The 57,671-nt window shown below is 36.9% G+C and carries 44 protein-coding genes and 1 riboswitch (2 of these 45 running past the window's edge); of the genes, 28 read left to right on the top strand and 16 right to left on the bottom strand.

Annotated elements, in window-relative coordinates:
- Positions 1–124, bottom strand: the 5' portion of a protein-coding gene (locus ACQY44_RS06005; protein ID WP_428229489.1) for an ArsR/SmtB family transcription factor. 179 nt of this gene lie to the left of the window's left edge; 124 of the gene's 303 nt are visible here — the first part of the coding sequence; the start codon lies at positions 122–124; its stop codon lies off the left edge, out of view.
- Between the two features lie 410 nt (positions 125–534).
- Between ACQY44_RS06005 and ACQY44_RS06010 the strand changes: the two genes are divergently transcribed.
- Together ACQY44_RS06010 and ACQY44_RS06015 are read left to right on the top strand one after the other, a co-directional pair.
- Positions 535–2,715, top strand: coding sequence for an HAD-IIB family hydrolase (locus ACQY44_RS06010; RefSeq protein ID WP_428229490.1), 2,181 nt, complete (start codon positions 535–537; stop codon positions 2,713–2,715).
- Between the two features lie 169 nt (positions 2,716–2,884).
- A complete protein-coding gene (locus ACQY44_RS06015) occupies positions 2,885–4,399 on the top strand; it encodes a glycosyl hydrolase family 32 (RefSeq protein ID WP_428229491.1) in 1,515 nt (504 codons plus the stop codon).
- Between the two features lie 28 nt (positions 4,400–4,427).
- Here the strand turns inward: ACQY44_RS06015 and ACQY44_RS06020 are convergent, their stop codons facing one another.
- From ACQY44_RS06020 to ACQY44_RS06030, 3 genes are all read right to left on the bottom strand, one after another.
- Positions 4,428–4,679 carry a hypothetical protein gene (locus ACQY44_RS06020; RefSeq protein WP_428229492.1) on the bottom strand — a complete coding sequence of 84 codons (252 nt, stop codon included), beginning with the start codon at positions 4,677–4,679 and terminating at the stop codon, positions 4,428–4,430.
- Positions 4,680–5,141: 462 nt separating this feature from the next.
- Positions 5,142–5,531, bottom strand: coding sequence for a RidA family protein (locus ACQY44_RS06025; protein WP_428229618.1), 390 nt, complete (start codon positions 5,529–5,531; stop codon positions 5,142–5,144).
- Between the two features lie 174 nt (positions 5,532–5,705).
- Positions 5,706–6,269 carry a Crp/Fnr family transcriptional regulator gene (locus ACQY44_RS06030; protein ID WP_428229493.1) on the bottom strand — a complete coding sequence of 188 codons (564 nt, stop codon included), beginning with the start codon at positions 6,267–6,269 and terminating at the stop codon, positions 5,706–5,708.
- A 299-nt stretch (positions 6,270–6,568) separates the two neighbouring features.
- On the opposite strand from ACQY44_RS06030, the gene ACQY44_RS06035 reads away from it, so the two are divergent.
- Complete coding sequence (locus tag ACQY44_RS06035; RefSeq protein WP_428229494.1) at positions 6,569–6,817, top strand: hypothetical protein; 249 nt, start codon at positions 6,569–6,571, stop codon at positions 6,815–6,817.
- Between the two features lie 93 nt (positions 6,818–6,910).
- Here the strand turns inward: ACQY44_RS06035 and ACQY44_RS06040 are convergent, their stop codons facing one another.
- Positions 6,911–10,333 (bottom strand): gliding motility-associated C-terminal domain-containing protein, encoded by a 3,423-nt coding sequence (locus ACQY44_RS06040; protein WP_428229495.1) that lies wholly within the window; start codon positions 10,331–10,333, stop codon positions 6,911–6,913.
- A 247-nt stretch (positions 10,334–10,580) separates the two neighbouring features.
- A riboswitch (cobalamin riboswitch) is annotated at positions 10,581–10,780 on the top strand.
- A 113-nt stretch (positions 10,781–10,893) separates the two neighbouring features.
- On the opposite strand from ACQY44_RS06040, the gene ACQY44_RS06045 reads away from it, so the two are divergent.
- The 4 genes from ACQY44_RS06045 to ACQY44_RS06060 all read left to right on the top strand — a co-directional run bounded on the left by ACQY44_RS06045 (position 10,894) and on the right by ACQY44_RS06060 (position 17,677).
- Complete coding sequence (locus ACQY44_RS06045) at positions 10,894–12,942, top strand: TonB-dependent receptor (RefSeq protein WP_428229496.1); 2,049 nt, start codon at positions 10,894–10,896, stop codon at positions 12,940–12,942.
- Positions 12,939–14,084, top strand: a complete 1,146-nt coding sequence (locus tag ACQY44_RS06050; protein ID WP_428229497.1) for a YncE family protein — start codon at positions 12,939–12,941, stop codon at positions 14,082–14,084. Before ACQY44_RS06045 ends, ACQY44_RS06050 begins: the two co-directional genes overlap by 4 nt.
- A 72-nt stretch (positions 14,085–14,156) precedes the next feature.
- Entirely contained in the window at positions 14,157–15,368 is a 1,212-nt protein-coding gene (locus ACQY44_RS06055; protein ID WP_428229498.1) for a cell surface protein, read from the top strand.
- Between the two features lie 77 nt (positions 15,369–15,445).
- Positions 15,446–17,677, top strand: coding sequence for a DUF5074 domain-containing protein (locus ACQY44_RS06060; protein WP_428229499.1), 2,232 nt, complete (start codon positions 15,446–15,448; stop codon positions 17,675–17,677).
- Between the two features lie 80 nt (positions 17,678–17,757).
- On the opposite strand, the gene ACQY44_RS06065 is transcribed toward ACQY44_RS06060, so the two are convergent.
- Positions 17,758–18,288, bottom strand: a complete 531-nt coding sequence (locus tag ACQY44_RS06065; RefSeq protein WP_428229500.1) for an NAD(P)H-dependent oxidoreductase — start codon at positions 18,286–18,288, stop codon at positions 17,758–17,760.
- Between the two features lie 157 nt (positions 18,289–18,445).
- On the opposite strand from ACQY44_RS06065, the gene ACQY44_RS06070 reads away from it, so the two are divergent.
- From ACQY44_RS06070 to ACQY44_RS06100, 7 genes are all read left to right on the top strand, one after another.
- On the top strand, positions 18,446–18,793 hold the full coding sequence (locus ACQY44_RS06070) for a winged helix-turn-helix transcriptional regulator (RefSeq protein ID WP_428229501.1): 348 nt from the start codon (positions 18,446–18,448) through the stop codon (positions 18,791–18,793).
- Positions 18,794–18,919: 126 nt separating this feature from the next.
- Positions 18,920–21,472: a magnesium-translocating P-type ATPase gene (gene mgtA / locus ACQY44_RS06075; protein WP_428229502.1), complete on the top strand. Its 2,553-nt coding sequence runs from the start codon at positions 18,920–18,922 to the stop codon at positions 21,470–21,472.
- Positions 21,473–21,827: 355 nt separating this feature from the next.
- Positions 21,828–23,168, top strand: coding sequence for a TolC family protein (locus ACQY44_RS06080; RefSeq protein WP_428229503.1), 1,341 nt, complete (start codon positions 21,828–21,830; stop codon positions 23,166–23,168).
- 10 nt (positions 23,169–23,178) lie between these two features.
- Positions 23,179–24,462 (top strand): efflux RND transporter periplasmic adaptor subunit, encoded by a 1,284-nt coding sequence (locus tag ACQY44_RS06085; RefSeq protein WP_428229504.1) that lies wholly within the window; start codon positions 23,179–23,181, stop codon positions 24,460–24,462.
- 91 nt (positions 24,463–24,553) lie between these two features.
- Positions 24,554–25,315 carry an ABC transporter ATP-binding protein gene (locus ACQY44_RS06090; RefSeq protein WP_428229505.1) on the top strand — a complete coding sequence of 254 codons (762 nt, stop codon included), beginning with the start codon at positions 24,554–24,556 and terminating at the stop codon, positions 25,313–25,315.
- Positions 25,302–26,522 carry an ABC transporter permease gene (locus tag ACQY44_RS06095; protein WP_428229506.1) on the top strand — a complete coding sequence of 407 codons (1,221 nt, stop codon included), beginning with the start codon at positions 25,302–25,304 and terminating at the stop codon, positions 26,520–26,522. The genes ACQY44_RS06090 and ACQY44_RS06095 overlap by 14 nt, the downstream gene beginning before the upstream one ends.
- Before the next feature lie 299 nt (positions 26,523–26,821).
- Positions 26,822–27,244: an MgtC/SapB family protein gene (locus ACQY44_RS06100; RefSeq protein WP_428229507.1), complete on the top strand. Its 423-nt coding sequence runs from the start codon at positions 26,822–26,824 to the stop codon at positions 27,242–27,244.
- Positions 27,245–27,887: 643 nt separating this feature from the next.
- On the opposite strand, the gene ACQY44_RS06105 is transcribed toward ACQY44_RS06100, so the two are convergent.
- The 3 genes from ACQY44_RS06105 to ACQY44_RS06115 all read right to left on the bottom strand — a co-directional run bounded on the left by ACQY44_RS06105 (position 27,888) and on the right by ACQY44_RS06115 (position 32,662).
- A complete protein-coding gene (locus ACQY44_RS06105; RefSeq protein ID WP_428229508.1) occupies positions 27,888–28,961 on the bottom strand; it encodes a BamA/TamA family outer membrane protein in 1,074 nt (357 codons plus the stop codon).
- Between the two features lie 512 nt (positions 28,962–29,473).
- The gene (locus ACQY44_RS06110) at positions 29,474–30,211 is read right to left on the bottom strand and encodes a hypothetical protein (protein ID WP_428229509.1); all 738 of its coding nucleotides are present in this window, start codon (positions 30,209–30,211) and stop codon (positions 29,474–29,476) included.
- A 66-nt stretch (positions 30,212–30,277) separates the two neighbouring features.
- Entirely contained in the window at positions 30,278–32,662 is a 2,385-nt protein-coding gene (locus ACQY44_RS06115) for a TonB-dependent receptor domain-containing protein (RefSeq protein WP_428229510.1), read from the bottom strand.
- A gap of 266 nt (positions 32,663–32,928) precedes the next feature.
- On the opposite strand from ACQY44_RS06115, the gene ACQY44_RS06120 reads away from it, so the two are divergent.
- The 10 genes from ACQY44_RS06120 to mqo all read left to right on the top strand — a co-directional run bounded on the left by ACQY44_RS06120 (position 32,929) and on the right by mqo (position 46,386).
- The gene (locus ACQY44_RS06120; RefSeq protein WP_428229511.1) at positions 32,929–33,762 is read left to right on the top strand and encodes a universal stress protein; all 834 of its coding nucleotides are present in this window, start codon (positions 32,929–32,931) and stop codon (positions 33,760–33,762) included.
- 77 nt (positions 33,763–33,839) lie between these two features.
- Entirely contained in the window at positions 33,840–34,889 is a 1,050-nt protein-coding gene (locus ACQY44_RS06125; RefSeq protein WP_428229512.1) for a 3-oxoacyl-ACP synthase III family protein, read from the top strand.
- Positions 34,890–34,972: 83 nt separating this feature from the next.
- Positions 34,973–36,046 (top strand): sensor histidine kinase, encoded by a 1,074-nt coding sequence (locus tag ACQY44_RS06130; RefSeq protein WP_428229513.1) that lies wholly within the window; start codon positions 34,973–34,975, stop codon positions 36,044–36,046.
- 4 nt (positions 36,047–36,050) lie between these two features.
- Positions 36,051–36,806: a LytR/AlgR family response regulator transcription factor gene (locus tag ACQY44_RS06135; protein ID WP_428229514.1), complete on the top strand. Its 756-nt coding sequence runs from the start codon at positions 36,051–36,053 to the stop codon at positions 36,804–36,806.
- Positions 36,807–36,977: 171 nt separating this feature from the next.
- Positions 36,978–38,054: an adenylate/guanylate cyclase domain-containing protein gene (locus ACQY44_RS06140; protein WP_428229515.1), complete on the top strand. Its 1,077-nt coding sequence runs from the start codon at positions 36,978–36,980 to the stop codon at positions 38,052–38,054.
- A 170-nt stretch (positions 38,055–38,224) separates the two neighbouring features.
- Positions 38,225–39,364 (top strand): efflux RND transporter periplasmic adaptor subunit, encoded by a 1,140-nt coding sequence (locus tag ACQY44_RS06145; protein ID WP_428229516.1) that lies wholly within the window; start codon positions 38,225–38,227, stop codon positions 39,362–39,364.
- Between the two features lie 32 nt (positions 39,365–39,396).
- On the top strand, positions 39,397–42,549 hold the full coding sequence (locus ACQY44_RS06150; protein ID WP_428229517.1) for an efflux RND transporter permease subunit: 3,153 nt from the start codon (positions 39,397–39,399) through the stop codon (positions 42,547–42,549).
- Entirely contained in the window at positions 42,549–43,958 is a 1,410-nt protein-coding gene (locus ACQY44_RS06155; protein ID WP_428229518.1) for an efflux transporter outer membrane subunit, read from the top strand. Before ACQY44_RS06150 ends, ACQY44_RS06155 begins: the two co-directional genes overlap by 1 nt.
- 581 nt (positions 43,959–44,539) lie before the next feature.
- Complete coding sequence (locus ACQY44_RS06160) at positions 44,540–44,794, top strand: hypothetical protein (RefSeq protein ID WP_428229519.1); 255 nt, start codon at positions 44,540–44,542, stop codon at positions 44,792–44,794.
- Positions 44,791–46,386: a malate dehydrogenase (quinone) gene (mqo, locus tag ACQY44_RS06165; protein ID WP_428229520.1), complete on the top strand. Its 1,596-nt coding sequence runs from the start codon at positions 44,791–44,793 to the stop codon at positions 46,384–46,386. Before ACQY44_RS06160 ends, mqo begins: the two co-directional genes overlap by 4 nt.
- Positions 46,387–46,531: 145 nt before the next feature.
- Here mqo and ACQY44_RS06170 read toward each other — a convergent pair whose 3' ends face one another.
- From ACQY44_RS06170 to ACQY44_RS06195, 6 genes are all read right to left on the bottom strand, one after another.
- A complete protein-coding gene (locus ACQY44_RS06170) occupies positions 46,532–47,125 on the bottom strand; it encodes a hypothetical protein (RefSeq protein ID WP_428229521.1) in 594 nt (197 codons plus the stop codon).
- 214 nt (positions 47,126–47,339) lie between these two features.
- Positions 47,340–49,961: a T9SS type A sorting domain-containing protein gene (locus ACQY44_RS06175; protein ID WP_428229522.1), complete on the bottom strand. Its 2,622-nt coding sequence runs from the start codon at positions 49,959–49,961 to the stop codon at positions 47,340–47,342.
- Between the two features lie 391 nt (positions 49,962–50,352).
- Positions 50,353–51,090 carry a M13-type metalloendopeptidase gene (locus ACQY44_RS06180; RefSeq protein WP_428229523.1) on the bottom strand — a complete coding sequence of 246 codons (738 nt, stop codon included), beginning with the start codon at positions 51,088–51,090 and terminating at the stop codon, positions 50,353–50,355.
- 97 nt (positions 51,091–51,187) lie between these two features.
- The gene (locus tag ACQY44_RS06185) at positions 51,188–51,451 is read right to left on the bottom strand and encodes a hypothetical protein (RefSeq protein WP_428229524.1); all 264 of its coding nucleotides are present in this window, start codon (positions 51,449–51,451) and stop codon (positions 51,188–51,190) included.
- Entirely contained in the window at positions 51,414–52,070 is a 657-nt protein-coding gene (locus ACQY44_RS06190; RefSeq protein ID WP_428229525.1) for a M13 family metallopeptidase N-terminal domain-containing protein, read from the bottom strand. The genes ACQY44_RS06185 and ACQY44_RS06190 overlap by 38 nt, the downstream gene beginning before the upstream one ends.
- Before the next feature lie 29 nt (positions 52,071–52,099).
- Complete coding sequence (locus ACQY44_RS06195) at positions 52,100–52,465, bottom strand: hypothetical protein (protein ID WP_428229526.1); 366 nt, start codon at positions 52,463–52,465, stop codon at positions 52,100–52,102.
- 429 nt (positions 52,466–52,894) lie between these two features.
- Here ACQY44_RS06195 and ACQY44_RS06200 point away from each other — a divergent pair, with 429 nt between their 5' ends.
- The 4 genes from ACQY44_RS06200 to ACQY44_RS06215 all read left to right on the top strand — a co-directional run bounded on the left by ACQY44_RS06200 (position 52,895) and on the right by ACQY44_RS06215 (position 55,927).
- Positions 52,895–53,368: a hypothetical protein gene (locus ACQY44_RS06200; RefSeq protein WP_428229527.1), complete on the top strand. Its 474-nt coding sequence runs from the start codon at positions 52,895–52,897 to the stop codon at positions 53,366–53,368.
- 61 nt (positions 53,369–53,429) lie between these two features.
- Positions 53,430–54,041, top strand: coding sequence for a hypothetical protein (locus ACQY44_RS06205; RefSeq protein WP_428229528.1), 612 nt, complete (start codon positions 53,430–53,432; stop codon positions 54,039–54,041).
- Between the two features lie 120 nt (positions 54,042–54,161).
- Complete coding sequence (locus ACQY44_RS06210; RefSeq protein ID WP_428229529.1) at positions 54,162–54,734, top strand: Crp/Fnr family transcriptional regulator; 573 nt, start codon at positions 54,162–54,164, stop codon at positions 54,732–54,734.
- Positions 54,735–54,829: 95 nt separating this feature from the next.
- Complete coding sequence (locus ACQY44_RS06215; protein ID WP_428229530.1) at positions 54,830–55,927, top strand: SDR family oxidoreductase; 1,098 nt, start codon at positions 54,830–54,832, stop codon at positions 55,925–55,927.
- A gap of 56 nt (positions 55,928–55,983) precedes the next feature.
- Here the strand turns inward: ACQY44_RS06215 and ACQY44_RS06220 are convergent, their stop codons facing one another.
- Positions 55,984–57,671, bottom strand: partial view of a glycoside hydrolase family 2 protein gene (locus ACQY44_RS06220; RefSeq protein ID WP_428229531.1) — the 3' portion only. 121 nt of this gene lie beyond the right edge of the window; the window shows 1,688 of its 1,809 coding nt (coding positions 122–1,809); its start codon lies off the right edge, out of view; it ends in the stop codon at positions 55,984–55,986.

Genomic DNA, 57,671 nt, shown 5'->3' on the forward strand with positions numbered 1-57,671 from the left:
CGCCATCACTAAAATCAGGAACATTGACCTGTTTCGGAAAGTGGTCTTCCGGTTTTTTAAGCCAGTTTAGTATATCTACACGAACCTGGCTGGACAAGACTTTATTTATTGCGATAGTATCCATAGTACAAATATAAAAACTACATATCGAAATATATCGATTTGAGGAATTTTATTTGCAATAATTTTTACTACGCTGGAAAAGGTCAATTGAATCCTCTGCTTCAGACTAAAAATAAAATCCAGTCAGCGTTCATAATCTTTCCGGAACTCTATAAAAATGATAGAGAGGTAAAATAGCTGTTTTCACTTAGAAGAAGTGTTTTTGAGGATAATGGTAGTATCTTTTAATTTAGAATTAAATAAGTAGTAACCTTAATTCAGCTGTTTTTTGTAAAAGTTAAAATACAGTTTTCGATCACTATGATTCTTACAGTTCAGCATTTAAATGTTAATAATCCTGTTATTTTTTGGAAGAGTTTGGGAGAGACTGCTCGATTTTTCGTACCTTAAAAATTCTAATAAATAAAAACAATGAAGACAAAATTACGAATTTCATTAATCAACATTCATGGACTACTGAAAGGTTCAGGTTTAGAGATTGGTAGAGATGCTGATAATGGCGGACAAACTAAATATGTATATGAACTTGCTGAGTTTTTATCACAACATGAGGATGTAGAACATGTTCATATATTTACAAGATTAATAGATGATAAAAATCTTTCTCCTGAATACGCAGTACCTATCGAAATCATTAATGAAAAACTAGACATAAGACGAATTCCTTTTTTAGGAAAAAAATACAAGCCCAAAGAACAATTATGGGACGGTTTGGACACTTTTGTAGACGGAATTGTCCAGCATATTAAACTTCACGATATATTCCCAAATTGGATTCACTCTCATTACGCAGACGCCGGTTATGTTGCCAGTGAATTATCTACCATATTAAACATTCCGTTTGCGCATACCGGACATTCTTTAGGTTTTCACAAAAAGAAAAAACTGCTCGAAAGTGGTTTAAATGAAGAAGAAATCGAAAAGAAATTTAAGTTCAGACAAAGAATTGAGGCCGAGGAAATGACACTCGAATTGTCAGAATTTATTGTTACCTCTACAGAGCAGGAAATTGAAACCTACAAACCTTATAAAAATTTTGAATTAGGAAAATACCATGCCATTTCTCCCGGAATTGATACCAGTAAATTTGTTCCGTATTATCATCGAGAACAGGATGCTGAGAAACAGATGGAAGAGGAACAAAGGAAATATTGGGTAGCAGAAACCATTTCTAAATTTTTAATAAATCCGCACAAGCCTTTTATTTTGGCACTTTCGCGGCCGGACCGCCATAAAAATCTCCATACACTAATTGAAGTTTACGGCAAAGACAAGGAACTGCAAAGTATTGCCAATCTGGTCATTTTTGCAGGAATCAGAAAAGATATTTCGAAAATGCCGGAATCTGAAAAAGATGTTCTGACTGATTTATTGCTATTGATGGACAAATACGATTTGTACGGAAAAATGGCCATTCCGAAGAAGCATGATGTAGAAAATGAGGTTTCGATTATTTATCGTTATGCTGCCGAAAAAAGAGGTGTATTTGTCAATCTGGCTTTGCATGAAAATTTCGGACTAACAGTCATTGAATCAGCAAGCTCAGGTTTGCCTGTTGTAGTGACTAAAAACGGCGGACCATCAGAAATTATTCCTACTTGCCAGAACGGGGAATTAGTAGACCCGCTGGATGAAAATGAAATCAAAAAAGCATTACGTAATATTTTGACCAATGAAAATCAATGGAAGTATTACTCTAATAATGGCGCCATTAATATTCAAAAGCATTATAGTTGGTTAAGTCACGTCAATCAATATGTCGAATTGGTCAATGAAAACTTATCATTGTCGTCCGGTTCAGGAATCAAAAAGCAACATTACCCCAATATCAATATCGAAAGACTGAAAAGAAAAGTCGAACATTTGTTTGTTTCAGACATTGACGGGACGTTGATTGAACCGAAGCTAAAAAATCCGGGACTAAAACAATTAAAAGAGCATTTGATTAACCGTACAGAGAAAATGGCTTTTGCACTGGCATCAGGAAGAAATCTGGCGCTGGTTAAAAAAGTCATAGAAGAGGAACAATTTCCTTTACCGGACTTTATTATTTGCTCTGTCGGAACCGAGATTTATTATACAAACGGTAAAGATTATATTTTAGACAAAGGCTGGGCTACATTTCTGGCGGGACGATGGAAAAGAGAAGATATTGTCAACCGCCTCAAAGAAGTTCCGTGGCTTAGATTACAGGAAGAAGAAGCGCAAAATCCGTATAAAATCTCCTATTATTATGACAAGGAAAAATACGATCGTGACCAATTAATTGAGGTTTTGGGCACTGGCTGGTACAAAGTAAACATCATCCCGAGTCATGGTGAGTTTATTGATTTTATTCCCAAAAGAGCTTCAAAAGGAAATGCCATTAAATTTTTATGCCGTAAATGGGCGATTCCGTTATCCAATGTAATTGCAGCGGGTGATTCCGGCAATGATATCGATATGTTCAGAGGTTCTGTTAAAGGAATTATCGTAGGAAACCGTAGTGCGGAATTGGCGGAATATGAAACAACAAAAAGCATTTATGTGGCTAAAAGTGCTGCCTCTGAAGGAATTTTAGAAGGGTTAAAACATTATAAAATAATTAAGTAATATTTGTTAAGTTGAATTTTAAGACATAGAAACATAGCTTCTGGCGACTTAAAAAGAGGTATTTCATTTATTTAAATACTTTTTATATTCTTTTTAAAACTATAAAATCTGTGTTTCTATGTGTTAGAAAAATGACTCTCAACAAATTAAATAAAATAAAGTAAGTAGTATGTATTCAGGTTCAGGGTTTAGTAATTGGGAAATAGGCGACGTAGATGTATTTATAGATGAAAACGGTGTGCATCATTTGTTTCATCTGATAATTCCAAATCACGATTATATTGCACATGCCATATCAAAAGATGGTCTTTCCTGGAGAAGAGTAAAAAATGCATTGTTTGTAGGAGATCCCGGAGAATGGGATGACGATATGTTATGGACGATGCATGTGAGTAAAAACTCTGAAGGAGAAGGTTACGAAATGTACTATACCGGTCTAAAACGTCAGGACAAAGGGATTACGCAAAAGGTAGGAAGGGCAGTTTCTCCTGATTTAATTCATTGGACAAAAGAAAATCAATACGGTTTGCCCTTAAGAAGTGAGGCACCGTATTATGAAAGCAGGGATAATAACCCGCGGGAATGGCTGAGTTTTAGAGATCCTTATAAATATCAGTTTGAAGGAGAAGATTATTTGCTCATCTGTGCGCGAAGTGCCGTTGGTCCAACGTACAGGAGAGGTTGCATTGGCGTAGCAAAAAGGGGAGAAAAAGGTTTTGTTCTTCAAAAACCTCTGCATATAGCATATGTGTATGATGATATCGAATGTCCTTGCGTGGTCGAAATTAAAGGAATGCACTATTTGCTAGGCTCAATAAGAGAAGATATTAAGGTTCGTTATTGGTTTTCACCTGATTTTAAAGGAGAATATCATGCTTTTCATAACAATGTCCTGATGCCACAAGGCAATTATGCCGCAAGAATTGTAAAGGATGGAGAATATTATTTGATCTATAATTTTTATTTTGTTGGAGGAAATGTCAATACACTTCGCGTAATTCCGCCGCCAAAACAGTTGGATGTAGACAGTAATGGCCGACTCTTGTTAAAAACGTACCATCACTGGAGAACGCTTTATCAAAGAACCATCCACCAGAGAAACTTGCCTGTTCCGGCACCTATTTTAGGCAATCCTTCGGCTAATTTTGTTTTAGAAAATGATAGCAAATGGCGTTTGGGCTGCCGAAGTGGTTATGAAGTTTTTTGTTTTGAAAAACCTTCCGCTAATTTTGTCTGGGAAGGCACATTGGCCGTTGAAGGAATGGGAAAAACAGGTTTTGTCATCGAATGTGATGATGAGGGAACGGCCTATTACATATCAATTGATTTTGTAAATGGATTTGTTCAGTTTAGAGCATGGGGATTTAACGAAAAAGATGTCAAGAACAATTTTGTTTTTGAGAATATTCAAACCAATCAATTTGAGATCGTAGACAATAAAGAGATTTATTTTAAAATCATTCGTTACGGAAATTATTATGAACTTTCTATCAATGAAATTGTTAAGTTAACATTACTGGACTTTAAATACAGTGAAGGCAAAATAGGAGTATATGTGTGTTCAGCCATCGTATCTTTAAGTGATTCAAAAATTCATGTAATTCCGGAACCTGAAAATGAATATGCGACTGCAGATCCTACTAAATCTCTTGAAGAATTTAATAAAATAACCCAAAGCACTTAATTATGGGGCAAAAAAATAGTAATTCTCATTAACCGGAATGAGAATTACTATCTATAATGCTTTGTACACTTTGAATAAAAGTTTCCGTATTATTGATTTCGTCTTTGATATAGATGTCGTAATGGTGGAGTTTAAATTGTTCCAGCATATCTTTTTTGAGATATTTTATCATGGATTCAATACTTCGGGTGTCGTTTTCGTGATTTCTTTTCAGTTCACGCTGTTTACTTTCCAGATAAGTTAAAGTCTTTTTTAATCTTTGTACATTTATTTTGTCCACACTTCGTCTTCTTAAAATTTAATAAAAAATAACGATAATCAGGAATAAGATAAAATTCAATATTTTTCCAAAAACGTAATAAGTGAATTGAATTTATCTCATTACAAGACTATCGTTTCAGATAATTACGTTGTAATCGACTTTTTAGTTTTGAAATATAATTCAAAAAATTGAAATATGGTTGCTTAAAAATCACTTTTTTTGTTGTAACGTATTGTAATTCTTTTGTTTAAAAATAGAATAGAATGGCGTTTGAAGCGTTTTTTTCTTTTAAAAAAAGGCGTTAAAACCAATTAGTACTTGCTTTTTTAACTGTTTTAGAGGTTTGTTTTGTAGCTTTAAATGTGAAATATTTACTGTAATCAAGATCGAAAAAAATAACAAAAAAAGAGTAGAAAATAAAAAAGCTGTGTTCTCTTAAAGAAAAAAACACAGCTTTTTTTAGGATAATTTTTTAATGGATTATTTTACGACTGTAGCTTCCAATTCAACTTTTAAGGTTTCAAAAAGGCTTTTTACCTCCAATAAAGTAGTCGCTTGCCTGATGCCGTGTTGGGCAACCCAATCCTGAATAAGATTAAAGTGTGGCCAAAGTTCTTCAGTGTTTGTAGTATAAATGTTTAATCGCACAATTCCTTTAGGTTCGTATCCGGCTTCGGTAATGACTTGTTCCAGATTTTTTAAAGCCAGGATTATTTGGGATTCCATGTTCTCATTACTGGAGATTCCATTGGCATTTATCGCAGTTTGTCCGGAAACGTATAAGGTTCCTGACGGATTTTTTACTTCAACAGCTTGCACATAACTGCGCTGATCCTGCCATTGCCAGGGATTAATTGCTCTTTTTTCCATTTGATTCGCTTTTTTAGTTTGTGCCAATACAGGCATCATAGTAAATAGTAGTAATGCTAAAAGGTTTACTGATTTTTTCACGATTACAGTTTAAAATTTGTACTGCAAAGTTGTGAATAAAGCCTGGAATCGAGTCTTGACATATCTCACAAATATAAAGTGAGGTATGTCACATTAAGAAGATAATCTGCTCAGAGTTTCCCGGGAAATACCAAGATAAGAAGCAATAAGACTTTTAGAAACACGTTGCGTAAGCGTAGGATATTGTTTCAAAAATTGTTCATAACGTTCTTTAGAGTTAGAAGTCTGCCAGGATATAATGCGGCGTTGCGACCCAAGAAAACCAAAATTAGATTTCTCCAGAAAAAAGCGTTGCATCTTTTGAAGCCCATCACATATTTTTTTGTAATCTTCGAGCGAAAAACAAAGGACTTCTGTATCTTCAAGACATTCTAATGACATTGTTGCTTTGGTTTGGGTAAAAAAGGCATAATAATCGCTTTCCCACCAATCTTCCATAGCAAAAGAAACCACATGTTCTTTTGCTTTCGTATCCGTATGTACCAATTTTAAAAGCCCGGAAATTACAAAATAAGAATATTTTACTGCATCGCCTTCCTGAATAAGAAATTGATGTTTCTTAAAATTTTTAGTTGTAAAATGAGCACACACAAAAGCAAACTCGTCATCAGTCAGAGGTACTATTTTCTCTATATGTTTTCTTAAGGTGGCTTGCATAGTAGGGTCAAAGTTATTGAAATTTTAATAAGTGAGACCTTTTTATTCCGGTTAGTAATTTTCAGGTCATCATTGAAAAATCAAATCAAATACAACGAGAGACGGGATAATGCGGCGCTGTGTGTAAAATTTTCAGGTTAAACAATTGAGCTTTTGTAAAATTAATAACAATTTAATAAAGTAATGTTTATTACTATGTTGATAAATAATGTTTTATCTGACATTTTTATGAAGATTGTTAACTAATTAATATTTATATTTGATAATGAATCTTAGTCATTAATTTAAAAATATTTAAAATGGAAAAAGCTATAAAACTGAAAGTTCGTAAGGAGTTGGATAGTCAACAACAGTTGAATATAATTAAATTAAAGGGGAGTTTAATCTCTAAAGGATATACTGAAATTATCCATATTCTTGATCAGGACGATGAATTTCATATTAATTCTTTTGCTACTCCTTCTGAAACTACTAATGAAGTTCAGGAGTTTATAAAAGCATTCATTTATAAAGAAAATCTAACAGATACGATAACAATTTTCAGATAGTAATTGAAATTGGACAAAGTCGATGCAGCGTAGTAGTAGCTTCAATCAATAAAATAGAACCATTTTTATGCGGGTTATATTTTAATTGTTTTGTTAGTAACTCAAAAATACCCATCCTGCTTTTTGGTCTCCATTGTCAGAAGAAATAATGTAATAATAAGTGCCGGTTGGTAACATAGTCCCTTCTTTCCATTGTCCATACCATTGTTTATCATATTTGCCTTCAAAATCATATACTTTTCTGCCATATCGATTGTAGATGATTAGATTATTGACATTGAAATCAGTAAGATCGAAAGTGTCATTGATCCCATCACCGTTAGGAGAAATCGCATTTGGAATTCCGCACAAATTATTGGATACCTCAATAATTTCTTCAATTTGGCAGGATCCATCGCTTACAACCAACTTAAATTGCAAAGGAAAAATTAGTTGATCCTTGAAGTTTAAACTGTATGCTGTAAAATCAAAAGTTTCAGTATTTGAACCTACCGGATCTCCTTTGTCATTAAACCAGGTATAATTAAGATTAGAAGTGGAAGATGTTGTTGCGACTTTTATGAGGTATTTGTTGTTTACACATTCTTTTGTTATAACATAAGATAATGAGGTGATATTTACTTTCAGATTTGTTTTCGCAGCACATTGTCCGGCCGTTGGTGTAAAAATATAATTCCCGCTAGTGGTTGTATTAATTACAGATGGATTCCAAATTCCTGAAATTCCGTTTGGAGATGTTGCAGCCAAGACTGGTGCCGTATCACTACTGCATAAAGTCAACGTTGTGGCAAAATTAGGAATAGTTTCAGGTGTTATGGTAACGGCTAAGTTTGCAGTTGTAGCGCATTGTCCGGAATTCGGAGTAAAAATATAATTTCCACTAGTGGTTGTATTAATTACAGATGGATTCCAGATTCCCGTAATTCCGTTTGGTGATGTTACAGCCAAGACTGGTGCCGTATCACTACTGCATAAAGTCAACGTTGTAGCAAAGTTAGGAATAGTTTCAGGTGTTATGGTAACGGTTAAGTTTGCAGTTGTGGCGCATTGTCCGGAATTTGGAGTAAAAACATAATTTCCACTAGTGGTTGTATTAATTACAGATGGATTCCAGATTCCCGTAATTCCGTTTGGTGATGTTACAGCCAAGACTGGTGCCGTATCACTACTGCATAAAGTCAACGTTGTAGCAAAGTCAGGAATAGTTTCAGGTGTTATGGTAACGGTTAAGTTTGCAGTTGTGGCGCATTGTCCGGAATTTGGAGTAAAAACATAATTCCCACTAGTGGTTGTATTAATTATGGATGGATTCCAGATTCCCGTAATTCCGTTTGGCGATGTTGCATCCAAGACTGGCGCAGCATCAGTGCTACATAAACTCAGTGTTGTGGCAAAATCAGGAATAGTTTCAGGTGTTATGGTAACGGCTAAGTTTGCAGTTGTAGCGCATTGTCCGGAATTTGGAGTAAAAACATAATTTCCACTAGTGGTTGTATTAATTATGGATGGATTCCAGATTCCCGTAATTCCGTTTGGTGATGTTGCAGCCAAGACTGTTGCCGTATCACTACTGCATAAAGTCAACGTTGTAGCAAAGTCAGGAATAGTTTCAGGTGTTATGGTAACGGCTAAGTTTACAGTTGTGGCGCATTGTCCGGAATTTGGAGTAAAAACATAATTTCCGCTAGTGGTTGTATTAATTACGGATGGATTCCAGATTCCCGTAATTCCGTTTGGCGATGTTACAGCCAAGACTGGTGCCGTATCAGTACTGCATAAACTCAACGTTGTAGCAAAATCAGGAATTGTTGCAGGTGTTATGGTAACGGCTAAACTAGCCGTTGCAGCACATTGCCCGGAATTTGGAGTAAAAACATAATTTCCGCTAGTGGTTGTATTAATTACAGATGGATTCCAGATTCCCGTAATTCCGTTGGGTGATGTTGCAGCCAAGACTGGTGCCGTATCAGTGTTGCATAAAGTCAGCGTTGTAGCAAAATTAGGAATAGTTTCAGGTGTTATCGTAACGGCTAAGTTTGCAGTTGTGGCGCATTGTCCGGCATTTGGAGTAAAAATATAATTTCCACTAGTAGTCATATTTATTGTGGATGGATTCCAAATTCCTGAAATTCCATTTGGAGATGTTGCAGCCAATACTGGTGCCGTATCAGTGCTGCATAAAGTCAGCGTTGTGGCAAAATCAGGAATAGTTTCAGGATTTATGGTAACAGCTAAACTAGTCGTTGCAGCACATTGCCCGGAATTTGGAGTAAAAACATAATTTCCGCTGGTAGTCATATTTATGATGGATGGACTCCAGATTCCGGTGATTCCGTTGGGTGATGTTGCAGCTAAAATTGGCGCTGTATCTGTACTACATAAAGTTAGTGTGGTGACAAAATCAGGGACAGTTGCCGGTGTTAGGGTTACTGCTAAAGTTGTAGTTGGTGCACACAATCCCGCAGTGGGCGTAAAAATATAATTTCCGTTTGTTGTTGTATTAATTACTGCTGGATTCCAGGTTCCTGTAATTCCGTTTGGTGATGTTGTAGCCAAAACAGGTGCAATATCGCTACTACATAGAGTGAGCGTCGTATCAAAATCAGGAGTTGTGTTTGATGTTACGTTTAAATTAATAATATCGCTAATCTGTAGTCCACAACTATTAGTAGCCTGAAGTGTGATTACGATCGTTGTTCCTCCGGCTGTAGGCGGAATAGTATAATTGGTTGTTGTTGCGTTTGCCGAAGAAAAGTTTCCGGAAGGGGATGACCAAAAAACAGATTGTTGGCCTACGGCAGCACCATTTAACGTAATTGTTGCTCCCGCACAAGCTGTTAAGTTTAGAGGCCCTGCATCAACTGTAAAAGGGGGGACAGGCGCTTTACATCCATTATTGGCATAAGACGCGGTACCGGCTGGGGTGTAATTAACAGTTGCTCCATCTGCTGCAACTTTATTTCCGTTAGTGTCCGTTAACAATGCTCTGTCGTAATTGACACTTTCTGAACACCCTACGCCAAATGACATTGAAAACGTTCGCAGACCTACTCCAAAATTGGCAAAGTGTCCATTAGGATTTGTAGAATTTTGAAAGATCATATAAATAGTATCTGATATAGGCCCAAATGAATTTGCATTTGTATCCATCTGATAGCTGGTAACCAGGATCGCGGTGGCATTAGCAGGCAATATTCCTCCCGGTGCTTCTAAGATTTGTCCACAACCACCTGCAGCAATTATATCAGCATTCAATTGAGCAACAACAGCCGCTGTTGTTGCATTTTGAACAACTCCCAACCAGCTATTATTGGGCCATGCTACCGTTAAAACGTTTGAATCCAAAGCGGTATTTCCAACTTTAAAACGTACCATTTCGTTACGTCCTTCCAGACTTCCTCCACAAGCATCAACCAATATACTTTGTATTTCAAAACATTGAGAAAATGCGTTCGAAGCACATAAAAACAATACAAATAAAAAGAAATGGGGGAGGGAGAAAATTCTTAAATTCATATCAAATGGTATTTAGTGATGATAGTAATTTTAAAATAGAGCTAAAATTAGTTTTTTTTAAATTAAAAATCACTAAATATTCGTGTTAATTTATTGGTTTTCAATGATTTCTGTATTTTTGATTTGCATTTTGCATTTTAGGCTATTTAAAGAATCTGGTTTTTACTGCTACACGGTGATAAAGTAACTTGCCACCTTGGTTGGTATAATTTTATTTGACCATACTTATTTATATAAAGATAGTTCTATCTTTGCCGCAGATTTTGGTCTATTTTTTTTAAAGAAAATAGTTAAAAGGGAATCAGGTGCAAATCCTGAACAGACCCGCTACTGTAAGTTCTATACAACTCTTTAAACGTTACTAATGCCATTGCCCTGGTTTGCAGGATGAGAAGGCTGTTTAAAGACGGAACAAGTCAGGAGACCTGCCACAATCACATAGTTTAAGACTTTCGTGGAATAAAGTTGAACAACAAGAATAGACCTGTTATTGTATAACGGGATTCTCTCTTTTTGCTTTTTGATCATTACATCCCGAAGTTTATTTAATTAAATCAGTGATGTACGATACAAAAAAAATACTCTTCTTTATTTTCATATTGTTTGCTCCATTTTTACTTCATGCGCAGGTATCTAATGACAGTTTGCGGGTTTTAAAAGAAGTGATCCTGAAAGGTAAACCTTACCAGGAAGTAATTCCGGTACAAAGTCTCTCCGGAAAATTACTTGAAAATTTAGCGAGCCATAATGTTGCAGATGCCCTAAGGTATTTTGCGGGAATCCAGATTAAAGATTACGGTGGCCTCGGCGGCCTTAAAACGGTTGATGTACGTAATATGGGGACACACCATGTAGGTGTTTTTTACGATGGCATACAATTGGGCAATGCACAGAACGGAGTTACGGATTTAGGGAAATACTCCTTAGATGATATGGAGTCCCTGACCATGTATAATGGCCAGAAAAGCGAAATATTCCAGTCGGCTAAAGATTTTGCAGCCGCTTCTAGTATTTACCTGAAAACAAAACGACCTGTTTTTGAAGGGAATAAAAAAACAAATTTACTGGTACGTTTCAAAACTATGTCGATCAATTATTTTGATCCTTCTTTTCGATGGGAACAAAAGCTGAGTGATAAAGTCAGCATGAGCGTGAGCTCAGAATACATCAAATCTAATGGAGAATATAAGTACAGGTACAAAAGAAACAATCTGGATGGAACGGTAGCATACGATACAACTGCCACCCGGCATAACAGCGATATAGAAGCACTACGATTTGAATCGGGCCTTTACGGAAAAATAAATAATGGTTCCTGGGATGCTAAAGTGTATTATTACGATTCAGATAGAGGAGCACCCGGAGCGATTGTAGAGAATAAATTTTCGGATGGCTTCAGGCAGTACGACAAGAATTTTTTCGCACAAGGTACTTTAATCAAGGATTTTACAAAAAAATATAAGTTTCAGGCGAAGGCAAAATACGCCTATGATTATACACACTATGTAGCCAGAGACACCACCAGCATATTAGGCGAAACAGTAACCGAAGGAGCACAATCAGATGATAGCTACTATCAGCAGGAATATTATTTCTCGGCGGTCAATATGTACAGCATATTACCTACATGGGATGTTTCGTTATCAACAGATTTCCAGTACAACAGATTAAATGCTGCCAGAAAAGGTATACAAACGTTGTTTTCTTATCCCCAAAGATATACGGCATTATTTGCTCTTTCAAGTTCTTACAGAATTGGAAATTTAAAAGTTTTGGGTAGTGTTGTAGGCACTCATGTACAGGAAGAAGTGCGTTACAATGCAAAAGCTCCTGACAAAACAGAACTTACTCCTGCATTATTTTTAGGATACACACCATTTAAAGACTATGATTTTAATGTAAGGGCCTTTGCAAAGCGTATTTTCAGAATGCCTACTTTCAATGATCTGTATTACACGATGGTGGGTTCCAGTACATTAAAACCGGAATACATGAATCAGTACGATGTTGGTTTTACCTATAATTTACTGGTGAATAAAGGTTTTTTTGATAAAGTATCTTTTCAGGTTGACGGGTATTACACCAATACCAAAGATAAAATTGTCGCAGCACCTACAGGAAATTTATTTCGTTGGATGATGACCAATATTGGACAAGTAAAAGGACAAGGAATAGAATCTGTAGTCAATATGGGAATGCATATTGGGAAAGTAAATTTGGCAGCAAATCTTACGTACACGTATTCTGAAAGTAGGGATTACACCAAATTTGCAGGTTTGGAATTATCATCTTATGGAGATCAAATACCGTATACTCCGTGGAATAGCGGATCCGGTATACTAAACGCTGATTACAAAACCTGGAATTTTAATTACAGCTTTATATACGTAGGGAAACGATACAATGGAAATGTCAACAATATAAGGGTAAATGAAGTTCAGCCTTGGTACACACACGATGTAGCGGTTCAGAAATCTTTTGCATTTCAGCAGTATAAAATGAAAGGTGCAATAGAACTTAATAACGCCCTCAATCAGCAGTACGAAGTCATTTACAATTATCCAATGCCGGGTCGTACCCTAAAATTTATAATCAGTATTGAGCTATGAAAAAGATCACAACAAAAGTAATCCTCAGTTTATGTATAGCGGTAGCTTTTATTTCCTGCAGAGAAGAAGAAACTATTTTTCCGTCTGCGGACAAAAGTGTCGCTGCACCCACAAGTGATGGAAAAATAGAAGGGTTTTATCTTCTGAATGAGGGTAATATGGGAATGAACAGGGCCAGTATAGATGTATTCAATTACAGAACCGGAAACTATACGACTGATATTTATTCAGAACGTAATCCTACAGTTGTAAAAGAATTAGGTGATGTAGGCAATGATATAAAAATATACGGTAACAAAGTATATGCTGTCATCAACTGCTCTAATAAAGTTGAAATCATAGACAAATGGACCGCAAAACGCATCAAGAAAATAGACATTCCCAATTGTAGGTATGTTGCTTTTTACAAAGACAAAGCCTATATCAGTTCTTATTCCGGTCCTGTAGCCATTAATCCGAATGCAGAAATTGGTTTTGTAGCCGAAATCGATACTACATCATTAGAAATAAAACGAAAAGTAACAGTAGGGTATCAACCGGAACAGATGGTAGTACGTAACGGGAAACTTTATGTAGCCAATTCAGGAGGTTACAGAGTGCCTAATTATGACCGGACAGTTTCTGTTATCGATCTTGAAACGTTTACCGAAACTAAAAAAATAGATGTGGGCATCAATCTCTACGGTATGCAGATAGATGCCAGAGGAGATATTTATGTAAGTTCCAGAGGAGACTATTACAATACACCATCGAATCTTTTTGTAATCGACAGCCAGACTGACGAAAAAAAAATGCAGCTTGATATTCCGGTTTCAGGAATGTGCCTGGTAGATGATTTGCTTTATTTCTATAGTGTTTCATGGAGCTATCTCACGAATAGTAATAAAGTCACTTACGGAATATTAGATACCAAAACAAAAAAAGTAATTAGCGATAAAGTCATTACAGACGGTACAGATAAAAAGATAATGATTCCGTATGGAATTCAGGTCAATCCGGAAACAAAAGAAATTTATATTACTGATGCACAGAATTATGTCGTAACAGGATACATCTACTGTTTTACGCCGGAAGGAAAATTAAAATGGAAAACAACAGCGGGAAACATTCCTGCACATATTGCCTTTATAACCAAAAATTAAACGAACAAAAACACTTTACTCTTTTATGATTACTTGCAATGACAGTTGTAATTAATTTAAAACTTTATAAACATGCAAAAAACTACTTTTAGAATTTTTAAAATCACATTATGCTCCGTTTTTTTATTGGGATTTATAGCCTGTGGAACGGATAGGGAAGACGATTTGGAAAATGAAAATCCGACAGACATACTGAAAGAAAACTACACAACAGACCGTTTTAAAGTGCTGAATATTATCCCGAATCTAAAAGGGAATCCACAAGTTACCTGGAGCATTAATGATTCTGTGATTTCACAAAGTGCAGAACTCGACTTTATCAGCCCTTATCTAAAGAATTATCCATTGACTTTAAAGGTAGAAAGCAATGGAGTAGTTAAAACATACACCTCTCTTATCAATGTGACCAAAGAGGCAATAAATTATAGTAAATACATATCAAATGTTTTGGATTTCCGTCCTGCTGTAGGTCAGTTTACCAACGGAATTCCGGAATATTTACCCGGAAACACAGCAGCCAATCTGATTAGTGCCGCAAAAAAAGCAATCGTTGGCTCTAACACCAGCATGATTTCATTAGGTGGTTTTGGAGGTTATGTCGTATTTGGGTTTGATCATACCATCCCGAATATGAACGGTAGGGATTTTAAGGTTTTAGGAAATGCTTTTTGGGGAACTGAAGCCGATCAGGAGCGTGCAGGATCTTGTGAGGCCGGAATTATTTTGGTTGCTTACGATAAAAACAAAAACGGAAAACCTGATGAAGATGAGTGGTACGAAATAGCAGGAAGTGAATATTTTAAAAACACTACGGTAAAGAATTACAGTATCACCTACTTTAAACCGGATCCCAACAAACTGCCGGTTGCAGGAGATCAATTCTGGCAAACGGATATAGAATATATTAAATGGCAGGACAATCAGGGTAAATCAGGGTATAAAACACAAAATGCGTTTCATGATCAAAGCTATTATCCCTTATGGATTGCTGAGTCATCGTATACGCTGAAAGGGACAAAAATAAAAGACAATTTTTACGATCAGAGTGGCGAAGGAAGTTATTGGGTAGGTAAATCTTTTGATTTTGGATATGCGGATAATGCTCCTAATAATGATGAAGCTGCTAATATTGATATCTCATGGGCTGTCGATAAAAACGGAAATTACGTAAAACTTCCCGGAATAGATTTCGTTAAAATATACACCGCAATCAATCAGGAAGCAGGTTGGCTAGGCGAAGTTTCTACAGATGTGTCAGGAGCTTACGATTTACACCTTAAATAATCCGCAGGGTGTAATTACTTCGAGGTACAGATTATAGATTACGCCCCATTTTTAAATTAATAATAAAATTAAACGATATGAAGAAAAATTACTTTCTGGTAATGATGTTACTTTTTGGACTACTTACGAATGCACAAGGAGCAGCTCAAAATGACATAAAACAAAAAGCAACAACTAATAGTCAGGTTAAAAAGAGCACTGCTGCTACGACGACTTTTAGCGATATTAAATATTGGGTAGGCACAGGTGCTAATCAGGCTGCATTTGTGGTACAATGGAATGACGGCAAAAATACCGATGCCTTAATCTGGGGTTTCAAGTGGGATGGTAACGCAACAGGCGAAGACATGCTCAAAGCAATAGCAAAAGCAGATCGTCGTTTTTTCTCTCTGCTTTATCCGTCAGCTCCCGGAGGAGGAACAGAGATAGGCGGATTAGGTTTTGACCTGAACGGTGTAAAATCAAAGGGACTTTATAAAGATGCCAACCTAACATATCCGCTATATCCTTCAAATGGTATTATAAATACCGGTACGTACGATTTTGATCAATATGTAGCCATAGATGCTGATGATCACTGGCAATCCGGATGGACAAATGGAAAATGGTCTTACTCAGTCAAAGAAGATACAGATAGTGATTTTAGTAATTCAGTCACAGACCTGACAAAACGTACTTTAAAAAATGGTTCCTGGGATGTATGGAATTATAAACCAAAAGATACTGACATTCCTGTTGCATCAACATTTATTCCGGTTACACCGTATGTGACAGCAACAGATTTTAGCAACGGATTCTTTATAGTCAACGAAGATTGGTTCGGACGTGAAAACGGATCAGTGAATTTTGTGAATAACAATGGTGATATTAACTACCGTGTTTATAGTACTGCGAACAACAATGAAGCTTTGGGAGTAACGGCACAGTATGGGACTATTTATGGGGATAAATTTTATTTTATTTCAAAACAGGCCGGAACAACCAGCGGCCAATACACTCCAGGTGGGCGATTGGTTGTTGCAAACGCACAAAACATGCAAAGAATTGCTAAATTTGATGTTATTGGCGGAGATGGACGTTCTTTTGTAGGCGTTAATGAAAACACTGGGTATATTGGGACATTAAACGGTATTTATTTGTTTGACATTTCGACTATGAAAGTAGGAAATTTGATTGCAGGTACTGCCGGACAGATAGGAAACATGATCCGTACTTCTCAGTACGTATTTGCCGCAAAACAAACCACAGGAATCCTGGTTATCGATCCGGCAACAAATACTATAATAAAAACGATCAGTGGCGCATTCAATTCAGTTGTTCAGGCTAAAGATGGAAGTGTTTGGGGAATTCTAAATCAGAAATTGATCAGGATTGATGCGGTAACTTTTGAAACAACAGAATATGCAATTCCGGCTACTACTAAATATACAGGATCCTGGGGAGCCTGGAATGCAGGGAGTTTTACTTATAGTAATCAACAGAATTCCTTATATTGGCTAAACGGGGCTAAAATTGTAAAATTTGATATCGATTCAAAAATATTTAATGAGAATTTTGTAACCATTCCGGGACAAACAGCAACTTACAAGCAGGTTCCTTATGGAGCGGCTTTACGAATTGATCCGGTTTCAGATAATTTAATTGTCAATACAACAGAAAACGGATATGGAGCACATTATCAAAAAAACTGGATTCATACTTTTGACAATTCAGGAAACTTAATAAATACTAAGATTTTAGATGATTATTACTGGTTCCCGGCCTTAACTGTTTTTACGGATAATGCAGCACCGGTAGTAAATACTACTCTTCCTTCTAAAGTTGCCATAAAAGATCCTGCTGTAATTGATTTAAAAACGGTGGTGAATGATACCGATAATTTATCGTTAGCGATTGTAAAATCAGTAAAATCAAACAATAATATTGGTGTTGTTTCTGCAACAATAAATACAAATGATGAATTGGTTCTGACACCTAGCGCTTTAGGGAATGCTACAGTTGTAATCAGTTTTAATTCTAATGGAAAAGTAGTTGAAAAATCTATTGAAGTCACTGTTACCAATAATTTAGGAACCGGAGAATTTACGAAATTGAAACTGGCTATTTACCCTAATCCTGTTGCTGAAATTTTGAATATTCAAACAGAGGATGAAATTTTGAATGTAACAGTTTACGATGTTTCAGGAAAATCAATTCAAACCAGAGTTGATAATAACCAGATCAACGTCAGCAATTTCACAAATGGATTGTACATCATCAATGTGGTGACGGACAAAGCCAATTATGTACAGAAATTCATTAAAAAGTAATCGAAATATTTATTTTTGAATAATTGAAAAACCCCTTTGCCAATTTGGTAAAGGGGTTTTTCGATTAAAAGAGGACTTACTTATAAAGATTTTAAAAAGGAAATATACTCTTCCGTGCTTTTTTCGATTATTTCAGGAGTTGGATGATGTTCCGCACCATAAAAAGCAAACAAAGGTTGGTAATCCGCTTTGACATAATCAAAAGTAATTTCAAACGGAGTGGTCAGTTGTCCTAAGGTGTATTTATACTTCCCATTGATACTGTAATCTTCTTTAGCAATACCGGCAGAAATAGCTAACGCAATTTTCTTGTTGGCGACTTTGTAACCACTTTTACTGCCATAGGCCCATCCATAGGTTAATACTTCATCAAGCCATTTCTTTAGTAATGGCGGAGAACTGAACCAGTAAAAGGGAAACTGAAATACAATGGTATCGTGACTTTCTATTAATTGCTGTTCCTTTTCGATATCAATCTTTTCGTCCGGATATAGGGCATGTAAATTATGTAAGGTATACTGATCAGGATATTGAATTAATTCTTCGATCCATCTTTTATTGATCATTGAGTTTTCAGGATGAGGATGAATTATAATGACAAGGGTTTTCATTTTACAAATATTAAAATTAACAGCTGCAAAGGTCGGGTTGTTACACAAATACGGCAATAAGGGACGAATTAATCCTATAGTGATAAATTAATCACCATGAATCTTTAATACAAAAAACTTCATTTGTCTGTACTTTTGTACTCTAAAAGAAACGAATATGTACCAACGAAAAATACCAATTGATTATAATTGCGGACTGAATGTAGCCATGGAAGTGGTGGGATCTAAATGGAAGTTTTGTGTACTGGATGAAATTTCAAAAGGTACAAAACGCCCCAAAGATCTGATACATGTAATCACCGGCATTACAAAACGGGTATTGCAAAATCAATTGAAAGAACTGGAATTTCACGGACTTCTGGGAAAAACAATTTATACTGAAATCCCTTTACGTGTAGAATATTTTCTAACAGAATCAGGAGAATCGCTTATGCCTTTGATTGTCGCTATTGATAAGTGGGGACTAGCATTTGCACCTCAGTTAAAAAAGATATTAGAAGATTAAATTCTAAAAACAGGAATTTAAAGGCTCCTTAAAAAAATCAGATTTCTCTCAAAAAGTGAAAATTAATAATTTAAAATATTAGTAAGTTATTGATTACCTTTATATAAACCATTTAATAAATCGTTTATGGAAAGTAAATCCGATGTCGAAAATAGTTTTTGGAATTTAAGCATTGATGATGCTTATCATAAGGTAACATCAAGTTCAAAAGGACTGGATGATTCAGAAGTTGCCAGAAGATTAAAACAGTATGGCCCCAATACCTTAAAAAACAATGCCAATACCTCCATGTTTATTCTGTTTCTCTCACAGTTTAAAAGCCCCATTACCATTCTGCTTATTGTTGCAGCGATATTATCAGCCGGTTTAGGAGATATTTCAGATACTGTAATTATTCTCTGTATCATTATATTGAGCAGTCTTCTTGGTTTTTGGCAGGAAAAAGGAGCGGCCAATGCTGTAAAAGAGTTGCTAAAAATGGTTCGCTTGCAATGTAGGGTAACCAGAAACGGAACATCAAAAGAAATCGCTGTCGAAGATGTAGTACCGGGAGATATTGTCACTCTGTCTGCAGGAGACATTATTCCGGGTGATTGTCTCATTTTAGATTCCAAAGAATTATTTGTCGATGAAGCCGCTTTTACCGGAGAAACCTTTCCGGTAGAAAAAGATAGTGGAGATCCGCTTCCGGCCAATACAGTACTTTCAAAAAGAAGCAATACTTTGTTTATGGGATCCAGTGTCATTAGTGGAAAAGCAACTGCACTTGTAATGGCAACCGGAAAACAAACAGAATTTGGGAAAATATCAACGACACTTCAGTCAAAAGCACCGGAAACAGATTTTGAACTCGGCATACGCAAATTTGGGTATTTGTTGATGGAAGTCACACTGATTTTGGTCATTATTATTTTTGGAGTAAACGTTTTTCTTCATAAACCAATCCTTGATTCCTTCTTATTTTCTCTCGCACTTGCAGTAGGTTTAACACCACAATTGCTTCCTGCTATTATTAGTGTCAATCTTTCGACAGGAGCCAAAAGAATGGCCAAATTGCAGGTTATTGTAAAAAGGCTTTCTTCGATCGAAAACATCGGAAGCATGAACATTCTTTGTTCAGATAAAACAGGTACCATTACCGCCGGAAAAGTAAACTTAAAAGATACTTTAGATATCGATGGAAACCACAATGACAAAGTATTAGAATATGCCTGGCTGAATGCCTCCATGCAACAAGGATTTAAGAATCCTATAGACGAAGCGATTGTTTTAGCTTATAAAGAAACGGCAAAAACTTTTACGGTACAATCTGAAATTCCGTATGATTTTATTCGAAAACGCTTAACCATAGTAGTCAAAGGAGACAAAGAAAATCTGGCGATTACCAAAGGCGCCTTGAACTCTGTATTAACGATATGCAGTCAGGCGGAAGTGGCTGACGGCAAATTGTCTAACATAGCCGATTCTAAAGTATCGATTCAGGCACAATACGAAAAACTAAGCGAAGCCGGTTTTAGAACTTTGGGCGTAGCATACAAACCCGTTAAAGATGCCGGTGATTTTAGTCGAGATGATGAAAAAGACATGATTTTCTTAGGTTTTATTACCTTATTTGATCCTCCAAAACCCAATGTAGAAGCCATAATTGCAAAGCTCAATACGTTAGGAGTAAAACTTAAAATTATTACCGGAGATAATGCTTTGGTAGCCAAAAGCCTCGCGTTGCAGGTAGGAATCAAAGATCCTAAAATATTGACTGGTGCCGAATTGCAAAAAATGACCAAAGCGGCATTAATGCATCGGGCAGTAAATACCGATATTTTTGCAGAAGTAGAACCCAACCAGAAAGAACGTATTATTTCGATCCTAAAAAGCGGTGGAAACGTAGTAGGTTTTATGGGTGACGGGATCAATGATGCTCCGGCACTTCATGCTGCTGATGTTGGAATCTCTGTAGATACAGCCGTAGATGTAGCCAAAGAAGCAGCAGATATTGTATTGCTAAGCCAGGATCTCGATGTACTGACAAATGGTATTATCGAAGGCCGAAAAACATTTACCAATACCATGAAATATATTTTTATGGCTACCAGCGCCAATTTCGGGAACATGTTCAGTATGGCGGGTGCCTCGTTATTTCTACCCTTTTTGCCCTTATTACCCAAACAAATTTTGTTGACCAATCTCTTAACTGATTTTCCGGAAATGGCCATCGCAACAGACCGTGTTGACGATCTTAATATACAGGCACCACAGCGCTGGGATATTTCTTTCATCAGGAAATTCATGGTTGTTTTCGGACTGTTAAGTTCTGTATTTGATTTTCTGATGTTTGGCGTTTTACTTTTTATTTTTCATGCCAAAGAAAAAGAATTTCAAACGGCATGGTTTATAGAATCAGTAATTTCGGCAACCTTAATCGTACTTGTTGTACGAACCAGATTACCATTCTTTAAGAGTCTACCGGGCAAATATCTGTCGATTGCAACTGCAATTATAGTATTGTTCGTTCTGGTACTGCCTTTTACACCGTTTTCAGGTTGGTTCGATTTTGTTAAATTACCTTTTATGCTATACGTATGGATGTTCTTGCTAATTGCTGTTTATATCATATCAGCAGAACTTGTGAAACATCAGTTTTATAAAGTAATGATGAAAAAACATCGAAAATACCGCTAAGGATTTTTTATCCTGTCCAAATGCTTAAGTGTTACTAATATCAAATAATTAATAAGCGCTAATTTCTTAGTATCTTAAAAATTAATTAAATATTTAACAGGTTTTGAAACCTGTTAGGATAACCTGTTTTTCGTTGCAATTAATTTATCTTTTATTTATGATTAAAATAGGATTTACTTCGGTAAAAGTGTTAAAATAATTAGTATATTTGATAAGGTTATTCGTTTTATCTACCATTAATACGGATAATATACCAAATCCCCCTTTTACTCAAATCCACAATACGCATAAAGCATTTTTTATTATCTAATACTCAGGTTACAATTTATTTTTTTAATTTAAATTAAATTCAGGTATGAGGTCATTTATGATAAATACTTTAATGGTAATTTTTAGTGTTCAGTCGGCACCTCTTGTGGCACAAACTATTGAACAAAATCAATTACCAACAGTATGGAGTCTTGAACAATGTATTGCTTATTCAAAGCAGGAGAACATTCAGATAAATACATTACGTCTGACAACAAAATCTACAGAACAGGATTTGTTGTTATCTAAAGCGGCTAAGCTTCCTAATCTTTTAGGGAGTGCCTCGCAAACCTTTACCAATGCCAAGAATGCAGATGTAGTCGTGGGTGGTTTTCAGACACAAGCCAGTTTTGCAGGTAATTATGCTTTAAATTCATCAATGGTTTTGTACAATGGCGGGTATCTGAATAATGATATAAAGCAAAAAGAATTATTCATTAAATCAGCTCAGTTTAATGCCGAAGCAGCAGAGAATGATATTACTGTATTGATTACACAATCGTATTTGACCATTCTTTTAGCCAAAGAAAACAGCGTTTATTTAAGTGAAATTTTAGAAACTTCTAAGGCACAACTCAAATTGGGTGAGCTAAAATACAATGCGGGAAGTATCGCCAAGAAAGATTTTGTTTTATTAAAAGCGCAGGTCGCCACAGACAACTATAATTTAATTGCTTCTCAGAATACCGAGCGCCAGAATGTTTTGACCTTAAAACAGTTATTACAACTTCCGTCAGGATATAATCTGAACATTCAGAAACCGGAAACCTTAGAAACTACTTTACCCGTTGTAAATTTAGAAGATGCTCAGAAAATAGCTTTAGAACAAAGACCTGAGGTAAAAAGTAGTCAGTTAGAAAAAGAAGCTGCTGATCTGGAATTAAAAAAATCAAAAGCAAGTTTTCTGCCTACACTTGGTGCCAGCGGCACACTGGCTTCCGGATATTCAGACAATCAAAATACGCCATATCCCACACAAATAGACAATAACTTTTACCAGCGTCTGGGACTTTCGCTGACTATTCCGGTATTTAATAACCGAATAGCGAAAACCGGTGTCGAAAAATCGAAGATCGCCATTGACCAGTCGAAACTGGATCTTACCAATACAGAAACCATACTTTCTCAAAAAGTAGAACAGGCGTATATTAATGTATTGAATGCGCAATCCCAGTTTACAGCTGCCGAAGAACAATTGGATGCCAATACAGAAAATTACCGCATTGCAAATGAACAATTGAGGTTAGGCGGAATCAGTACGGTAGATTATCTGCTGGAAAAGAATTTATACATTCAGGCATTTCAAAATTTCATACAAGCGAAATACAATGCCGTAGTGAGTCTAAAAATATATGATTTCTTTAAAGGAGATCCAATCAAACTATAAAAAGAGCAAAATGAAAAGAAGTAAATTAATAATCATTATCATCATTGGGTTGTTAGTTATAGGAGGTATAGCATACTTTATGTTTCATAAAGATGGTAATAAAGTAGAATTGATTACCGAGAAACCACATTATGGAGATATTGCTACCAGTGTAACGGCAACCGGAAAAATACAACCGGTAGATACCGTTGCGGTAGGAACACAGGTTTCCGGTACCATACAAAAGGTATTTGTAGATTTTAATTCGGTGGTCAAAAAAGGGCAATTATTAGCGCAAATAGATCAGTCTTTGTTGATTGCGCAGGTACAGCAAATTTCGGCCAATTTACAATTAGCAAAAAATAACCTGAGTTACCAGCAATCTAATTTTAACAGACAAAACGAATTATACAAGGCAGGAGGAATTAGCAGGGCGGATTATGAAACAGCAAAAAACCAATACGATGTTGCAAAAGACAATGTAAACAGCGTTGCTGCCCAATTGCGATCCGTGCAAAAGAGTCTTTCGTTTACGGATATTTTTTCACCCATTGACGGAACTGTTTTAACACGAAAAGTGAGTGAAGGGCAGACGGTAGCAGCAAGTTTAAATACGCCAACACTGTTTAGTATCGCTAAAGATTTAACCAAGATGCAGGTCCAGGCTTCTGTTGATGAAGCTGACGTTGGAAATGTAAAGGTGGGCGAAAATGCCAGCTTTACAGTGGATGCTTTTCCCGATGATGTGTTTAAAGGCACCGTGATCGAAGTACGCTTACAACCCACGATTTCTTCAAATGTTGTGACGTATACGACCATTATCAACGCGCCAAATGATGATTTGAAGCTCAAGCCCGGAATGACGGCCAATATTATTATTTACACCAATGAAATAAAAAACACCTTACTGATTTCTGCAAAAGCAGTGGCATTTCAGCCTGATTCGACTTTAGGAAAACAGTTTAAATTCAGGAAATTGTCGTTAGGAAATAAAGGAAAACACAAGGGAAATCATACTGGTAATAATAACGGCAATAAATATGGAGATAATGCAAAATCTAATACAAAAACCATGGATACGGTTGATCACAAAAAGGCAATTGTATGGAGGAGAGTAGGAGATTCGATCCTTCCAAAACACATCAGAATAGGATTGGATGATGATATTAACGTGCAGGTTCTTAAAGGGATTACAGCACAAGATGAAATCATTACCGGAGTCAATTCCTTAAAACAATCCAAAAGCACCAAAGCAACAGAATCAAGTCCGTTTATGCCAAAACGTGGCGGAGGCGGAGGTGGTGGAAAAAGATAACAACACCATCTGGATATAATTAGGAATTTTCTATGTGGTAAAACAATTATGCCCAACGTATTAAATACATTGAGAAAAAAAACAAATTGTAATGGGAAAAAAGATTCTTGAAATACAAGACCTGAAAAGAGAATTCATAATGGGATCTGAAACCGTCAGAGCCTTAAAAGGGATTTCTTTTGATGTTATGGAAGGCGAATTCCTGACCATTATGGGGAGTAGTGGCTCCGGAAAGACTACTTTGCTTAATATTTTGGGATGTCTGGATAAACCATCAGACGGGAATTATTTATTAGATGGAGTAAATGTTAAATCATTATCTAAGAATGAACTGGCAGCATTGCGCAATACCAAGATTGGCTTTATTTTTCAATCCTATAATCTTTTGGCACGGACCTCTGCAATAGAAAATGTAGAACTCCCTTTACTGTATAATTCCAAAGTGTCTACAAAAGAAAGACGGGAAAAAGCGATTCATGCCTTAGAAGCCGTAAAACTAGCCGACCGTATGGATCACTTTCCTAATCAGCTTTCGGGAGGACAGCAGCAACGTGTGGCCATTGCACGAGCATTAGTAAACGATCCTGTTATGATCCTTGCTGATGAGGCTACGGGAAATCTCGATACGAGAACTTCTTATGAAATCATGGCCCTGATCCAGGAATTGAATACACAGGGTAAAACAATCATTTTTGTAACCCACGAACCGGATATCGCTGCTTTTAGTAATAGGACCGTTACGCTTAGGGACGGAAGAATTATGAAAGATTTTAATAACCAAAGCATAAAATCGGCTAAGCAAATGCTCGCAGATTTTCATGTAGATGAAGATTATAAATATGAAAATAGTTAATCTTTTTCTGATCGCCTTAAAAGCGCTTCGTCGTAATAAACTTCGTGCATTATTGACCATGCTGGGGATCATTATCGGGGTAGCCTCTGTAATTGCAATGGTTGCCATAGGGCAGGGATCCAAGAAAAGCATTCAGGATCAATTATCCAGTATGGGATCCAATATGATTACCATTCGGCCAAACAGCAATGTTACCGCCGGAGCACGTCTGGATATTTCGAGTGTACAAACGCTCACGCTTAGTGATGTAGAGGCTCTTAAAAAAGAATCGGTACATCTTAATGCAATTTCTCCTGCTGTTTCCAGTAAAGGGCAAGCAATTAATGGCGCTTTGAACTGGCCAACGAGTATGCAGGGCGTAAGTGTCGATTATCTGAAAATCAGGGACTGGCCCCTAAAAGAAGGAATCGCTTTTAGAGAATCAGATGTGCATACAGCGAATAAAGTTTGTCTCATTGGTCAGACCGTAGTCGATAATATTTTTCCGTATGGATCAGATCCAATAGGGCAGATTATTCGCTTTAATAAAATTCCCTTCAGAATCATTGGAGTTTTAGAATCGAAAGGAGAAAATGCCTTTGGACAAGATCAGGATGATATTATTATTGCGCCTTTCAGCACAGTACAAAAAAGGATAACGAACTCTATTTATCTTCAAAATATTTACGCGTCAACCGTTGATGAAAGTCAGACACAACTGGCAACTGATGAAATTGAGCAAATTATGCGCACGGCACATCGATTAAAAGCAAAAGACGAAGATGACTTTTCCGTACGAACACAAGCCGAATTAATCAATACATTCAGCTCTACCAGTCAGTTACTGACCGTATTGTTAACAGCCATTTCAGGAATTTCATTATTGATTGGCGGTATCGGAATCATGAATATCATGTACGTTTCGGTTACGGAACGTACCAAGGAAATTGGATTGCGTATGTCGATAGGAGCAAACGGAAGGGATATTTTATTGCAATTTTTGGTCGAAGCGATATTAATTAGCCTTACAGGAGGTTTAATCGGGATTATCTTAGGAATAGTAGCTTCTGAGCTAATACAATTCTTTTTGCATTGGCCTACTTTGATTTCAGAATCCTCGGTAATTCTTTCCTTTTTGGTTTGTGCGATAACAGGGATTTTCTTCGGATATTATCCCGCATTAAAAGCATCCAAACTAGATCCAATTGAAGCATTGCATTTTGAATAAAGTAGAAAATTCTTATATTTGAATTGATTTAAATAAGCGCATTGAGCGTAAAAAAAAATTAACAGATTTAAAACATAGATGTAATGTTTTGATCTGAGATCGTTTTAAATATAAAGATTTCTTACCATAGTTTTTCGATCACGCTATGCGGTAATATTTAAAGTGAAACGGCCTTTTATTCAATTCTAAAAGCGATGTATCGATGTGTTTGAATAATTACAATCAATGACTTCAAATCTTTTCGCGGTCAACGAAACAGAGAGCATAAGAATATTTTTTAATCTTATAAAATAATTATTTTGAGTACAACAGAATTTTTTACCCGACTTGTAATCGCTTTATTCGCCGGATTAATTATAGGTTTTGAGAGACAATGGCATCATAAGGAAACAGGTTTAAAAACCAATATGCTGGTAGCGACAGGAGCGGCTACTTTTGTGTTATTATCTATAAAAGTGGCAGCAACAGCACCCAATATTGATGTCACCCGTATAACAGCTCAGGTGGTTATGGGAGTTGGTTTTCTTGGGGCAGGGGTAATTTTTAGAGAAGGACCTAATGTTCACGGACTAAACTCCGCAGCTACCATATGGTGCAGTGCCGCTATTGGATGTATTGCCGCATCGGGATATTTTATCGAAGCCCTGATCTGTACTTCTTTAGTGACGATCGTAAACACAGCTCTGGAACCTATTGACAAATGGATGAGAAACAGGAAGTAGAGGGAAGAGGAAAGAATAAAGAGGGAAGAGGGAAGAGGAAAGAATAAAGAGGAAAGAATAAAGAGGAAAGAATAAAGAGGAAAGAATAAAGAGGAAAGAATAAAGAGGAAAGAATAAAGAGGAAAGAATAAAGAGGAAAGAATAAAGAGGAAAGAATAAAGAGGAAAGAATAAAGAGGAAAGAATAAAGAGGAAAGAATAAAGAGGAAAGAATAAAGAATAAAGAGGGAAGAGGATCGATGATGATTTTATCTGGTAGATGTCTTTTTATCAATATTTAAATCCGAACAGATTATCTTTTATTCATCCCTATTTATAGAAGCCTTTTTTTGATAATTATGAATAATGGGAACCAAAGTTGAAATGTGCCGTTAGGCACTAAATGTTGGTAGATTAGAAATACGTTGGCGTGCCGTAGGTACGGAACAAAATAATAAATATTGCGTACCTACGGCACGTTATATTTATTTCGATTTATATTTATTCCCGATATTTAGTGCCTTACGGCACAAATTTCAATGAATTAATAACGAAAAAGAACACACATCGCTATTTGTGCATTAAGAAAAGTGAAACGCCATTTTTGAGACAAACAAAAGCTATGTTGCTATGTGTTGGATAAAATTTTAAGAAGTGCTTACTCTTTAAAAAGCTTCTCCAATACGGAAATAAAGACCCCAGTCTCCCTTTCCTACAGCAGCATCCAATCCTATATTAAATTTTTCAGTTTTAAAAGCCCTGTAGCGATAACCCACACCGGCTCCGGGATATAAACCCCAGTTGAAACTTTCGGTATCAGAACCATAAATAGTAGCTACTCCCGCAAACCCAACCAACCCCATTCTTTTACTAAAATTATAGCGGTATTCACCTTGGATGGCCATAAGTCCGTCGCCACGGTATTTTCCTTCAGAATACCCCCTGATATCTTCGTTGCCAATAGTCACTTGCTGTTCGAAAGTGATATTTCCTAAACCAAATTTACCTGCAAATCTTGCTGCCAGCACATCAGTTCCGTGTCGCATTGGAAAATAGGTATTGTATTCAGATAAAATTTTATTGGCATTAACATCATTTCCAAACCATGTTGGGTAACTAAGCCATCGCAATTTTATTTTGTCCCCCTTAGTCGGATAATAAACAGCGTCCCGGGTATCATACATCAAATTGAATTGCAAGCCATTGGTGTGCGTGACAGAAGAAGGTTCTACGTCATCTTCATATTTCGTGTCATAATGTGCATAAGCATAACCAAGGCCGGCATATAAAGATTTTACGACTTTGCGTTGCAGTATAAAGTTGATTACGGATGCTTTGGTTCCGTAATTGTAAAAATCAGGTACGTCGACATCATCTACATAAAATTGTGCGTTCTGGTTGCCCGTGGCAAAAAAAAGTTGCGCCCGCCAGGTATCTTCTTTTAAATACCATTTATTGAATGAAGCAATAAAATAAGATTTGTTGGTACTGTAAACAGCAGAAATACCGGATAAAGATTTAGGTGAAATCGTATCTGCTTTGTTTACCTTATACATCATCATTGGGATCGCACCAAACATAAATTCAAGAGTTCTGTTGTAATTAAGATAAGGCATGACATTAAAATCAATATTCTTCACCTTTGGTTTAGAAGTTGTGGTACTGTCGGTTAATTTTGTCTGTGTCCAAGCCAGTGAACAGCATAAGAATAGGAGTATAGAAGGTAAAATTTTCTGCATTGTGGATTTATTTTTAAGTTATGTACGATAAACCAGTGAATGTATGCTCAGAATGTATGTCAACTATAGTACTGCTGCTATTTTACGTTTTTTATAAGATGTTATTTTTTTGCAGCGGTATTTTATGGGATATGCTAATGAAAGATAAACAAAAACAGTGATTTTCTCAGATCTGTATTTTGTGTAATTGGATTATTTAACTTTCATATAATACTTAAAGGTAAAAAAAATTTTGTTATTATGACAAAAAAGAGACTTTAGCATTAAGGAATAATAGAAAAGCGATAACAGTCAGTAATGATCTGGTTTACAGTCCAAATGGCGAGGTAATAGAATTTCTGGAAACAGTTGTTTTTTCCGCAATCCGTTAACAAATTAAGATAAAACTTTGCGAACTCTGCGTCAAGCCTGGTGCTCTCTGCTGTAAAAGTTTTTTGTAGTGACAAAATGCTACAAAAAAAGCCATTCCGAATTATTCTTCGAATGGCTTTTTCATATTTAAAAAAAGAGTTCTATTTTTCTAATAAATAATAATTGCAACGATAGCGTTTACTATTATACTTAACCTGCTTGTATTCCCCTGAAACAGGTTCAACCCAATCTTGCCGAATAATATACAGCCCTTTCATAGTAGTATAAAATACCGCCTCGCCATTTTTATCGAGTATAATTTCTTTTTCCCAGTTTTCAGGATTAAAAACACGAATTTTTGTGCCTGTTTTCGAGGGTTTGTCTTCAAAAAATGCTTTTACGAGTACTTTCTTGTCCTTTATAATGGCTATAATATCCAGTATTTGTAAAGGATTACTATTGGTTTCAACTAAAGTACCAACGGCATAAACAGCCGATATATAATCAATAGGCAGAACATTTTCACCTTTTGATGCAGAGCGGTCTATAACCGGGTGTTGATCATTAATTCCGATAATCCTGTACTGACCTTCATTTTTTGGTGTAAAAACAGCCAGCCAGTGGTCTTTTTGCATAGTGAGATCAAGTAATTGTTCGTTGCCTTTGGCATCAACAATACGAATTTGAAAGTCACCCGCTAATAGAAGTTCCTTGCCGGTATCTCTGTGTCTAAACCCAAATTCATCCATACTCCCATAATACAATTCTATTTTTACAGGTTCATTTATTTTACCGGAACCTTTTACGTCGATCCAATAGGCGCTTGCCATTACGGGAGCAGAAGTAATCAGGCACAAACATAATGTGATGTAGAACTGGGCTAAACGTTTGTTTTTCATATGGGTAATTTTCTTTTGTTTGATTCTAATAACAGCTTTTCTTTTTCAGTTAAAAAAAATACAAGCTTAGAATTTCAGGGCAAAACTACCTAAAAATTGCGCAGGCATTTGAGGAGTAAGTCTCACGTTCCATGCTTTTTCGCTGGTAAGGTTGTTTACTTTAAAACTTATTCTGTATTTAGGCTGATCATAGTATAAAGCAGCATCAAGCATAGTATATTCAGGGATTGTTACTTTAGTGGTTTGTGTATTAATAACATACGATATAGTACCATAATTACCACCAAAACCAGCGCCTAAGCCTTGAAATTTACCTTCAGGAATACGATAACTCAACCAGAAATTTACTGTAGTTGCCGGGCCTGAAAGGGCAGGACGTAAGCCATTGACAGTAGGATCCGCTTTTGTATACTTACTATCATTATAAGCATATCCCGCAACTACGTTAAAACCTGAGAATGGATTGGCTGTAAATTCAGCTTCAAAACCACGGCTTTGTTGTGTCCCGTCTTGTATAGAATAATTAGTATCCGTTGGATCCGGTCGTAATGAATTAGCCACTTGTATGTCGTAATAACTAAGTGTACCCACCAGACGATGATTAAAAACATCCCCTTTTACACCAAATTCCAACTGATTGGCATGTTCCGGTTTAAATGCCGTACCATCCAGCGCTTGCCCACTTTTGTTCAGGAAACCATTCATATAATTCGTAAACAATGACAAATGATCTTTACTTAATTCGTAAACTGCACCTAGTTTTTGAGACAGTGAAGTTTGGTTATAAGGACCTGCAGAAGTACCGTTGGCACCAAGTCCGCCAGCTGTTACACCGGTTGCAATGTTGTAAACACCCAAATATTCGTAACGATCTACACGTAAACTTAGCATCGTTAGCAATCGGTCTGTGATATTAAATACATCAGATACATAAACAGCATACGTATTGTCCCTGTTCTTTTCTTTTCGTAATGTCCCTTTTCCTGCCTGGGCCATCGAATTTACGATTTGCAGGTTAGTACCGGAGTTTGCAGGAGGATTTACAAAATCAAACGTATCAGTATTGATGGTTAACCGGTCAAAATCATTGTAATTGTTGTAATAATCCAAGCCCGCAACCATGCGGTTTCTGAACTTTCCTATTTTAAAATCACCAATGAAATTTTGTTGAATATCTGTCGCGATAAAGTTTGTGTTTCCGGTTATGACCTGAACACGCGCGGTAGTATCACTCAATGCATTAATGGCTGTGATGTTACCGTCTATCGTAGAACGTGCTCTGGAGAAAATAGTTTGTGAAGTCCATTCTTCGGATATTTTATAATTAATTTGTCCGAAGATATTCAGCATTTGAGTATTGTAAACCAAATCATTACTCATGAAAGTTCTCTTATAAGGAAAAGCAATATCTACGATAGATCGGGTTGTATTGCTTTTATTGTAAGGATTGAAACGTACTACGGATGTTCCTTCTTCCTGACCGAATTCAACATCCAGTAAAAGAGATAATTTATCCGTAATCTGGTATGAGAAGCTTGGCGCTATACTGATGTTTTTGCTAAAGCCAAGATCCTGAAAGCTTTTTTGTTGTGTAGTGGCTCCATTCAGACGAAATAATGCAGTTTTATCTTCATTTACGGGGGTATTGACATCTACAGTAAGACGATTAAAATTATAACTTCCGCCAACGTAGGCGATTTCACCGCCAAAATCGTTATAAGGTTTTTTGGTTACACGGTTGTAAACGCCGCCATAACTGCTGGAAACACTTGATCCAAAAAGTGTTGCCGATGGCCCTTTGATGGCTTCAACGCGTTCCAGATTGACAGGATCAATAGAAGAAAAAGCTTGTCCGGCTACACCATTTCGTGCATTCGGTTCTGTTTCGAAACCACGGGAACGAAAAGTGACACGTCCCTGATTGGCAATCATGGGTATACCGGCACCCGGTACGTTTTTTGAAACACTTCCCAAATCAACTACAGATTGTTCTTGTATAAGTTCTTTAGGAACAGTATTGTAAACCTGGGGGTTTTCAAGATTTTTCAGTGGTAAGCGAGCTACATATTTACTTTCTTTTTTAGAAAATCGATTCACATTTCCCGAGACAGTGACTTCTTGCAACGCCATAACATTTTCTTTAGGAAGCTGATAATCAGTAGTTGTAATTTGTCCTGAAACGACAGTGGCTTCAATGATTTGTTCCGCAGAGCCCAAAACCTGTATCATGATATGATAGTTTCCGGCAGGAATGTTTTTAAAATTATAATTCCCTTTTTCATCGGTAAGTGTCGATTTGTTCAATTCTACAATCGAAACCGGAGCAGAGGCAAAAGGTTGTCCGTCAACAAGTTTTATTTGTCCCGAAATGGTACCCGTAGTTTGGGCATAAGCAGTATTTATGTTTGTTAGTATGATTATTACTAGAAAACAGCGCAAAAAATGGTGCATAAATTTAAGATAAAGGTGTTTATTCAAGTGCGGCAAAAATAAACAATTATTTAGAATTGATCTTAATAAAGGGTTTTAAATAGTAATGAATTGAAAAATTTAACATTGATCAGCATAGACGAAAATTTTACAGGCATAGAACAGATTATTTTCAGAAGCCAAATACTACGTTTGAGAACGAAAAAATGATTGTACGGTTCTTTTTATACATCACTGAAATTGTTAATTAAGCAATTTTACGAGAATAATTGCTTAATTGATTTTTTATGAATTTACATCCTACGATAATAGCAGCCACAAATTTTTCTGCTATTGCAAATAATGCAGTTACTTATGCTGCGGGACTTGCAAAAAGTTCAAATGCAAAACTTATTCTTTTCAATTCTTTTACGCTGAGCATTCATAGTGCCAATTCTCATATTACAGGAGAGGCCATGCAAAGACAATTAGATAAAGCGACGGAAAGGCTTAATGCTTTAGGGCGGGACCTTGCACATCTTTTTAATATTGAGGTAAGTTGTTTTTGCAGTTATTCTTTTTTAGAAGAAGAACTTTCGCTCTTAATTGATGATAGTAAAGCAGAACTTTTAGTGATGGGAATGGCAGAGCGCTCTTTTGAACAGGAGTTAATGGGAAACTCTACTACATCCGTAATCAAAAATTTACACACACCGGTATTGGCTGTTCCTCTAAAGGCCCGCTTTCAAAATATAAAAAAAATACTTTACGCTTGTGATACTTTAAGTTTCTCCTCTATAAAAAGATTTACGTGGTTAAGAGACATTGTGGGGAATCTTGGTGCAGAGGTAGAATTTTTTAGTGTAGACGAAAAAATGGATGGTCTAAAGCAGGAACAAGAGAGGTTATTATTGAATTCTACACTCGAAGAAGAGTTCCAGGAGGTAAAATATCTGTATAAGACTGTTAAATCAAATGCAGTAATAAATGAGATAAAGAAAGAAATTAACAATTATGGTGCGGATATTTTGGTAATGGCCCCACAAAAGTATGGTTTTTGGGATTCTTTGGTACATAAAAGCAAAACACGAATTATGGCTGCAGGTTTAGACGTGCCGCTCTTGTCTTTTCCAAATTTCTGACGTTATTTTGCAGTGTGTTTTTTATACTAAAAAAAACCGCATTCAAAAAAGATCAAAATAACAAAAACAAAATAAAAATGAAGGCAACAATTACAGCTATAGGTGGCTTTGTACCAAATTCTATACTAAGTAATGAGATGATTTCAAGAATGGTTGAGACAACTGAAGACTGGATAATAAAAAGAACAGGAATAAGAGAGAGAAGATTGGCTACCGATGAAAATCTGGGAACTTCGGATCTTGCCAGTGCTGCAATTGAAAATTTATTAGAAACGTATGAGGTAGATCGCTTAGAAATTGATGGTTTAGTGTTGGCAACTGCAACGCCGGATCATCTTTTGACTCCAACAGCTAGTAAGGTATGCGAGTTGAGCGGATTTACAAATGCCTTCGGGTTCGATCTTAACGGTGCTTGTAGTGGCTTTTTGTATGCACTGGAAATGGCAACAACGATGATCGAAAGTGGCCGTTACAAAAAAGTCATGGTAGTGGGAGCAGATACAATGAGTTCTATTGTAGATTACGAAGACCGCAATACCTGTATTCTTTTTGGTGATGGAGCAGGAGCTGTTCTTTTAGAGAAAACAGAATTGGATTACGGAATGATGAAAAGTATTCTTCGCACAGACGGTAGCGGTACATCATCACTTTTAGTGCCAGCTGGAGGCTCTAAAGTACCTGCAAGTATGCAAAGTATCTTGCACAGAGAGCATTTTATCAAACAAGAGGGTTCTTTTGTCTTTAAAAAAGCAGTAGAATCGATGACCAGTGTTTCTCAGGCCGCTTTGGCCAGTAATGACTTGACTGTAGAAGATATTGATTGGGTTGTGCCACATCAGGCCAATCTGAGAATTATCAAATCAGTGAGCGAACATTTGAATATTGGTATTGAAAAGGTTAAAGTAAATATAGATAAATACGGTAATACAACCTCGGCAACCATTCCGTTGTGTCTTTGGGATTTTAAGGACGATTTTAAAGAAGGTCAAAACATATTGATTACCACTTTTGGAGCTGGTTTTTCCTGGGGTGCGACTTGTATAAAATGGGGAGTTATGAGAGATCGTAAAGCAGAAAAATCGTCAACAACCGGTCAACAACTAAAACAGGATTTGATGTATCATTAAGAACATCAACCAGGTTGTATCGCTTTCTTAATCCACTAAATGTTATCTATTAGCCTATGAGGTCAAATGTGCAAAATAAAACTGTGGGGAAGAATTTTTTCTATAAATACTATAGAATCATTGTTATACCTGTTGTTTTTCTGATCTATTTATCGTCTTACTATTTTTTGAATCCCTATCAGGATTTTAAACAAAACACTTTATTAGTATTAGACTGGACCTGGACATTTGATATCTCTATCATTTTAGTGTATTGCGCTGTACTGACAGAATTAAGTCTTTTTGTAGGACGCAGCCTGAATTATTGGATTAGTTGGGAGCAGAAACCAATTTTCAGGGCTTTTGCACAATTTATATTTCTTATTGTTGGAAATATTCTTTTAAATTATTCTTTTTCCTATTTGTGGTACCAGTTTTGTCCGTACACGCCATTAAAAGAATACGAACTAGTACAAATATGGCAGTCCAATTTAATGGCTGCCATATTATCTCTTTTTATAAGTTTTATTCATACCAGTATCTTTTTGCTTAACCGCTGGCGTGTAACTTCTGAAGAAGCCGCGGAGTTAAAAATTAAAGCCTCTCAATTGCAGGAGGCTGTAACCCGCTCAGAATTAGAATCCTTAAAACTGCAGCTGGATCCGCATTTTATCTTTAATAATTTCAGTACACTAACTGAGTTAATTCATGAAGACCAGCAATCTGCCGCTTCATTTCTCGAGAATATTACACGAGTGTATCGTTATATGATTTCTAATTTTAATAAAGATACCATCACCGTTAGAGAAGAGATAGAATTTCTGAATGCTTATTTTTATCTTTTAAAAAAGCGTCTGGGCGACAAAGTAACGCTAAAACTCCAAATAGACATGAGCTGTCTGGATCTTCATTTACCACCTTTAACATTGCAATTACTGGTCGAAAATGCAGTGAAGCATAACAGTGCAACCCTGGAAAATCCGCTTGTGATTTCTATTTATTCTGACGTGGGAGATCTTGTTGTACGCAATAATTTGCAGCCAACATCGGGTAAAAACTTTACATCTACAGGGGTTGGAAATAAAAATATCGAGTTTAGGTATAAAATTTTATTTGATCGAATGCCCGTTTTTTCAGAATCTAATGGATGTTATTGTGTACGGCTTCCTTTAATTTAGTATTATGAAAATTTTAATTATAGAGGACGAAAGCATCAATGCTAACCGCCTTAAAAGATTGTTGGAAGAATTAGAGCCGGATTGCAAAATTCTGGAAATAATAGATACTGTTCAAGGGGCCGTAAAATGGCTGAATGCGAATGAAATGCCTGATTTGATTACAATGGATATTCGATTGGCCGACGGTATTAGCTTTTCAATTTTTGAAGCTGTAAAAATCACCTGTCCCATCATATTCACAACTGCTTATGATGAGTATGCAGTGCGGGCTTTTAAGGTCAACAGTATCGATTATATCATGAAGCCAATCGAGAAAAATGAACTTGAACAGGCCTTAACGAAATTTAAATCCGTAGCAAAAGTCCAGCACAATACCGAGGATATTGCCGGAATTCTAAAAAGATTCCTGAATAAAACTTCTTTTCGGGTACGTTTTCTGGTAACGTATCGGGATGGATACAAAAGTGTTGATGTTGCTGATATTGATTTCGTATATTCAGAATTCAAAACCTCGCATCTTTTTCTTAAAAACGGAACCACAATACCAATTCCCCAAACGATGGAAGAACTCGAGGACGAACTGGATCCTGATGTTTTTTTCAGGGCCAACAGGCAGTTTTTTATTCGTGCCGAAAGCATAAAAGCAATTGCCAATTATTTTAATGCCAAACTCAAGATTCAGCTTAAGTCTGATCCTGAGCGCGAAGTGATCATCAGCAGAGAAAAAGCACCTTTTTTTAAGCAGTGGATGGATCGCTAAAAAGAAATTTTATAAATTCATTTTAGAAGTCGTTACCTACTATTGGGGTCGTTTAATCGCGGTTTGGGTCATATTTATCTGAATTTTCAGGAACTCTCGTTTTAATTTTGTTGCATCCACATTTTTCGAATCTCCATTTTTTTGGTTCGGATGACATCAAAATTATGTTTAATGAAATACGCCCTTAAAACATTTTTAAAGCTTAAAGAATATCTGCAGCTTGTAGTATTATGGATTGTTGCCTTTTTGTTTTATGGCTTCATGACGTACAGCATGATCGATGATTCTTTTTTTCTAATTTACGGAATTGATTGTAACGATTTTTTACTGTCAGAACTTACCGTAGCCTTAATTGTTGGAGTAAGTATGGGAACCATTCTGTTTCTTGTACAGGAATTGGTGTATCCCCGCTTTTTTCGCCGTTACGGAATGTTGAGGAAGACTTTACTGCGGAGTTTTTTATTTGTAGCGATCAGTTTTAGTATTCTTTTGACTGTCATAGCACTGAATAAAGCGCATTACATTACAATTAGTAATTGGTTTGCACTTCAGACAGATCTAAAATGGCTGATCTGTTTTGCTCTTTATTGCTGGATCGTTCATATTGTTTTTACCTTATTGCAAGCCTTTCGCCGAAGATTGGGCAACAGGTATTTTATAAATCTTTTGCGTGGCAATTATAGGATTCCCATTGTAGAATATAGAATTTTTATGTTTTTGGAGTTATCTGTTTCACCAACGGATACAGAACAAACAAAGGATTATAGCCACAGTTTTTTATTGCAGGAATGTTTTGCAGATTTAGCAGAAACTTTACCTGATTATGATGCCGAAGTCTGCCAGTATGTGGGTGACGAGGTCATATTGAGCTGGAAAGTGCAACAAGGTTTTAACAGACAGCAATGTATCAGACTTTATGAATCTTTTGGTGTTAGATTATTAGAAAAAAATGATTTTTATCGCGACCAATTTGGTTTTGTCCCCAAGTTTAAGGCCTCCATAAATGAAGGTCTTGTAACCGTTGCCGAAATTGGACAGATCAAGACTGAGATTGCGTACCATGGAGATGTGCTCAGTACAGCGGCACGCGTTCTTGATCTGTGCAGTGATTATCAGGCGAATCTTCTGATTACACAGTCGTTTTTTGAACAGTTATCTTCTTTAGATCAGAATTATTTTACCGCAATTGAAACAACCGTTTTACGTGGTAAAAAAAGACCTGTTACCATTTACAAATCCTGTTGTTGAACTTTAGAAATACATCTTTCGAGGTAGCCTGAGCACGCCGTTTTTCTCAGTTGTACTATTGTTCGTTTCAGTCTCAAAAAAATACGTTTGGGTAAATTTCCCCAGATGAAAGAGGGTTTTGGGTTGTTATTTTGTTGTTATATCCTATCTATTCATTAAAGTGAAATACAATGACACAACAGTTTTTTCAAAATAATAAAACACTCAGCAAAATGGTAGTTTTATTGATTATCATTAGCTTTTCTTCATGTGGTAAAAGTGGTCCGGGCTCGGAGGCTTTAGCTCCTCCAAAACCTGAAGTCGATTTTTTTCAGGCTAAAGCAATCACAGGTGAAGTAGAAAAAAAATATCCGGGTATTATTGAAGGTACCGTCAATGTAGATATAAAAGCGCAGGTTTCAGGCTATCTTGAAGCTATTTATGTTAAAGAAGGCGACTATGTAAACAAAGGACAATCTTTGTTTAAAATCAAAGGAGATGTTTTTAAAGAACAAGTCAACAACAGCCGCGCTTCTTATAAAAATGCCCTGGCCAATCTTGCCAATGCTAAACTTGAAGTCGAAAAAATCAAACCTCTTGTAGACGGAAAAGTATTTTCTGATATGCAATTAAAAACAGCCCAAGCCAATTATGAAGCAGCTTCGGCACAGGTTGCACAGGCAAAGGCAGCTTTGGGATCTTCGCAGCTTAATGCCGATTTTTCTCTAATCAAAGCACCGGTAAGCGGTTATATCAGCAGAATTCCTAATCGTGTTGGTAATCTGGTTACGCCAACAGATGCTGTTCCTTTAACCATTCTTTCGGAAATTAACACCGTATTCGTTTATTTCTCTTTGAGCGAATCGGATTACCTCTCCTTTTCAAAAGAGTCAAAATCAAACCAAACCGTAAGTCTTATCCTGGCGGATGGCAGCGTTTACGAACATCCCGGAAAACTGGAAGTGGCGAGTGGTAACATCGATCGTACTACCGGAACAATTGCTTTAAAAGCCATTTTTCCGAATCCTGAAAAACAATTGCGTTCCGGTGGTTCAGCCAGAGTAGTATTGAATAGTAGTTTATCCTCTGTAATTACGGTTCCGATGGCGAGTGTAAAAGACATTCAGGATAAGTTCTTTGTTTATATTCTAAAAAAGGAAAACAAAGTCGCCATGGTTCCTATTGAAATTGCCGGTAGTGCAGGTGTAAATTATTTCGTAAAAGCGGGCGTAGAATCAGGCGATAAGATTGCGCTGAATAATATTGATGCGCTTTATGACAAACTGGAAGTAGTTCCCAAAGTAGCCACAAAAGCACTAAGCAGTAAATAATTTTTTGGTTTTAATATAAAATAACATTTTCCATGTTAAAAAAAATAATAGACAGGCCTGTATTGGCTACAGTTATCTCCATTGTGTTGGTGATATTGGGTATCATAGGTCTTACAAGATTATCTGTAACGAGATTTCCGGATATTTCACCGCCAACCGTAATGGTAAGTGGTTCTTATCCCGGAGGAAATAGCGAAACCGTTATTCGTTCTGTGGTAACCCCGTTAGAAGAACAAATTAACGGAGTTGAAAATATGCAGTACATCAAATCTACTGCCAGTAATGACGGATCTTTTTCGATCAGTGTCATTTTTAAACAAGGCGTCGATCCGGATCAGGCTGCCGTAAATGTACAGAACAGAGTACAGCAGGCAACGCCGAAATTACCGCAGGAAGTAATCAGAATGGGACTTACGACCTCGAAGCAACAAAATAGTATGATCGTTATTTTCAACCTTTATACAGAAGATAATGAAAAGTACGACGAATTATTTTTGCAAAATTATGCCAACATCAATTTGGTTCCGCAAATAAAACGAGTTCCGGGAGTAGGGCAAGTACAGATTTTTGGGCAGAAAGATTATTCAATGCGCGTTTGGCTGGATCCGCGAAAAATGGCCAACGCAGGTCTTGTACCATCAGATGTTACCCAGGCGATTGCAGATCAGAGTTTAGAGTCGGCTCCTGGAAAACTAGGAGAAGAATCAAAAGCCGCTTTAGAATATGTGATTCGATATAAAGGAAAGAAAAACAAGCCCGAACAATATGAAAATATCGTCGTTAAAACCGATGGTAACAGTATTTTAAGGCTTAAAGATGTGGCCAGAGTAGAATTTGGTTCTATTTCTTACAGCGGTGACAACAGATCCAATTCAAAGAACGCTGTTACGATGGCGATTTTGCAAACATCAGGCTCAAATGCCAATGATATCGAAATTGGAATCAATAAGGAAGTAGAAAGATTGTCGAAATCTTTTCCTCCCGACATTAAATATGTCAATGTAATGAGTACCAAAGAAAGATTGGATGAAGCAACAGGACAGGTAAAATCTACTTTGTTTGAAGCTTTTATTCTGGTTTTTATTGTAGTATTTATATTCCTTCAGGACATTCGATCTACGATTATTCCGGCCATTGCGGTTCCGGTGGCGATTGTAGGAACTTTTTTCTTCCTGCTTGTTTTTGGATTCACCATTAACATTCTGACGCTTTTTGCTTTGGTTCTGGCGATTGGTATTGTGGTTGATGATGCAATTGTGGTTGTCGAAGCCGTTCACAGTAAGATGGAAGAAGATTCCAGTCTTACGGCCAAAGAAGCGACACACAGTGCTATGGCGGAAATTACAGGGGCTGTGGTTTCGATCACACTCGTAATGTCAGCCGTATTTATCCCAATTGGTTTCATGACAGGATCATCAGGAATTTTCTATAAGCAATTTGCGTATACGCTGGCTATTGCCATTATTATTTCGGCTGTAAATGCCTTGACACTTACTCCTGCATTATGTGCACTTCTGCTTAAAAATGTTCATAGTGGAAAAGAAGGCGAGCACCATAAAACAGGATTTAAAGAACGTTTTTTCATCGGATTCAATTCGGGATTTGACAACTTAACAGGTAAATATATCAAGGGAGTTCGTTTTCTGACTGGTAGAAAATGGCTTGCAGGAGGTTTGGTTTTAGGAATAAGTGCCATTGCCATTATCATGATGATGTCTACTCCAAAAAGTTTTGTACCCATGGAAGATGACGGATTTATGCTTTACAGTTTGTCAATGCCTCCTGGTACCGCTTTAGATCGTACGACAGCAGTAATCCAGAGAATGGAAAAAGAACTTTCGACGATAGAAGCCATTGATGTCAATACCAGTATTACAGGTTTTAATATTTTAAGTAACAGTGCCAGTACCGCTTACGGATTGGGGTTTATAAAACTAAAACCTAAAAAGGAAAGAGGGGCAGTAAAAGATATTGATGAAGTAATGAATCTGGTAAATGGCAAATTAGCTGTTATAAAAGAAGGTTCTATCATGGTACTGAGAATGCCTCCGGTAGAAGGTTTTGGTGTAACCAGTGGAGCCGAAATAGTGCTTCAGGATAGAACAGCCCGTGATCCGGCAACATTAAAAGCAATGGCCGATAAAGTAATCGGACAAATTATGCAACAACCCGGAGTGCAATATGCGTATACTACTTTCAGAGCAGATTATCCGCAACTTGAATTAGAAGTTGATGAAGAAAAAGCGAGTCAGATGGGCGTGAATGTTCGGGAACTTTTAAGCAATATCCAGACTTATTTTGCCGGAGATCAGTCGGCAGATTTTTCAAGATTTGGAAAATTTTACAGAGTGAATGTAAAAGCGGATGGAATTTTCAGAACAGATCAGGAAGCTTTCAACGAAATATTCGTTCGAAATGCCAAGAGGGAAATGGTTCCTGTAAAATCCCTTGTCAAATTGCGTAAGGTGTATGGTCCTGAATCGGTAAACCGTTACAACCTTTATAATTCGGTTAATATTACCGCAGTAGCATTACCTGGATTCAGCAACGGACAAATTATGGGAAATCTGGAAACAGTGCTGGATAAACTTCCGTCTGATTACAGTTACGAATGGACAGGATTGAGTCTTGAGGAAAAAATGGGAGGCAATCAGACCATTGCGATATTTGGGTTATGTCTTCTTTTTGTTTTCTTTTTACTGGCTGCCCAGTACGAAAGCTACTTATTGCCTCTTGCCGTATTGCTTTCGATCCCAACAGGAATTTTAGGAGCGTTTGCAGGAGTTAAAGCGGTAGGATTAGACAATAATATTTACGTTCAGGTGGGATTAATCATGCTGGTCGGGTTATTGGCTAAAAATGCCATTCTTATTGTAGAATTTGCCCTTCAGCGACGTTATGCCGGTTTGTCTATAACTGAGGCAGCGATAGAAGGGGCAAGATCGAGATTACGGCCTATCATCATGACCTCTCTTGCTTTTATTGTGGGAATGATTCCGTTGATGTTCGCCTCCGGAGGTACGGCTGTAGGAAACAGGTCTATCAGTGTAAGTGCTGCTATTGGAATGTTGAGCGGAGTGGTTTTAGGAGTTTTTGTAATTCCGTTACTTTTTATACTCTTCCAGTATTTGCAGGAAAAAGTATCAGGTAAGAAGATTGTAATTCAAACTATAAAAGAAGAATAATGAAAGTATTATATACTATTGGAGTTTCTTTATTCGCAGGTTTTTTGTTGACATCCTGCGTGGTAGGGAAGAAATATACCCGTACAGATCTAAAGGCTCCTTCCAGCTATCGTGAAGCAGTAGCGGTTACCGCAGATACTATCTTGCATCCCTGGAAAAATTATTATAAAGATCCCTTACTGGTGGAGTTAATCGAAAAAGCCCTCGTTAAAAACAACGAGGTGTTGGTTGCAATAAAAAGCATGGAACAACTTGATCTTACCTACAAACAGGCGAGATTATCGTTGCTGCCCACATTAGATTTTGATGCCGGTGCCAGTCGTTCTTATCAGTCTAAGAACTCATTAAACGGTTCTTTGAGTGCACAATTTACTCAAAAAGATTATCTGGACGATTATAGTGCCAATCTTCGAATGTCCTGGGAAGTAGATATCTGGGGAAAAGCAGCGATGCAAAAAAGAGAGACCAAAGCAGGTTATTTTGCTCAAAAAGAAAATCTTTCGGCCCTGAAAACCAGAATTATTGTTCAGGTGGCGCAGTCTTATTATAATCTTTTGGGATTGGATGAGCAGCTTAAAATTGCACAAAAAAATATTGACCTGAGCAATAGTACGCTGAACATGATGAAATTGCAGTACAATTCAGGATCAGTTAGTTCTTTAGGGGTTTACCAGACAGAAGCCCAAAAGAAAACAGCAGAATTGTTGGTTCCTTTAGCAAAGGCAAATATAGCGGTTCAGGAAAATGCATTACAAATTTTATGTGGTGAGTATCCTGATAGTATCAAACGTTCCGGAAATCTGGACGTCGAAGAATTTGATGTTGTTTTACCATCAGGCATTCCGGCTTCACTTTTAAGCAGAAGACCGGATGTTAAAGCTGCTGAATATGCCGTTATGTCTGCCAATGCTAAAACCGGACTTGCAAAAGCGACGATGTATCCAACGCTGAGTCTGAGTCCGTCAATTGGGATCAATTCTTTTGAATTTGATACCTGGTTTAATTTTCCGGGCTCGGTAACCAAAACCTTAGCGGCCAATTTGGTACAGCCCATCTTTAAAAAACGTCAATTGAGAACGGCTTACGAAATTGCAGTTCTGGAACAGGAAAAGGCAGTGGTACAGTTCAAACAATCTTTTATTGTGGCCGTTGGTGAAGTGTCTGATGCGATGTCTAAAGCAAAATATGCTGATGAACGTATGGTACTGGCCAATGAAAAAGCAGTTTCCCTGGAAAAAGCAACAACAGACGCCAATTTGCTCTACAAAAGCGGAATGGCGAATTATCTGGAAGTCATTACAGCACAAAACAGCGCATTGCAAAATGAACTTGATGTTGTGGCTATAAAATTAGAAAAACTAAATGCAGGAATAAATTTATATCGTGCCTTAGGTGGCGGGGTAGAATAAGCTTGATTTTTAAATAATTCATCATCTGTACAAATTGCCGTACAGGTGGTGATTTTTTAGTTTTAAACGCACAACGTATAGGAATGTTACGCCTCAAAATAGAACTCGCGCTTTAAAATTTATGGATGTTCTGATCAAACTATTAGAATACCGGGGGGCATGGTTTCCAACAGGATGCTGATAAAACCGGTCTCATTTTCATGAAGGAACAAGTTAAAATTGATCTTAATTTAAGAGAAGTTTTAAAAAGAATGCCATTAAAAAGTGCTTAGGATACTGCTGATTATGTTCATACGGGTATTTTTATTTTACAAATTAAAAAAGATTCCTATACAAAAGAATGGCGTGACGGCAGAATTTCTTTAGAAGATAGTCTTGCCAGAATTGTAGCAAAGTTAGAATTAATAGCGGCAGAAGAGAAGCAATCGAAAAAAGCTTGTGAGATTATTGAACTAAAAAGTTGAAAAGAAGTTGAATGAAGAGGTATTGGTTACTGTTTTTTGTAAGAAATAGTGAAATATTTTTTTTACCTTTAGAATGATTTAAATGGTTTATTATTAATAACTTATAAAAATATAACTATGACTACTCTTACTTCTGCTGACATTTTGAAACAACAAAAAACATTAAAAATATTAGCTTCGGTATTTTTGTTTTTATCCTATCTTATCGGATTAGGTGCTTTGATAGGAACTCTTTATCTTTTATTGACACCCCGGGGTATTGGAGGTTGGATTTTGCCGGCCTTTAGTTTTTTGACAGGATTGATCGTTTTTTTGTTTTTATTTTCGATTTCTAAAATCATCACGATTCTAATTGTAATCAGCCAAAAATGAAAAGGGGTATAAGCTGTTTGTTGTGCATCCTGATTTTAGGATCCTGCACAGAGAAAAAAAGTAATCCCGAAGAAACCGTCGATGTTGTGATGGTGGGCGGTGGTATTATGAGTGTGACTTTGGCCAATATGCTTAGCGAACTTGATCCTAAATTGTCTATCATTACCTATGAAAGGCTCGATGCTGTTGGTAAAGAAAGCTCATCTGCCTGGAACAATGCCGGAACAGGACACTCAGCACTTTGCGAACTGAACTATACACCGGAACTTAGTAACGGTACAATTGATACTCATAAAGCCGTTGAGATTAATGAATCTTTTGAGGTTTCAAAACAATTCTGGTCGTATTTAGTAGCTCAGGGAAAAATAGGACCTCCAAAAACATTTATCAATCCAACGCCACACATGAGTTTTGTTATAGGCGAGGATAATGTGAAATACCTTAAAAAAAGATATTTGGCTTTACAAAAAGAACCCCTTTTTACCGGAATGGAATTTTCTGATGATCAGAAACAGATCAAAAACTGGATTCCGCTTGTAATGGAGGGGCGTGATCCTTCTCAAAAAGTAGCGGCAACTAAAATCGATATTGGTACTGATGTCAATTATGGGGCATTGACCAGTGAATTGGCTTCGAATCTGTTGAAATCCGGCAAAATGAAGTTAGAACTCCGTCATGAGGTAACTAATTTTAAAAGAAATAGTGACGGAACCTGGAAGGTTTATGTAAAGGATTTACAAACCAATACAACCAAAACGATTGATGCCAGGTTTGTTTTTATCGGAGCGGGCGGAGCAACACTTCCTTTGCTTGAAAAAACGCATATACCGGAAGCAAAAGGGTATGGCGGATTTCCGGTAAGCGGAGAGTGGCTGGTTTGTAATAATCCTGAAATAATAGCGCAACATCAGGCAAAAGTATACGGAAAAGCTTCTGTAGGTTCACCACCCATGTCAGTTCCGCATCTTGATACGCGCATCATCAACGGAAAAAAAGAACTCTTATTTGGTCCTTTTGCAGGATTTTCATCTAAATTTCTTAAAAACGGTACGTGGGGAGATTTACCGGCATCCTTTAATTTTTATAATATCAGACCCATGTTAGAAGCAGGACTTGACAATGTGCCGCTCACTAAATATTTGGTCGAACAAGTGGTGTTAACACCGGAACAACGTTTGGCAGCGCTTAGGGAATATTTTCCAAAAGCAAAAATGGAAGACTGGGATCTTAAAATTGCCGGTCAAAGAGTTCAGGTGATAAAAATCGATGAAACCACACAAGGCGGAATATTGCAATTTGGTACCGAAGTTGTAACCGCTTCAGACGGGAGTGTTGCTGCTCTGTTAGGCGCTTCTCCCGGTGCTTCTACTTCTGTTTCGATCATGCTCAAGGTAATTGAAAAGTGTTATAAAAAGAAACTGGAAACGCCACAATGGCAAACTAAAATTAAAGAAATGATTCCGTCTTACGGACAAAAATTATCTGAGAATATTCCTTTGGCCAATCAGATACGAAAAAACAACAGTGAGAAACTGGGAATTGTCTGGAAAGAAATCCATCCGGGTACGATCAAATTACAAGATGTCAATTAGTAATAAATGCGATCGATTCTGGTAGACCCAAAAAAAAATCCAAAGCTGTAAGTTTTCTGAAATAGCTTACGGCATTGGATTTTTTTTAAATCCTGCGCAATAGTAACGGAGGAGCGAGCTGCAATTTTAAGATAGCCCTTAAATTTTATTCTTTATATAAGATGATCGTGGCTTTATACCCCGTACCAACATTCCACTGACTGGCTTTAATTACCGCTCCGTTGTCATCAAAAACCTGAAATTCAGCAGTATTTGGTGAAGCTGAACCTTCGTTCAGTGCTTCGAAATCTATTTTATTGATTCCTTTAACCAAATCTATTTTGAATCCCTGAAATTCACTATCCAAGCTTACTTCTGTTTTGATAACCTTATCGTTCAAATACACTCTGATCTTATCTCCATCTACAAAAGCAGCATCACGATAACGTACAGTAGAAGTGGCTGTATTGGTAACATAACTTCCTAAATATTCATTTCTTCTGTAAAAAATACCTTCAACATTAGCTTCCGGTTTATAGAGAATGTTATTTTTATAAAGGTCATCCGGATTGATTTTTAAGACGGTTCCGTCTTTTAAAGGCGGCGTTTCAGGGTTTGGAGGTGTATCTGTTGGTGGCAGAGTTTCTTTGATTTCAGAATTTTTTGACGGAATGGGCTTGTATTTATCTTTCAATTCTTTTTGCGCATATCCTTGCAGAGCAGTGCTCATTATAATAACCAGAAATAATATCCTTTTCATAAACCTTAAATGTTTTAATATATAAATAGCAATCAATCCTTAAATTTAAACAGATTAATTCTTACTTACAAACATTTAATTACCGCATTTATTGCCTCGTATATCTTTTATTTAAGAATATCAGGAAACTGTTGCTTTTGGATGAATGGTTAGCAATAAAAAACCTGATCCTCAATTGTTGTTGAAAATCAGGTTTTTAGATTGTAATTGGTTTTTATTCTTTAATGAATTTAAAATATTGCACCGAATTTGCGCTTGTAGTAACTTTTACCATATAAATACCTTTAGGCAAACCGCTTACAGGTACTTCTGAACTCATCATATCCTGAGCAGTAGTAGCAGTTTTCCATACTTCTTTTCCTGAAATGTCGTACATGGCAATCGTAAAAGGCCCATTAATAGTGTGATCAAATTTTATCCTGAAGTTTGTTGATGCAGGATTCGGAAAAATATATTGGGTTGCTGCATTCCAGTGATAGGTCGGAATATTTAATGTTGGCCCCTGCGATATAGCATACAAAGCAGCATCCGCTTTGGGCAATTGCACGTTTAATGTTCCTTGTGTTGAACTTGTCGCACCGGAATACAATTCTTTAACCGTATAATTTCCTGAACCCAGGCCCAGACGGTTTAAATTGACACTCGTATTGCTTGCCGTAGCACCGTAGTTGAATACCGCTACATAGGTAATATTATTATGTGAGGCTGAAAAAATATTGGCCGCATTGTAACCCGTATTTCCATCAGCAGGAATAAAGTGCATATCGGCACGGGCAACATTCATTACATCGTTATTTTGTAAAAGATTTTGCGATTTGGCTTTCCATGCTCCTGCAACTGAGAAATCATCACCGCTGGTAATAGTTCCCGTTACCACACTGCTTAAGAGTCTTGCACGATTCTCTCCATCAGAAGTAGTACCAAATACTACATGGTCCGCATCGAGATAATCATAAATCTGATTTTGCCACCAACCATAAGTAGTACTGTTAAGCGTATAATCTGTTTCGCTAATACTACTGTAAGCATCACAGGCAACACGACGTACGTGTACAAAGGGGCCAGTTGCCAGATTGGGAGATATGGCTGCCTGAACCAGCATCGTTCCGTTAATTTCATCAATTAAAAATTTCATGCCTTCCTGATACGCTTCCATACCCGTATGAATCTGATTATTTGCAAAACCGTCAGCTTCGATACTGGCGTGAGTCAGAAAGTCTATTTTTACCATTTCAAATCCGGCTGCTTTAAAACGGTTTATAAAATACTTTATTCGGGCCTTAGTTCCCGGACTTGTAGGATCCATGGCATAAGCACCATCAAGTTCAAAAGGATTTCCGTTCACCATTGTCCAACTTTGATTGTAGTTATACGAACTGCCTTCTATCTGGCGATTGTACTTCCCCCAATCAACAAATGGTGCCCAGTAAATACCGGCTTTAAATCCTTTGTTTTTTGCATAAGTAACAAACTGGGCAAGCTCTGCATCAGTCATATTATCCCAATACGAATCAAGATCTATAAATAATGTATTGTCTTCGGTTTTATATGCCGGGCAGTCGTCATGAAAAAAGTCTACAACTGCCTTAGCTTTGGTCAAATTAATATTAGATTGTATGGCGCCCCAGCTGTTCCAGCCAATTGGCTTGGGAGCAGTCCAGTCAAAAATGTATTTGGGTTGCAGGGCGGCATTGGCTTGTGCAAATTCCTCGAAACCTGTTCGCCAGTCCTCCGTAGCATTTATCATTACTTTAGGCGAAGCGCAATTCGTTTGTCCAACATTCACCCAACCGTGATCCCGGGTATCTCTGGTTACGTCTTTCTTTGTCCATCCTGCAATAACCGAAACATAGGCTGATGATGTACCTCCGCCACTTACTGTAACTCCCGTTTTCCATTTTGTATGTTCCAGAGAACCAACAACCAAACCTTTGCGATTGGTATTATTGTAGATATTGGTAACCTCAGATGCTGTAAAATCAGCAGAAGTAAGAGGATAGGCATTGTAGCGAATCCATGCATCGTTGTCATAAGGCACAAACAAGGCTCTGATGTCTCCGCTACCAAAGTTTGGTGTTATCTGATAGCTTGTTAGCGGGGACATTTTGTAACAGTTAGAGCCGTTTCCTGTGAGAACCACCTGAACGGCCAGATAATTTTTGTTGGTATAAGTATAAAAAATCTGCTGCATGCCCAGTGTATAATTTCCACTTAAAGTAAAAATATGCTTAGTGCCACTGCCAATATTATCCGTAAAAGATTCTGATGTGTAAACAGCCGAAGCGAAATTATCACTCGCATATTGCTGATCGCTAAAGGCATAAGCTGATGCATTGGTAATTACGGTGCTGCCATTGAATTTTATACTATAAGTTTTGGTCGTAAAGTTGTAAACGATCGCATTATTGGTACCAAAAGACACTGTTTGTAGACTAGAGGAGTTTATTGGCGTCAAAACAAACTTGTCTAAATTGGGTGCCCATGAACTTGTGTTGTCCCAAAGCAGGGTAGTGGTTCCGCTGTTGAGATAGACACTTAAATTTTTTGAAGCGGCAGTACTCCATCCACCACTGGGTTCGCACGGAATAGCTATGGTGGTGGCTGAGCCAGCAGTTAAGCGAATGGTTCTGGGATCACCCGTGCAATAGAACAATTGCAGCTTGTACCAGCCTGCTGCTGCTACGGTAACATTTACAGAAACACTGCTATTACCGCCCAAATTGCCTACTATTTTTCCGGAACAGGAATCGCAGTTTTGTATATCGGCGCTGTTGGTACGGCTGCCACTTTCGAATTCATACGTCTGAGCGAAGGCAGATATTGCAAATAATAGCAATACTGTTGTAAAAAAGGCCTTAAAATGATAATTTTTCTTTTGTAATTTTTTCTTGCATAATAATTCCTTTTAATTAGTTAAGATGCAGTACTATTCTATACTGTGCTACAATGATAATAAAAATATCAATATAACGTTAAAAAATAATCGATTTAATTGTTTTGAACTGATTTATTTGAATTTAATATTTGTAATTTGCTGCTATTTTGTTGAAAAGAAAATTATGATTTTAGCATTGTAAATTACAATTTGTTGAGAACTTAATCAGGAGATTTTAAGGCAGGACGATTTGTTTGATAACCTCACTGGATACAATGCTGGAATTTTAGATAAATAATTTCATGGCGAGGTACTTTTATAATAAGGATTTTGCAGCAGAACTTTGTTACAATTACCAGATGCGTACTCGTTCTTCAGGTGCTAAATAAAGCTTGTCTTCCGGTTGTATATTAAAAGCTTTGTACCAGGCATCAATATTACGAACGACACCATTTACACGGTAGTCCGCAGGCGAGTGATAGTCCTGTGATAACGTCATACGGTATGCTTCGGGCGTATAAAGACTGCGATTGGTTTGAGCAAAAGATAAAAAGTAGCGTTGGTCATCTGTGTAACCATTTAAAATTGAAGGAATGTTTTGATGATCAGCACGATAAAGCTGGTAAGCTTCATAAGCCACGACTACACCCGTTAAATCGCCAATGTTTTCTCCAAGCGTTTGTTTTCCGTTGATATGGATTCCATCTGATGAAAACGTATTGTATTGTTCAATAAGTTGTTTAGTGCGTTCTTCAAATGATTGTCGTGTTTGTGGAGTCCACCAGTCACGCATTACACCATTACCATCAAACTTTGAGCCTTCGTCATCAAAGCAATGCCCTAATTCATGTCCGATAATGGCGCCTATGGCACCAAAGTTTACGGCTGGATCAGCAAACAGGTCAAAAAAAGGAGGTTGCAATATACCGGCAGGAAATTCAATCGAATTGTATAATTTACTGCTTGTCGCATCAACAGTTTGGGGTACCTGATACCAATCTTTACTGGTAAAAACCTTGTGAAGCAACGAGCGTTCATTCTCCCAGTTTGCTTTTGTAATACTTTGCTCATTAGCAATTGGGTTCTTCACATCAAACTTCATTGCTGAATAATCACGCCAAACTTCAGGGTATCCTATTCTGACAGTAACAGCATCCAGTTTCGCCAGTGCTTCTTTTCTGCTGCTGTCATCCAGCCAATCCAGCTTTTTGGAGTCTTATAGAAAATGCGTTTCTAATGTAATCGACCAAATCTTTAGTGTTTTTAAGGTATTCCGGAGAAAAGTATTTTTCGACATAAAGTTTTCCAACGACTTGTCCCAAACGATTGTTCACATATAGAATTGATTTTTTTTCTCGGGAGATATCATTAGCAATTCCATTTAAAGTACCAGAATAAAAATCAAACTGATTTTTACGAAATTGTTCCGGTAAAAGGGTAGAATGGTTCACGAATCCAGTGAAAGGCAAGATAAGAGGACCAGGTAGCTATTGATGTATTCGCAAATATAGTGGCCTTTGCCTTTATTGCGGAGTCGGCCTGCAATATTACTTCACTGACATGATCAACTTGCCTGCTGGCCAAAAAAACTTTCCAGGGGAAACCGGGAGCATAAGTATAGAGTGCTGAAGCAGGCAGCAGGCGAGAGTTGATCTTGCTGTCACGCATTTGAGCAGGCGTCCACTGTACTGCAGCTAACTTTGCTTCAAGCTCCAGAATATCATTAGCACGTTGGTCAGCGTTAGAGATACCGGCAAGTTCAAAAGTACGAACCATATATTCTTTATACGCTTTGCGATACCCCGGATAAGGGCCATCTTGTTTGACGTACCATTCAGGCGAGGGGAGACCTATACCGCTATCACCCAGCGCAACAAGAAACCGGTTTCTATTGTTAATATCCGGCGCGGTGTGAATAGAGATAATCGAAAAAGACTTTGGATTTGCCATCCACTTTGCAACACCTTCGTAATTGTTTAAGGCTAGTATTTCTTTTAAATCCTGCTGAATTGGTTTTAGTCCCAGTTTTTCGATGTTATTAGTATCAATATAGCCCAGATAAAAGTGCACCTACCTGTCTTAATATACCCTTGCTCGTATTAATTTCGGCTGCACCCTGATGAATAATACCGGCTATCCCTTTCGTCGATTCTGTTTTTAGCTTCACTATAATTACTAAATCCCGAAGAACCGGCCGGAATAGTTTTAGACTTTAGCCAGCCTTCATTAACATATTTATAAAAATCATTGCCGGGCAATATTTCCGTACTGATCAACTGAGTTTCAATTCCCCAATCTCCAAAAGTCGCTTTATTAACAGTAGATGCCGTTGCTTGGGCTTTTGTAGTATTGGCATTAAAAAATAGTATCACAATCAGACTAAATTTTGTTATCAGTTTTATTACCGGAGTTTTTTGAGTCTGAAAATCGGTATGCAATTTAAAAAAATGGATTTTATATTTCATTGTGAATATTTTATAACGCGCCAAAGCTACCTTTCGATTTTGAATTATGATTGTATAAATGCGAATAGAAAATTATTTTTTGTAATTAAATTATCTATTGGATTGAAATCGTGGAATTATGTTGATATGGATCTAAGTATTTATTAAATGAATTAGAGGTATAACTAATTTAAAGTAAATGTTTTAATTGTGGTTTTTTAGAAGGTTTCCAGTGGAGAGGACCTTCCTGAATTTCTTTAAATTTTACTATTTTGATCGTGTAAATTTGAAAGCAGTCCGTTTTGATTGTCTTAGCATCAATTGCAAAATCGAATCTTTTGCTATATTTTTGAAGGTACCGATCATTCAAAAGTTCCATTTTTCGGAATAAATAAACAGGTAAAATTAAAATATAAAATGAAACAGGCATTCTGCATTCTAATCATTCTCTTGAGCACAAAAAGTACTATTTTTGCACAAAAACCAAAAGTAATCATCTTGGGGGTTGAGCATTCTTCGCAACTAATCAATTACAACCATCAGCCTTCGGCATTGCGAACTTTTATAAACAAAGTAAATCCTGCTGCTATTTGTATTGAAAGATCTCCTGAAGAGTTCTCCAGAAATGATTTTTATGAATTCACTTACGAACAACAATATGTCATAATCCCATTTGCGAATCAAAAAAAAATACCCCTTCATCCAATTGACTGGTATCCTGACAGCGATGATTTAAAACTTGCTTTTGGAATGTCAGATTTAGAAGTTCCAGCTTTTACAAGACAGGAAAAAGGATTTTTAGGGTTTACAACATTTACGGAAAACATTGATTTTGAAAAGGATTTGTATTTTGCTGACAACCCCGAATATGTAAAATCAATTGAAAAGTGGTACGCCAATCTTCCTGAAAAAGATAAATTTTGATTTTCCGAGGAGGTTATTTTTATACCGGACATTTTTGCAGGCCAGCAGAATTCAAAAGGTATTGCAAAATTATAAGAGCAACGATACTATATTGGTCGTAATTGGTGCATTTCATAAAAATGATATTGAGAAAAACCTGCGAGATAATGGATATGAGATCGTACAGCCTAATTCATACGGTACCATTGAAAAAAAGGATATTGACGCGAATTTTGAGAAAATGGATTCTTACGCCATATTATCCTTTAATCTTTTAGGCATGCAATCGTATAACGATAAGATAAACAAAGAACTTGTTAATCAGGCGTTTGATCAATTAAAGGAAGAAAATAATACGGAGATAAATTTCCTGAAGATAAAATATGATTTGTTCCTAAAAAAAATAGATTCAAAAGAAGCCATAAAACAATATAAAAATCTTTTAACGAACTCAGATTCAGATCGGGATTTTACCTGGAATGGAGTGAAAAATAAATCACGAATAGATTCTTATTTCGATCCGTTTGGTAATCTGAATGTTTTGCAGAGGATTCATTTAGAATTATTAAGAGAATATTCAAAAACATCAAATTTAAAAGGATGTCAAAGCGAAACAGAAGTACTGAGTAAAGGATTAAATACACTTAAAAACAATATGTTACTGGAATATATCAGGCAATACATAAAAAAATAAAGCCAGGTTTATGGGATTAACTAATTACTTTTAATAATGGTATCCATTTGCCATTACAAAAGCTGAAAAATAAAAACCTTACATTTACCTATCATATTAATCAATTAGACAATACCCGGTATGTACGATATACTTTTTAAACATCTTGAAGAAAAAGTGAGCTTAACTTCAGGAGAAAAAGAACTTGTAGCCAGCTTCTTTACGCCTAAAAAACTAAAAAAAAGACAGTTTTTAGTAGTGGAGGGACATGTTTGTAAATATTTAAGTTTTGTTACAAAAGGCCTTTTAAAAGCGTATCATACGGATGAAAAAGGAAATGAGCACATCAATCAGTTTACACCTGAGGGATGGTGGACGTCAGACATGAATAGTTTTTTCAGGGGGGAAATTTCTTTTTACAGTATTGATGCGATGGAAGATTCAGAAGTGTTGGTAATTACCAGTGAAGATTTCGAAAATCTAACGTTGCAGGTTCCTGTAATGGACCGGTATTTTCGTTTGCTTTTTCAAAACAGCTTAATTACAAAAGAGAGAAGATTAATAAGTTCTCATACCCATACTGCCGAAGAGAAATACAAGCATATGGTAGAAAAGAATCCGGATCTGATCAGACGCGTACCACAAAATTTACTGGCTTCTTATCTGGGACTTTCTCCTGAAACCCTGAGCCGTTTAAAAAAGAATATTATGTAGGAACAGTAATAATTGATTTAGATCAATCGAATTTCTTGTTTTAGATCATCTTTCCGAGTCTTGTTTTAGAAGTAATTTTGATAAAAATTTAAAATATGGATTCTCAAAAATTAACTACACCTTCTACAGATAGCAACATAGCCCTGGTAGTGGGAGCAACAGGAATCGCAGGAAGTAATCTTGCCGCAAAATTGATAGAAAAAGGCTGGAAAGTTTATGGACTTGCCCGAAACCCAAAAAGTGATAGAGAAGGATTGTTTCCAATCGCGGCTGATTTATTAGATAAAGACGCATTGGCTTCAGCTTTAAAAGACGTTTTTCCTACACATATTTTCTTTACTACATGGATGCGAAATGATACTGAAGAAGAAAATATCAGGGTCAATAGCGCCATGGTTCGTAACCTGTTGCAGGTATTATCTGCTAAAAAAAGCATTCAGCATGTTTCGCTGGTAACGGGCTTAAAACATTATCTGGGGCCTTTTGATTCTTATGCAAAAGGAACGTTACCGGAAACACCATTACGAGAGGAAATGCCCCGATTGGACCTGGAAAATTTTTACTACGCTCAGGAAGACGAGGTTTATGAAGCTGCTGCATTAGATTGTTTTACCTGGAATGTACATCGCCCTCATACTATTATTGGTAAGACTGTCGGGAATGCCATGAATATGGGAACTACATTAGCGGTGTATGCAAGTATTTGCAAACGTGAAGGTTTACCTTTGATCTGGCCGGGATCTGCCGAACAGTGGAACGGAATCTCAGATGTTACCGATGCTAAAATTTTGGCAGAACAGCTGATATGGGCAGCCACAACACCTGAAGCTCAAAATGAGGCTTTCAATATTACAAACGGTGATGTTTTTCGCTGGAAGTGGTTGTGGCCAAAAATAGCACAATGGTTCGAAATTGACTTTGAAGGATACAATGGAACCATAAGACCACTTGAAAATGTGCTGAATGATAAACAATCCATCTGGACTGCAATTGTGCAAGAGAATGGATTAACGGAAAGTAATCTGGATACGTTAGCTTCTGCGTGGCACACCGATCTTGATCTTGGACGTCCGTTAGAAGTCATGACCGATATGTCGAAGAGCAGAACCCTTGGGTTTACAGTTTATAAAAGTACCAAAGATTCTTTTTTTGAGTTGTTTACGCAATTAAGAAACGATAAAATAATACCATAAATTTTAGCTTTAAATAGAAAAATGCTCCCCATTGCGGAGCATTTTTTTTATTTAATTTATATCTTATTGCTTTTTGCGGGAATAGATTTATAGTAGTCCTGCAAAATATACCAGGCCTTTTTCTTATCCCCTCTGTCTGAAAGAAGTCCTTTGCGGTTCCAACCATTTTGATAGACGGGGTGCATTCTTCCAAGGGATCGGTAATCTACCAGAATCCACGGGCAAACACCAGCCAGATTGGGCGTGGTCTTAAACATGGCAATTTGGTCTTTATAAATCTGTTCCTGATATTCTTCGGTCCAGTATGCTGCTTCATCAGTTGGGCCATAGTGGCTGCCATAAAGAGCTTCGCCTCCAAATTCAGATATTATGACGGGCTTGTTGGCGACAAATTTCCACTTGGTGTCTTGTGGTTTGCCTTGCCAGGGGGCATACCAGCCAATATATTCGTTTAAGGCAATAACATCAAAATAATTGTAAAGCGGATCATTTACATCAAAGGTATTGTTGCTGTAACCCTGATTGTTGATGACAGAAGTAACCAATCTTGTATCATCAATTTCCCGGCACTTTTCAGAGAGCGCGATCAAGGCTTCATTACGGTTAGGAGTCGTTGAATAGGTTTCGTTAGAGATACTCCAGATAAAAACGCCGCAACGGTTTTTATCCCGCCCAATCATTTCTTTCAGCATGGTTTCCATTTTATCGGTAACACCCGGGGTGGCAAATTCAATATGCTGATAAACCGGCAGTTCATCCCAAACCAGAAGTCCCATTTTTTCAGCCATTTTTACCATATTCTCATTGTGCGGATAATGAGCCAGACGTACAAAATTACAACCGAGTTCTTTTGCCCAGGTCAGTAAAATCAAAGCGTCTGAATCTGAAAATGCTTTGGCTGCAGTAAGCGGGTTTTCTTCGTGTATATTAGTTCCTTTTAAGAAAATGGTTTTGCCGTTTAGCAGGATTTCTGTTCCTTTGGTGGCAAGGGTTCGAAAACCTATCTCATCCGTAACAGCATCGGTTTCGCTTTCGATAGTAACCTTGTATAATTTTGGATTTTCAGGCGACCATAATTGAAACTTTGAGGAAAATTGTACGAGGGCTTTACCATTATTATCGGTTGTAGTTGCATAACTAACACCCAATTCAGGGATTTTTATTTTTATTTTTTGAGAAACATTCGTTCCCTTTAGCTGTACCCATCCCAATACTTCTTTTGAGGATGCCTTTTTGAGCTGAATAAAATAATCGTCTATGTAAGAGGCTGGAGTTGCAACAAGATTTACATCGCGTGTAATACCGCCGTAATTAAACCAGTCGTAACCAAGTCCCGGCAAGCCATCCTTTAATCGTTGGTTGTTGACTTTTACAATCAGACTGTTTGTGCCATTAACGGCCAGATCCGTTATTTCAAACTGAAAAGGGGTGAATCCGCCTTCATGACTGCCCAGAAGTTTACCATTAAGATAAACGGTAGCAACATAATTAACGGCTCCAAAATGAATGAAATAGCGTTTGTCTGCTGTTTTGTTGTAGGTAAATGCTTTTTTGTACCACACGACACCTTCCAAATAAGTGATTTCAGGCATTTGTGTATTAAAATCTCCGGGAACGTTAAGCAGGGGACTACCATCAAATGAATATTCTATAAAATCGGTCTTCTTTTCCGGTTTTTTCTCCTGCCAAATCTGTCGCCAGTCCCCAACATTTGTCGGATCTATAATAGCCTGCCATTTACCGT

The organism is Flavobacterium sp. (assembly GCF_965277525.1).
Lineage (GTDB): Bacteria > Bacteroidota > Bacteroidia > Flavobacteriales > Flavobacteriaceae > Flavobacterium.

Excerpts from the sequence above, each read along its gene's own strand:
- ACQY44_RS06035 (WP_428229494.1), top strand. The coding sequence starts at position 6,569 with ATGGAAAAAGCTATAAAACTGAAAGTTCGTAAGGAGTTGGATAGTCAA.
- ACQY44_RS06045 (WP_428229496.1), top strand. The coding sequence starts at position 10,894 with ATGTACGATACAAAAAAAATACTCTTCTTTATTTTCATATTGTTTGCT.
- mqo (WP_428229520.1), top strand. The coding sequence starts at position 44,791 with ATGAAAAGGGGTATAAGCTGTTTGTTGTGCATCCTGATTTTAGGATCC.
- ACQY44_RS06030 (WP_428229493.1), bottom strand. The coding sequence starts at position 6,269 with ATGCAAGCCACCTTAAGAAAACATATAGAGAAAATAGTACCTCTGACT.
- ACQY44_RS06170 (WP_428229521.1), bottom strand. The coding sequence starts at position 47,125 with ATGAAAAGGATATTATTTCTGGTTATTATAATGAGCACTGCTCTGCAA.
- ACQY44_RS06010 (WP_428229490.1), top strand. The coding sequence starts at position 535 with ATGAAGACAAAATTACGAATTTCATTAATCAACATTCATGGACTACTG.
- mgtA (WP_428229502.1), top strand. The coding sequence starts at position 18,920 with ATGGAAAGTAAATCCGATGTCGAAAATAGTTTTTGGAATTTAAGCATT.
- ACQY44_RS06080 (WP_428229503.1), top strand. The coding sequence starts at position 21,828 with ATGAGGTCATTTATGATAAATACTTTAATGGTAATTTTTAGTGTTCAG.
- ACQY44_RS06085 (WP_428229504.1), top strand. The coding sequence starts at position 23,179 with ATGAAAAGAAGTAAATTAATAATCATTATCATCATTGGGTTGTTAGTT.
- ACQY44_RS06125 (WP_428229512.1), top strand. The coding sequence starts at position 33,840 with ATGAAGGCAACAATTACAGCTATAGGTGGCTTTGTACCAAATTCTATA.
- ACQY44_RS06025 (WP_428229618.1), bottom strand. The coding sequence starts at position 5,531 with ATGGAAAAAAGAGCAATTAATCCCTGGCAATGGCAGGATCAGCGCAGT.
- ACQY44_RS06015 (WP_428229491.1), top strand. The coding sequence starts at position 2,885 with ATGTATTCAGGTTCAGGGTTTAGTAATTGGGAAATAGGCGACGTAGAT.
- ACQY44_RS06115 (WP_428229510.1), bottom strand. The coding sequence starts at position 32,662 with ATGCACCATTTTTTGCGCTGTTTTCTAGTAATAATCATACTAACAAAC.
- ACQY44_RS06105 (WP_428229508.1), bottom strand. The coding sequence starts at position 28,961 with ATGCAGAAAATTTTACCTTCTATACTCCTATTCTTATGCTGTTCACTG.
- ACQY44_RS06195 (WP_428229526.1), bottom strand. The coding sequence starts at position 52,465 with ATGAAATATAAAATCCATTTTTTTAAATTGCATACCGATTTTCAGACT.
- ACQY44_RS06040 (WP_428229495.1), bottom strand. The coding sequence starts at position 10,333 with ATGAATTTAAGAATTTTCTCCCTCCCCCATTTCTTTTTATTTGTATTG.
- ACQY44_RS06160 (WP_428229519.1), top strand. The coding sequence starts at position 44,540 with ATGACTACTCTTACTTCTGCTGACATTTTGAAACAACAAAAAACATTA.
- ACQY44_RS06110 (WP_428229509.1), bottom strand. The coding sequence starts at position 30,211 with ATGAAAAACAAACGTTTAGCCCAGTTCTACATCACATTATGTTTGTGC.
- ACQY44_RS06215 (WP_428229530.1), top strand. The coding sequence starts at position 54,830 with ATGGATTCTCAAAAATTAACTACACCTTCTACAGATAGCAACATAGCC.
- ACQY44_RS06065 (WP_428229500.1), bottom strand. The coding sequence starts at position 18,288 with ATGAAAACCCTTGTCATTATAATTCATCCTCATCCTGAAAACTCAATG.
- ACQY44_RS06210 (WP_428229529.1), top strand. The coding sequence starts at position 54,162 with ATGTACGATATACTTTTTAAACATCTTGAAGAAAAAGTGAGCTTAACT.
- ACQY44_RS06090 (WP_428229505.1), top strand. The coding sequence starts at position 24,554 with ATGGGAAAAAAGATTCTTGAAATACAAGACCTGAAAAGAGAATTCATA.
- ACQY44_RS06055 (WP_428229498.1), top strand. The coding sequence starts at position 14,157 with ATGCAAAAAACTACTTTTAGAATTTTTAAAATCACATTATGCTCCGTT.
- ACQY44_RS06155 (WP_428229518.1), top strand. The coding sequence starts at position 42,549 with ATGAAAGTATTATATACTATTGGAGTTTCTTTATTCGCAGGTTTTTTG.
- ACQY44_RS06060 (WP_428229499.1), top strand. The coding sequence starts at position 15,446 with ATGAAGAAAAATTACTTTCTGGTAATGATGTTACTTTTTGGACTACTT.
- ACQY44_RS06120 (WP_428229511.1), top strand. The coding sequence starts at position 32,929 with ATGAATTTACATCCTACGATAATAGCAGCCACAAATTTTTCTGCTATT.
- ACQY44_RS06050 (WP_428229497.1), top strand. The coding sequence starts at position 12,939 with ATGAAAAAGATCACAACAAAAGTAATCCTCAGTTTATGTATAGCGGTA.
- ACQY44_RS06135 (WP_428229514.1), top strand. The coding sequence starts at position 36,051 with ATGAAAATTTTAATTATAGAGGACGAAAGCATCAATGCTAACCGCCTT.
- ACQY44_RS06140 (WP_428229515.1), top strand. The coding sequence starts at position 36,978 with ATGAAATACGCCCTTAAAACATTTTTAAAGCTTAAAGAATATCTGCAG.
- ACQY44_RS06095 (WP_428229506.1), top strand. The coding sequence starts at position 25,302 with ATGAAAATAGTTAATCTTTTTCTGATCGCCTTAAAAGCGCTTCGTCGT.
- ACQY44_RS06070 (WP_428229501.1), top strand. The coding sequence starts at position 18,446 with ATGTACCAACGAAAAATACCAATTGATTATAATTGCGGACTGAATGTA.
- ACQY44_RS06150 (WP_428229517.1), top strand. The coding sequence starts at position 39,397 with ATGTTAAAAAAAATAATAGACAGGCCTGTATTGGCTACAGTTATCTCC.
- ACQY44_RS06145 (WP_428229516.1), top strand. The coding sequence starts at position 38,225 with ATGACACAACAGTTTTTTCAAAATAATAAAACACTCAGCAAAATGGTA.